Consider the following 54,601-nt stretch of genomic DNA (forward strand, 5'->3'; position numbering starts at 1 on the left):
GAAGATCTCGGAGGTCTGCCGGTAGATCTCGACCTCCAGGGTCGAGAAGGTCGGGCCGCCGAGGATCTGCACGACCCCGAACGAGGTGAAGGTGAAGAGGAAGACCATGAGGGCGGCGGCGGCCACGGCGGGCCCGAGCGCCGGCAGCGTCACCTTGCGCCAGGCCGCCAGGCGCGAGGCGCCGAGCATGCGCGCGGCCTCCTCCTGGCGCGGGTCGAGCTGCGACCAGAGCCCGCCGACGGTCCGTACGACCACGGCGTAGTTGAAGAAGACGTGCGCGAGCAGGATCGCCCACACGGTGGTGTCCAGGCGTACGCCCCACAGGTCGTCGAGCAGTCCGCCCCGGCCGACCAGCGCGAGGAACGCCGTGCCGACGACCACGGTCGGCAGCACGAAGGGCACCGTCACCACGGCCCGGAGGATCTGTTTGCCGCGGAAGTCGAAGCGCGCGAAGACGTACGCGCCGGGGAGCGCGACCAGCAGCGTGAGCGCCGTCGAGGCGAGCGCCTGCCAGGTGGTGAACCACAGCACGTGCCGGATGTCGGAGCGGGTCGCGACGTCCCAGACGCGGCCCAGTTGCCAGCCGCCGTCCCCGTGGAGCCCACGCGAGACGATCGCGGCGACGGGATAGGCGAAGAAGACCGCGAAGAACGCGACCGGCAGCGCCATCAGGGCGAACCGCACCGCGTTCTGTCCGCGGGCCCGGCGCGGAGCCCGGTCGGCACGGTCCCGCCCGCCGGGCCCGGCCGGTCCGGCGGTCCTCTCGGGACCGCCGGCCTTCACCGTCCCGTCGGCGGCTACTTCAGTACGAGCGAGGTCCACGACTTGACCCACTGGTCGCGGTCGGCGGCGATCTTCGCGGGCGCCAGGATCTCGGGATCCTTGGCCTGCGGACCGTACTGCGTGAACTCGGCCGGCACCCGCGCGCCCTCACGGACCGGGTAGACGAACATGTTGAGCGGCATGTCCTCCTGGAACTCCTTGGTGAGCAGGAAGTCCAGGAGCGCCTTGCCGCCCTTGGTGTTCTTGGCGTTGCTGAGCAGGCCCGCGTACTCGACCTGCCGGAAGCAGGTGCCGTCCGCGACGCCGGTCGGGGCCGTGGCGGGCTTCGGGTCGCCGTAGATGACCTCGGCGGGCGGCGAGGAGGCGTACGAGACGACGAGGGGCCGGTCGGCCTTGGCCTTCTTGCCGCCCGCGGACCCCGAGAACTCCTCGTTGTACGCCTGCTCCCAGCCGTCCACGACCTTCACGCCGTTGGCCTTGAGCTTCTTCCAGTAGCCCTGCCAGTTCTCGTCGCCGTAGTGCGCGGCGGACCCGAGCAGGAAGCCGAGGCCGGGCGAGGAGGTGGCGGCGTTCTCGGTGACCAGGAGGTTCTTGTACGCGGGCTTGGCCAGGTCGTCGAAGGACCGCGGCGGCGCCAGCTTGTGGTCGCTGAACCAGGCCTTGTCGTAGTTGACGCAGATGTCGCCCGTGTCGATGGGCGTGACCCGGTGCTTGTCCTGGTCGGTCCGGTACTGCGGCAGGACCTGGTCCGCGCCCTTGGCCTCGTACGGCTGGAAGAGCCCGTTGTCGAGCGCGCGGGACAGCAGGGTGTTGTCGACGCCGAAGAAGACGTCGCCCTGGGGGTTGTCCTTGGTCAGGATGGCCTTGTTCACGGCCTGGCCGGCGTCGCCGTCCTTGAGGACGCGGACCTTGTAGCCGGACCGCTTCTCGAAGTCGGCCAGGACGCTCTTCGACACGAGCCACGAGTCGTGGCTGACGAGCGTGATCGTCTTCGAGTCGCCCGAGCCGGCGCTGTCGGACGAGCCGCACGCGGACAGCACGGGCAGCGCGACGAGACCGAGCCCGACGGCCGTGACCGCGAGCCGCCTGCCGCCGCTGGTGTTGGTGATCACTGATTCCTCCTGGGTGACCAGGAAGAGACGCGGCCCTGCCCGGGACCTCTGACGGTTCCCGGGCAGGGCGCAACAGCTTGAGTAAGTGACCGAACTTCCTACCCAGAATGACCTGGGCAAGGTTCAGAGGGTCTGCGGTCTGTCCCGCACTCTCAGCGCTGTGGCGCTCCCCTGTCGGAATATGAAGATGTCGGACGGTGATGTGCCGGGCCGGACTCGTCGACTCGTGGAGCCTTCGGCTCGTGAAGCGGACGAGACGGACCGACTCGGTTCAGACTACCGCTCGGTCGCGGCGAGCTGACCACACGCTCCGTCGATCTCCTGGCCACGGGTGTCCCGGACGGTGACCGTGACGCCGTGGGCGGCGATCGCCTCGACGAACGCCTTCTCGTCCTCGGGCCGCGACGCGGTCCACTTCGAGCCCGGGGTCGGGTTCAGCGGGATGAGGTTGACGTGCACGGGCTTGCCCTTGAGCATCCGGCCGAGCCGGTCGCCCCGCCAGGCCTGGTCGTTGATGTCGCGGATCAGCGCGTACTCGATGGACAGACGGCGCCCGGACCGGTCCGCGTATCCCCAGCCGGCGTCCAGTACCTCGCGCACCTTCCACCGTGTGTTCACGGGGACGAGGGTGTCGCGCAGTTCGTCGTCCGGGGCGTGCAGGGAGATCGCGAGCCGGCACTTGAAGCCCTCGTCCGAGAACCGGTTGATCGCGGGAACCAGGCCGACCGTCGAGACGGTGATGCCGCGCTGCGACAGCCCCAGCCCGTCCGGCTCCGGGTCGGTGAGGGCACGGATCGCGCCGACCACCCGCTTGTAGTTGGCGAGCGGCTCGCCCATCCCCATGAAGACGATGTTGCTCAGCCGCGCCGGACCCCCGGGGATCTCGCCGTCACGCAGCGCCCGCATCCCGTCGACGATCTGGTGCACGATCTCGCCGGTCGACAGGTTCCGGTCGAGGCCGGCCTGTCCGGTGGCGCAGAACGGGCAGTTCATCCCGCAGCCGGCCTGCGAGCTGATGCACATGGTCACCCGGTCCGGGTAGCGCATGAGCACGGACTCGACGAGCGTGCCGTCGAAGAGGCGCCACAGGGTCTTGCGGGTGGTGTCCTGGTCGGTCGACAGGTGCCGCACGACCGACATCAGCTCGGGAAGCAGCGCCTCCTGGAGCTTGCCGCGCGAGGCGGCCGGGATGTCCGTCCACTCGGCGGGGTCGTGCGCGTACCGGGCGAAGTAGTGCTGCGAGAGCTGCTTGGCACGAAACGGCTTCTCACCGATCGCGGCAACCGCCTCTTTGCGCTCGGCGGGCGTGAGATCGGCAAGGTGCCGCGGCGGCTTCTTGGCTCCGCGCGGCGCGACAAAGGTGAGTTCTCCGGGCTTCGGCATAACCCTTCCAGTGTCGCAGATCAATACCACCGGCCCGGGCCAGAGCAGGGTGGGGGCGGTCACCTGCGGGTGCCGTCCGTCGGCGTCGGTCGACCTGGGACGGCCCGGAGACGGCCCAAAACTCGGCGGGCCCCGGCCGGCCATCCCCCGGCAGCGGCACCACCACCCATCACTCCAGTTGCACGGGAGCGACAGGGAGCTGTTCCCTGTACGGCCAGGTGAAGCTGCGGTCGGGTTCGAGGTGGGCGTCTCCCCAGTGGATGGCGTGGATGCCGTTTTCGGCGTCGGCCGTGAAGAACACGCAGACCAACCTGGTGGAGGCTCCCAGCTCCTCGAACGCCTCGTGCAGCCCCAGGTACTCCTCGGTCGCCAGGTCCTCATCGACATCGAACAGGGCTTCCGGCGGCTGCGGCCCGTGGGCCCGTAACAGCCGGTGCCGAGTCGGCGACGCATTGGCAGGCAGCCGGGCACGGTCCAGGGGCCTCGGCCGGTCCGCGTACCGGAAGGGGAAGAGAGCGTGATCGCTGATCACCGCATACTCATACCCGCGCACATCGCGAACGGCTTCCTCCAGCTCGCGTGCCGTCTCCGCCAGGTTCTCGCGCACCAGGCCCGCAAGGGCGACACCGTACGGACTCCGCTTCTTCAGTCCCGCGGCGAGGTGCGCGGCATGAGCCTTCGCATGCGCCTCTGCCAGCCGCACCGGGATCGCGGCGGCCAGGGCACCGGCACGCCTCCCAAACCGCTCGACGGCCCAGGCCGACGGCCCTACCGGATAGCCACCCAACACCGACATGCAGTGCCCCCTCCCCCAGGTCCCCGCCTCTGAACTGTGTGACACGCACACGAAGGACCCACAAGGGAGCGATCCGGCCAGGCCGCGACCGGGCATGCTCCTCACCCGGAACAGCCACGAGTCGCGTGGGGCTGCTGACGGCTGACTCGGGTCGCGACGGTGGCTGTACCTCGCTGCTCTACGGCACGAAGGGCTCTGCTTGGATCGGCCCATGATTTCTGTCGGCACCCCGGACGAGACGCAAGAGAAGGCGCAGCTTGCGGTCTGGTTCGGCGGGGCGTCCTTGGCGTTCTGGTTCTGCTGTCCGTTCTGGATACTGGTCAGCTTCGTCGCGCTGCCGCTGGCGCTCGTCGGCCTGGTGCGGGCCTTCGTCGAGTACCGCGCGTCAAAGTCGGGGCGAGCGAACAGGACGCGAGCTGTCGTGGGCGGCGTGTTGTCCCTCTTGGGGGCAGCAGCCGCGGTCGCTTACATGATCTTCCTGGCCACCCATCCTGATCTTCCCGTCCAGGGGTAGCCGCCTCATCGGCGGCCTGCTCGATGCGGGTCAGGTGCACGAATGGGCCCACCGTTCAGGAGCGAGGTTGGGCGACCGCGCGCATGACCTGCGGATTCCCCAGACCCGAATGGCTGTTCCGTCGGCCGGCTTCCAACTCTTCGGCCCGTCGCACGAGTTCCGCCGCGATGGCGTCCCCATCAGGCCCGTGCAGCCACAAGTTCTCCGCGGCCTCCCGCAGAAGAGCCGGCTCGTCCGGCCTCTGCAACAACAGAAGGCGATAGGCGAGATTACGGATCCACACCGGGAGATGACCGTCGACGATCTGCGGACAGAGCTCCCGCAGCATCGAGAGGATCGCGTCCGCATCAGCGAAGGTCAGCTCTTCGACGAAGTAGTGCTCGCGATGTTCCTGACCGCACGCCGGTGTCGGACGGTACTCGTCTCCGTAGAGACACCGGGCGTGCTCGGTCAGCGTGCTGTGCATGCGCCGCAGCCTACGACGTCATGATGTGCCAGACGGAAACTAGGCTCGAGGCGTGGTCACTTGCTGCCAGCCGTCGGTGGATCGCGTCACGAACATCACGCGATAGACCTCGCGGGTCCACACCGTTGCGCCTTCCCCGTGGTCGGAAAGCTCCTCGAACGCCTCGCCCTCCGAGTCGTAGCTGTACTTCCGGCCCTTGGCGTCCCGGACCATCCACTCTCTGCCGGGCATCCCCGCGGCTCCCATGACCATGACGATCTTCCCTCCCCTGGGTGTGGAGCGAGATGCTAGCTCTCGCAGGCGTCCGCGCTCCACACCAACTCCTCCTGATCAGCGAGCGGTCGACCGAACGGGCATGAGAGGGCACGTCCATCGCTGGCCGAGCAGGAGCTCCAGGCGTTTGGCCAGGCAGGGGCTCCGGGCGTCCGGCTGGGCAATCCGCGGGGAGTGTGTCAGGATCCGGCCGAAGTGGAGGCCGATCATGTTCTGGCAGTGCATCGAGATGGTCGGCGCGTCGGTGCTGATCGTCGGGGGAGTCGCCACCCTTGGTGGGGGCTGGCTGCCGACGTGGGTCCGTGACAGCGTCCGCCGGCCGGTCATGTTCGGCTGGGCACAACTGACCATGGCTGTCGGACTGATCGGCTATCTGGTCAGCGATTCCTTGACCGGCACGTCACACCTCGGCCTGGCCGTGAAGGCATCCGGCTGTACCGTCTGGCTGCTGGGCCTCACATTGCTCGACCTCGCCGACCGCGAGTCGCGGCGCCGCTGACCGGGGCCGGACGGTCACCGTTCGTTCACTGGCCGCAGGCGCATCCGGCGGCTGCCGGGGCGGCTTCCTCGGTTTCCTCGGCGAACCCGCCGGTGCAGCAGCCGTCGCCGGTCGGGGACGGGTCGGCGCTCTTGCCCAGCGTGGCGGCGTCGGCCTTGACCACGTACACCTCCCACGGCTCCTTGCCGGGGCCGTGCACCCACACCTTGTCCTGGAGCGCGTAGCAGCAGGACGTGTCGTTCTCCTCGAAGGTGGCCAGGCCGGCGTCCTTCAGCCGGGTGGTGGCGGCGCTGACCTGGTCGGTGGACTCGACCTCGACGCCGAGGTGGTCGAGCCGGGTCTCCTCGCCGGGCCCGCCTTCGATCAGGACGAGCTTGAGCGGCGGCTCGGTGATGGCGAAGTTGGCGTAGCCATCACGCCGCTTGGCGGGTTCGGTGCCGAACAGCTTCGAGTAGAAGGTGATCGACGCTTCGAGGTCGCTGACACGCAGGGCGAGCTGGGCACGGGACATGGCGGTCTCCCATCGGCTTGCATTGATGTCTGTCGATACAAGCTTGCGCCCTGTATCGAAGGGTGTCAACATAGACGCATGTCGAAGCAAGAGCTTGTGGTCCTCGGGCAGGCCGACGAGAGCGGGGCGTGCTGCCCAGGCCTCGTGACCGCGCCGCTGGACGAGGACCAGGCGGCCGAGCTGGCCAAACTGTTCAAGGCGCTGGGCGACCCCGTACGCCTGCGACTGCTGTCGATGATCGCGTCGCGGGCCGGCGGTGAGGTCTGCGTCTGCGACCTGACCCCAGCCTTCGACCTGTCCCAGCCGACGATCTCGCACCACCTCAAGCTCCTGCGGCAGGCCGGCCTCATCGACTGCGAGCGACGGGGCACGTGGGTCTACTACTGGGCACTGCCCGCCACCCTCGACCGGCTCGCCGCCTTCCTGAAGACGTCGCAGTCCGCCGAGGCGACCGCGTGAGCGTCCCCCTGGCCCGCCGGGCCGTCACCGAGGCGGTCGGCTCGGCCGCCCTGGTCGCCGTGGTCGTCGGCTCCGGCATCCAGGCCACCGAACTGACCCACGACGTGGGCGTGCAACTGCTCGCCAACTCGCTGGCCACCGTCTTCGGTCTGGGCGTGCTGATCACACTCCTCGGCCCGGTGTCCGGCGCGCACTTCAACCCCGCCGTCACCCTCGCCACCTGGGCCACCGGCCGCCGCACGGGGGACGGACCGACCGGGCGCGAGGTCGCCGCGTACATCCCGGCCCAGGTCGCCGGGGCCGTCGCGGGCGCGGTCCTGGCCGACGCGATGTTCGGCGAACCGCTCGTACGGTGGTCCACCCACGACCGCTTCGCCGGTCACCTGTGGCTGGCGGAGACCGTCGCGACCGCCGGCCTCGTCCTGCTGATCTTCGGCCTGGCCCGCACCGGCCGGGAGCGCTACGCACCCGTGGCCGTGGCCTCGTACATCGGCGCCGCGTACTGGTTCACGTCATCCACCTCGTTCGCGAACCCCGCGGTCACCATCGGCCGGACCTTCACCGACACGTTCGCCGGAATCGCCCCCGGCTCCGTCGGCCCGTTCGTCGCGGCCCAACTGGTCGGCGCCGCACTGGGACTGGGTCTGGTCGCCACCGTCTTCGGACGCCCGGCACCCGCGCCGGAGGCCGCCCCAGAGTCCGGCACGGAGTCCGACCCGGACGGCCTCCGGAGCGAACCCGAACCCGCCGCCCCCGCACTCCCCTGACCCGACCCTCCCCCGCGCTCCCCTCACCCGCCCTCGCCAGAAAGCGCCCCCGCCGTGAACACCCCTGCCGACGCGAACACCCCCGCCGACGACAACACCCCCGCCGAACAGCCCTCCGTGCTCTTCGTCTGCGTCCACAACGCCGGACGCTCGCAGATGGCCGCCGCCTTCCTCACCCACCTGGCGGGCGACCGCGTCCAGGTGCGCTCCGCCGGTTCCGCTCCGGCCGACACCGTGAACCCCGCCGTCGTCGAGGCCCTGGCCGAGAGCGGCATCGACATCTCGGCCGAGGTGCCCAAGGTCCTCACCGCGGAGGCGGTCCGGGCCTCTGACGTCGTCATCACGATGGGCTGCGGCGACACCTGCCCGGTCTACCCCGGCAAGCGCTACCTCGACTGGCAGCTCCCCGACCCCGCCGGGCAGGGGGTCGCGGCCGTCCGCCCGATCCGCGACGAGATCGAGAAGCGCGTCCGCGTCCTGATCGAGGAGATCGCCCCAGGGACTCGGTGATGAGTACCGCTGACGGGGTCCGCGTCGCCACGATGACCGCCGAGCACGCGGACGAGGTCCTGGCCATCTATCAACACGGCATCGACGAGGGCGACTCCAGCTTCGAGACCACGGCTCCGTCATGGGCCGAGTTCGACAGGGCCAAGCTCCCGCACCATCGATACGTCGCCCTGGGCGCCTCCGACGAGGTGCTGGGCTGGGTCGCCGCGGTGCCGGTCTCGGACCGCTGCGCGTACGCGGGTGTCGTCGAGCACTCCGTATACGTACGTCCCGACGCCCGCGGCCGGGGAATCGGGAGCGCCCTGCTGAGCGCCCTCATCACCTCGACCGAGACCGCGGGCATCTGGACCATCCAGTCGGGCGTCTTCCCCGAGAACACCGGCAGCCTCGCCCTGCACCGCACGGCGGGATTCCGGGTCGTCGGCACCCGCGAACGCATCGGCCGCCATCATGGCGCCTGGCGCGACGTCGTCCTGATCGAACGCCGCAGCCCCCTCGTCTCCTGACAGCCCGGCACGCAAGTTCCCCGCGCGGCCGGAACACGACCGGGCCCGAGGCGGCTACGCGCCCGGCGGCCGGAACGCGACCTCCCTGCGGGCGGCCTCGTCGATCTCGTCGAGGGTGAGGAGCGGGGTCGCCCGGGTCTGCAGCGCTCCGCTGGCCTTGACGCTCAGGCTGACGGCGGCCATGGAGACCGTGTCGGGGAAGTCGAGGACGCACACGAAGTCGTCCTCCCCGAAGGAGAAGTACATCGCCTCGACGGTCCCGCCGAGGCCGGCGACGACGTGCTCGACGGCGGCGCGGCGGCCGCTCGCGCCCTCCTTGAGAACGCCCTTGGCCCCCTCGGGCGTGTAGCGGGCCTGGATGAGGAACTTCGGCATCGGGGTGCTCCCTGCCTGTGACGTGACGTGTCGGGTACGCGGAAGGCCTTCCCGCCGCCGCCCCGGCCGCCGGTCGGAGAACGGGAGGATTCACTCGTACGACACCGGTCCGGCGAGCGATCTCGCGAACACCGGCCGGCGGCCGGCGGCCGATCCCAGGAGCACCGGTCCGGCGGCCGATCCCGGGAGAACCGGTCCGGGGCCGACCCCGGGAACACCGGCGGCCCGGCGGGCGATCCGAGTCCGGCCCGGTGAGCGCCGGACCCGCCCCGCCCACCCCCGACTACGCGAACTGGCCGGGCCGGTAGTCGCCCGCCGGCTGCTGGATCATGACGTTGGCGCGGTTGAAAGCGTTGATGAGGGCCACGCAGCACACCAGGGCCGCGAGCTGCTCCTCGTCGTAGTACTTGGCGGCGTTCGCCCAGCACTCGTCCGAGACGCCACCGGCCGCGTCGGCGATGCGCGTGGCCTGCTCCGTCAGCTCCAGGGCGGCGCGCTCGGCGTCGGTGAACACGGTCGCCTCCCGCCAGGCCGCGACCAGGTTGAGGCGTACGGAGGTCTCGCCCGCGGCCTCCGCGTCCTTGCTGTGCATGTCGGTGCAGAACCCGCAGCCGTTGATCTGGCTGGCACGGAGCTTCACCAGTTCCTGCGTCGCGTGCGGGAGCGTCGACTCCGCCAGCGGCCTGCCCGCGGCGACGATGTGCTTCATGAACTTGGCCGACACCGGGCTGGCGAAGAGGTTCAGACGGGCTTCCATGTGCGCTCCTCAGGTTGCTTCTCGTGGTTACACCTGATTGACGGAGCGGCCCGGCAAGGTGTGACCGACCTGGATGTGACCTGCGTCTCCTCGCGGCGCGGCAGGGGGTGCCGCCTTCCGCGGGAAATCCACCAGGTTCGGGCCGGGGCGCGGGCGGGCACGCGAGGGGTGCTGTCACGACTCCACGCCAAGCCCTAGAATCGAATATGTGTCCGAAAAAGTGTCCCGCCTGCAGCACCTGCGCAGCGTCCGCGCCTGGCTGCTCTGGCAACTGCGCCGCACCGACGACACCATCGCCGAGCTGGAGCGCCAGGAGGTCGCCGCCACGCGTGCGGCCCGTACGTCGCCTCCGCCGCCGCGCGGCTGGAAGCTCGCGATGCGACGGTCGGGCGGTGGCGGTACCGGCGCGACCCCTGACGCCGTCCACACCGGCGACTGCGGCATGGCGGGGAAGAACACGAGGCCGCTCGCCCGCGAGCAGGCCCTCCGGGCGATCACCGAAGACGGCGTCACGGCCTGCCCGTACTGCCGCCCCGACACGGATCTGGGTGTCCTGTGAACCACGAACGCATACAGCCGAACGACGACCACGCACAGCAGGACGACGACCACGCGCAGCCGGACGGCCGGCAAGCGGCGCCGGACCACGACCGAGCGCGGCCGGACGACGAGCACACACCGGCGCCGGCGCCCGCGCCCATCACCGTCGGCCGCCCCGCCGGCACCGGCGGGCGGCGCGTCACGATCCGCGGGCGGAGCGCCGGCATCGCCCACAGCGACGCCGACGTGGTCGAGTTCCTGCGCCGCGCGGGCCTGCCGGACGCGTGGGACTACCTGGACGATCCGCAGTGGGTGGACTGGCAGGACGGCGGACCCCGTACATACGACACCACCCCTCCGGGTCACGGGGATCACGGTGAGGTGATCGGATGACCCGAAGGGGTGGTGTCGTCGATGTGCGCCCGTCGCGGACGCGTACGCCGTGGACACGTACGCGTCGCAAACGCGTGCGGAAAAACGATCAGCCGGATCCGACGAAGAGCACGAGCAGCAGCCAGACGACCGGAGCCGTCGGGAGCAGGGAGTCCAGCCGGTCCATGATGCCGCCGTGGCCCGGCAGCAGGGTGCCCATGTCCTTGATGCCCAGGTCCCGCTTGATCATGGACTCGCCGAGGTCACCGAGCGTGGCGCTGGCCGCGACCGCGAGGCCGAGGACCAGACCCTGCCACCAGGTGCCGTCGTCGATCAGGAACTGCATGCACAGCGCACCCGCCGCCATCGCGAAGGTGACCGCTCCGAACAGGCCCTCGCGGGTCTTTCCGGGGCTGATCCGCGGTGCCAGCTTGTGCTTGCCGAAGCGCCAGCCGATGGCGTACGCCCCCGTGTCGCTGACGACCGTCAGAAGCAGGAACGTGAGAACGCGGCGCGGGCCGTCGTCGGCCGTGAGCATCATGGCCACGAAGGTCGCCAGGAACGGCACGTAGAAGGCCGCGAAGACCCCCGCCGTGACGTCCTTGAGGTAGCCCTCGGGCGGTTCCGTCATCCGCCAGACCAGGACGGCCAGCGCGGTGAGCGCCATGGCCACCCAGGCACCCTCGGCGCCGCGCACGTACCCGGCGACGACCATGGCGGCCCCGCCCAGCGCGAGCGGCACGAGGGGCGCCTTGATGTCCTTGCGTTCCTGCAGCCGTGACGTGAGCTCCCAGAGGCCCACCACCACGGCGACCGCTATCACGCCGACGAAGACGGCCTTGACGACGAACAGCGACGCGACGATCACCGCGCCGAGCCCGACACCCACTCCTATGGCCGCGCCCAGGTCGCGTCCCGCACTCTTCTTCTGAGGTGCGGGGGCGGGCTCGGGTGTGGTGCTGGGCATGGGCTCCTGCGGGCTCTGCGGGTTGTGCGACGGCTCCCCGTAAGGCGCCGTCGGTGGCGTGTCGTTGCCGACCGAGGGGCCGCTCAGCCGAGCGGCCCCCCTGTCGTCATCCTGGTCTCCGCCATGTGCGGGTACGTCGGGCGCGGTGGGCATGGGCCGAGTGTGCTGCGCGTCATGCGCATCGTACGTGGGACCCGCCGGGGCCGCCCCCTGAGCAGGCCCCTGCTCGGACGGCCCCCAGTACCCGGCTTGTGGCGGCGCTCCCCAGGAAGAGTCGTTCATCAGACCTCGAGCAGCTCCGCTTCCTTGTGCTTCAGGAGCTCGTCCACCTGGGCGACGTACTTCGCCGTGGTGTCGTCGAGTTCCTTCTCCGCACGGCGGACCTCGTCCTCGCCGGACTCCTTGTCCTTGACGAGCTTGTCGAGAGCGTCCTTGGCCTTGCGGCGCACGGCGCGGATCGAGACCTTGGCGTCCTCGCCCTTGGTCCGCGCGACCTTGATGTAGTCCTTGCGGCGCTCTTCGGTCAGCTCGGGGAACGTCACCCGGATGATGTTGCCGTCGTTGCTGGGGTTGACGCCCAGGTCGGAGTCGCGGATCGCCTGCTCGATGTTGCGCAGCGCGCTCTTGTCGAACGGGGTCACCACGGCCATGCGCGGCTCCGGAACGGAGAACGAGGCCAGCTGGTTGATCGGCGTCAGCGCGCCGTAGTAGTCGGCCACGATCTTGTTGAACATCGCCGGGTGCGCACGACCGGTGCGGATCGCGGCGAAGTCCTCCTTGGCGACCACGACGGCCTTCTCCATCTTCTCCTCGGCCTCGAGGAGGGTCTCTTCGATCACCACTTGCTCCTGCGTGTCTTGAGTAGGCCCGGCAGCGGTTCCTCGTAGGAGCCCGGCGGCCGGCTGCGTCGCGTCTTGTTCCTGCACGGTTCCGGACCGGCAGGACATTGTCCATCCCCCGGTCGGGGTCCGTCCCGGACCGGAAGGCGTCTCCGGTCCGGCGCGTTCCCCGTCAGGCCCGGCCGCTCTGGTCGCCCACGAGTGTGCCGATCTTCTCACCCTTGACGGCCCGCGCGATATTGCCCTCCGCCAGGAGTTCGAAGACCAGGATCGGCAGCTTGTTGTCACGGCACAGCGTGATGGCGGTCATGTCGGCGACCTTGAGGTCCCGGGTGATGACCTCGCCGTAGCTGAGCGCGTCGAACTTGACCGCCTCGGGGTTGGTCTTCGGGTCGGAGTCGTAGACCCCGTCCACGCCGTTCTTGCCCATGAGGAGCGCCTCGGCGTCGATCTCCAGGGCCCGCTGGGCGGCAGTGGTGTCGGTGGAGAAGTACGGCATGCCCATGCCCGCGCCGAAGATGACCACGCGGCCCTTCTCCAGGTGCCGCACGCCGCGCAGCGGGATGTACGGCTCCGCGACCTGGCCCATGGTGATGGCGGTCTGGACGCGGCTGTCGATGCCTTCCTTCTCCAGGAAGTCCTGGAGGGCGAGGCAGTTCATGACCGTGCCGAGCATGCCCATGTAGTCGGAGCGCGCCCGGTCCATGCCGCGCTGCTGGAGTTCGGCGCCGCGGAAGAAGTTGCCGCCGCCGATGACGACGGCGATCTGGGCTCCGCCGCGCACGACGGCCGCGATCTCGCGGGCGATCTTGTGCACCACGTCGGGATCGACGCCCAGTCCCCCGCCACCGGCGAACGCCTCGCCGGAAAGCTTCAGCAGGAAGCGGCCCGCGCCTTTGCCGTCGTCGCTCTTCTCGCCGTTTCCGGCCTGGGTGGTGGTCATGGAGATCTCCTCATGGTGCACATACGAAGAAGGCCATTGCCGGTGGGGTGTGTTTGCATCCCATGCTCGGCAATGGCCTCCTCGTCAGATCTGCTGTCGTCCGGCACACACGTATGGGTGCCGACGTACGCGGACGACTGCTGTCGACCCTATCGGGGTCGCGCGTCGATCGCTGTACGGACTCAGATGCCGACCTTGATGCGCGAGAAGCGCTTCAGGGTGACACCGGCCTCGTCCAGAACCTTCTGGACGGACTTCTTGTTGTCGAGCGCGTACGGCTGACCGAGGAGGGTGGCCTCCTTGAAGAAGCCGTTGACGCGACCCTCGACGATCTTCGGGAGCGCGGCCTCGGGCTTGCCCTCGGCGCGCGTGGTCTCCTCGGCGACGCGACGCTCGGTCTCGACGACCTCGGCCGGAACGTCCTCACGGGAGAGGTACTTCGGCGCGAAGGCGGCGATGTGCTGCGCGATGCCCTTGGCGAGGTCGGCGTCGGCCTTGTCCAGCTCGACCAGGACACCGATCTGCGGGGGCAGGTCGGGCATGGTGCGGTGCATGTACGCGGTCACGAACGCGCCGGAGAACTGGGCGAAGCGGTCCAGGACGATCTTCTCGCCCAGGTTGGCGTTGGCCTCGTCGACGAACGCCTGAACCGTCTTGCCCGGCTCGATCTCGGAGCCGAGAAGCGCCTCGATGTCGGCCGGCGACGTCTTGACGACGTGCTGGGCGATCTCGTTCGCGACGGCCTGGAACTTCTCGCCCTTGGCGACGAAGTCCGTCTCGCACTTCAGCTCGACCAGGACACCGGAGGTGTTGTCGTCAGCGATGATGGAGACCACGGCGCCGTTCTCGGCGGAGCGGCCCTCGCGCTTGGCGACGCCCTTCTGGCCCTTGATCCGCAGCGCCTCGACGGCCTTGTCGACGTTGCCGTCGGCCTCGTCCAGCGCCTTCTTGCAGTCCATCATGCCGGCGCCGGTGAGCTCACGGAGCTTCTTGACGTCGGCGGCGGTGTAGTTCGCCATGATTCCTGGAATCTCTCTCGAAGTCTGAAGATCTACGGGACGAACGGCGGGGGCTTTTGGGCCCCCGCCGTTCACAAACCCGAAGGGGTGAGGGGTCAGGCCTGCTCGGCGTCCGCGGCGGGGGCCTCGGCAGGAGCCTCGGCGGCGGCCTCGGCCGGAGCCTCGGCCGGAGCCTCGGCCTGCTCGGCGTCGGCGACCTTCTCCGTCTCGGCGGAGGTCTGGACCTCGGCGTCGTCGGCCTTCTTCTCGCCCTCGAGCAGGTCGCGCTCCCACGCGGCGAGCGGCTCGCCCGCGGCCTTGTCACCGGCGGCCTTGCCGGCGCCGGAGCGGGAGATGAGTCCCTCGGCGACGGCGTCGGCGATCACGCGGGTGAGCAGGGTGACGGAGCGGATCGCGTCGTCGTTGCCCGGGATCTTGTAGTCGACCTCGTCCGGGTCACAGTTGGTGTCGAGGATGGCGACGACCGGGATGTTGAGCTTCCGGGCCTCGCCGACCGCGATGTGCTCCTTCTTGGTGTCCACGATCCAGACGGCGCTGGGCACCTTCTGCATCTCGCGGATACCGCCGAGGGTCTTCTCCAGCTTGGCCTTCTCGCGCGAGAGCACGAGAAGCTCCTTCTTGGTGAGACCGGAGGCCGCGACGTCCTCGAAGTCGATCTGCTCGAGCTCCTTGAGGCGCTGCAGACGCTTGTAGACGGTGGAGAAGTTGGTGAGCATGCCGCCCAGCCAGCGCTGGTTGACGTAGGGCATGCCGACGCGGGTGGCCTGCTCGGCGATGGCCTCCTGCGCCTGCTTCTTCGTGCCGACGAACATGACCGTGCCGCCGTGGGCGACGGTCTCCTTGACGAACTCGTAGGCGCGGTCGATGTACGACAGCGACTGGAGCAGGTCGATGATGTAGATGCCGTTGCGCTCGGTGAAGATGAAGCGCTTCATCTTCGGGTTCCAGCGACGGGTCTGGTGACCGAAGTGGACGCCGCTTTCCAGCAGCTCCCGCATCGTGACGACGGCCATGGCCGTTCTCCTCGGTTTTCTCGGTTGTGCCGCGTGTGCCGGACGGCACTCGCGCCTGACGCCCGCGACGCGCCTTGCCACAAAGGACCGAGAGGCGCTGACACCGGTGGTGACCGGATGTCGGGGCGTGCGAAGTCGACCCGATGACCCGGGTCGCCATCAGAAGTGTACGGGACCCGAGAGGGCGCAGGTGACGCCGCTGTCCACAACCGGCCGGTACTCCACAGATCCCGGCCATGATCCGTCCGATGCGCGACGGTTCCCGCATGCGAGTGAACCGATGTGCGCGTACGTGGCTTCTGCTGGGCCTGGCCGTGACCCTCCTCGGCGCTTCGGACCCGCCGGCGCCGGCTACCGGAACCGGTCCCGGGCCGCGCGCCCCGGCCGCTCCGGCAGGAAGGCACGGGCCGCAGGCTCTGGGCGCTCCGGCGGGAAGGCACGGCTCGCAGGCCTTGTCCTCTCCGCCGGCGGCCGACCCCTCGGTGCCGGCCCTCGCGCGCGCATGGCCCGTGGGTGTCAGGCCGTTCGTCGTACGGGGCTGGGAACCGCCGGCGACGGCCTACTCCCGGGGCCATCGCGGAGTCGACCTCACGGCCGCGCCCGGCGCCCCGGTGCGGGCCGTCGCGCCCGGCCGGGTCTCCTACGCGGGCCGGGTCGCGGGGCGCGGGGTCGTCTCGGTGGAGCTGTCGGGCACGGGGGCGCCTCCGCTGCGGACGACGTACGGTCCCGTGCGGGCCTCGGTGCACAAGGGCGACGAGGTGCTCGCGGGCCAGGTGGTCGGCACCCTGGAGGCGCCGGACCCGCACTGCGGAGCGACGCCCTGTCTGCACTGGGGTCTGCGCAGGGGCCCGGACTATCTGAACCCGCTGGCCCTGCTGCCCCCGTGGCTCCTGAACACCGGTCCGTCCCGCCTGCTGCCGGTAGACGGACCGGCCACCCGCTCCTGACCTGGGCGGACCAGGGCGGCCAAGGGGACGAGAACGCGGCGCATGCGTCGGCGGCGGGACCGGGAGGCGGGCCGGCCGTCGGCGCCGGTGGTCAGCCCCGGACGCCCCGGAGCGCCATCGTCACGGCCGCCTCCGTGATCGCGGAGGGGTCCTCGGCGGCGCCCAGCTCGATGCGGCGCACCGCGGCGTCCACCACGCCCTGGAGGAGCATCGCGGCCAGCCGCGGCTCGGCGTGCCCCATCGCGGCGAGCGCCTCGCCGATCATCGTGACCAGCCCGCCGTGCGCGGCCCTGATCTTCTCCCGGGCCCCCGCGTCGAGTTCGCTGGCGGAGATGGCGACGACGGCCCGGTGTCTGCGGTCCCCGACCAGGGCGAGCTGACTGCGTACATAGGCCTCGACCGTGGCCTCGGGGCCGTCCGCCGCGGCCATCGCGGCCGAGACCTCGGCCGCCCAGACGGGGAAGTCGACCGCGCACAGTTCCTCGACGACGGCCGCCCTGGAGCGGAAGTACTCGTACACGGAGGACCGCGCGAGCCCCGTGCGCTCGGCGAGCGCGGGGAAGGTCAGCGCCTCCGTCCCGCCCTCGGACAACAGGGACCGCGCCGCGTCCAGCAGGGCGGCTCGCTGCATCGACCGGTGCTCGGCCACGGAGGCCGCTCGAATCCTTGGCACGTCAACCACTGTACGGACGCGGCGCCGCGGACGGGAACCACTCCGGCGAGCCCGCCGGAGTGGCGTCCGCCGCACCGGTCCGGCCGCCCGGCGGGACCGTCCGGGCGGCACGGCGTGATCGTCCGGCGCCACAGCGGGACCGCCCGGGCGGCACGGCGGGATCGTCCGCCGTCGCGGCACGACCGGGCTCAGCGTCCGAAGCTGGCCAGTTTGGCGCGGAGCTGGAGCACCGACTTGGTGTGGATCTGGCTGACGCGGCTCTCGGTCACCCCGAGCACGTTGCCGATCTCCGCCAGGGTGAGCCCTTCGTAGTAGTAGAGCGTGACGACGGTCTTCTCCCGGTCGGGCAGCGTGTTGATCGCCCGCGCCAGCAGCCTGCGCAGCTCCCGGTCCTCGGCCACCTCGACCGGGTTGTCGGCGGCGGTGTCCTCCAGCGTGTCCATCAGGCTCAGCCGGTCGCCGCCCTCGCCGCCGACGTGCAGCAGCTCCTCCAGGGCGACCACGTTGGCCAGCGACAACTGGCTGAACACCGCGTGGAGTTCCTCCACACCGATGCCCATCTCGGCGGCGACCTCGCTCTCCGAGGGGGTGCGCCGCAGCCGCGCCTCCAGCGTCGCGTAGGCGCGCTCGACATTGCGCGCCTTCTGCCGCACCGACCGCGGGATCCAGTCCAGCGCCCGCAGTTCGTCGATCATCGCCCCGCGGATGCGGGTGATCGCGTACGTCTCGAACTTGATCTCGCGTTCGATGTCGAACTTCTCGATCGCGTCGATGAGTCCGAACACTCCCGACGAGACGAAGTCGGCCTGCTCGACATTGGCCGGCAGACCCACGCTGACGCGGCCCGCGACGTACTTCACCAGCGGTGAGTAGTGCAGGATCAACTGTTCCCGCAACCGTTCGTCACCGGTCGACTTGTACGACCGCCACAGCTCGTCGAGTGTCGAGGGCGCGGGCGGGCGCACGCTGCCGCCGTCGCGGGCGGCTGGCGGGATCGCCGTCCGGTCGGACCCGGAGGTGTGCTGGGGCATTCGTCGCCTAGTGCCGTTCTGCCGTGAACTGGGATGACCTGGGTGTCCTGTCGGCCTCGTGCCGAGATCGCGTGCCTGCTTCGGATCCTTGTGAGCGTAGCGTGACTGAGCTGTCGCAGTGCGCGAAGAGCGGGCTGTCACCCGCACGCGAAACCTTTCCCCGGGACGTCTCCCGGAGTCACGACGGTCGCCCTGTGTCACCGTCAGGGGTCGCCAACTGCGAGGATTCCCAGGCGTGTCGGCGTTCCCCCGGACGGCCGAACACGCTCGGTCAGCATCCCTTCCGATCACCTCCGACGGGGGCCGCCGCCTGGCGTGTCAACTTCCAGCCGTCGCCGTGTCGTTCGACGAATCCAAGTGCTCGGAGTTCGTACAGTCTCCCGACCGCGTCGTCCGCGCTGGTCGCCGCGCGCCGGGCGATCTCCCCGGTCCCGGCCGGATCCCGCGCCGGCAGCGCGGCCAGGACCCGGGCCGCGTCCGGGTGCAGCAGGTCGCGGGGCAGCACGGGACCACGCCGGTCCGGCGCCAGCTCCCCCATGTCGCCCACCTGTTCGGCGACTTCCGCGGCGTCCGACACCAGGACGGCCTCCCCGCGCAGCAGTTCGTGCACCCCGGCGGACAGGGCGCTGGTGGCCGGTCCCGGCACGCCCATCGTGAACCGGCCCAGCCGCTGCGCGGCACGGGCGGTGACGAGCGCTCCGCTGCGGTACGCCGCCTCGACGACGACGGTGCCCCGGGTGAGCGCGGCGATGACCCGGTTGCGGAGGATGAATCTGCTGGGCGTCGGGTGCTCGCCCGGCGGCAACTCCCCCACCACGAGGCCCTGTTCCGCGATCCTGGTGATCAGCCCGGTGTGTCCGCGCGGATAGGGCCGGTCGACGCCGCAGGCGAGCACCGCGACGGTGGCACCGCCCGCTCCGAGGGCTCCCCGGTGGGCGGCCCCGTCGATGCCGTAGGCGCCGCCCGACACCACCACCCAGCCCCGCTCCGCGAGTCCGGCGCCGAGGGTGGCGGCCATGTGCGCGCCGTACTCGGTGCAGGCACGCGCGCCGACGACGGCGACGGATCTCAGCGCCCACAGCCGCAGGCCGGCCCTTCCTCGCACCCACAGGCCGACGGGCCGGGCGTCCCCGAGGTCGTCGAGCTGCGCGGGCCATTCGGATTCACCGGGACAGATGAAGCGCACCCCGGCGTCCCGGGCGAGTGCCAGGTCGCGCTCCGGGGCGGCCCGCGCGGCTCTGGCCCGCAGCCCGGCCCACCTCCGGTCGGTCATGCCTCTCGGCTGCCCCGGCTCCCCGTAGAGCCATCGCACCGCTTCCGGGGCTCCCACCTCCCTGATCCAGCGCCCGCAGACCTCGTCGCCCGGTTCGACGACCCGGGACAGCGTGACCCGGGCCAGCCGCTCGCCGGCTGTCATGCCGGCGAGCCGATCGCCATCGGCACCCCGCGCGGAACTCCGGTGCGCAGTTGCAGGGCCAGGGCGACGTCCCCGGCGTCGGGCCGGTCGTGTCCCGACAGGTCCGCGACCGTCCACGCGACCCGGAGCACCCGGTCGAGCCCCCGGGCGGTCAGGACCCCGCGTTCCAGGCCCCGCTCGGCCTCGTCCATCGCTCCCGCCCGCGCCTGCCAGCGTCCGCGCAGCTCGCGTCCCGGCACCTCGCTGTTGGTGTGCCAGGGAGTCCCCTTCAGGCGCTCGGCGGCCCGCTCCCGTCCGGCGAGGACCCGGTCCGCGACCGTCTTCGTCGACTCGCCCCGCGCCCCGCGCGCGGTGAGCTCGGCCCGGGTGACCGGCTCGACGTCCACCCGCAGGTCGACCCGGTCGAGCAGCGGCCCGGAGAGCCTCGCCTGATAGCGGCGGATGAGCGAGGGCGGACACTCGCAGAAGTCGTTCGTCGTGCTGAAGCGTCCGCAGGGGCAGGGGTTGGCGGCCAGGACCATCAGGAACTTCGCGGGGAACCTCACGACACCGGCGCTGCGCGCGATCACCACGTGTCCCGCCTCCAGCGGCTGCCGCAGGGCGTCCAGCGCGAAGCCGCTGAACTCCGGTGCCTCGTCCAGGAACAGCACGCCTCGGTGCGACAGGGACACCGCGCCGGGCCGCGCGAGCCCCTTGCCGCCGCCGACGAGCGCCTGCATGGTCGCGGAGTGATGGGGCGCGCAGTACGGGGCGACGTCCACCAGCGGTTTGCCGGGCGGCAGCAGGCCCGCGACGGAGTGGATCGCCGTGACCTCAAGGGATTCCTGCCGGGTCAGGCGCGGCATGATCAGCGGCATCCGCTCGGCCAGCATCGTCTTGCCGGCGCCGGGTGGCCCCTGGAGGAAGACGTGATGCCCGCCGGCCGCCGCCACCTCCATCGCGGTGCGCGCCGAGTGCTGGCCGACGACGTCCCCGAGGTCGTGGCCCGGGTCGTGTTCCGGCACGGCGATGCCGCACAGGCCGGTGGCCTCGCCCGTGCCGGGCAGGCGCAGGCCGGCCGCCAGCGGGTCCGGGCGGCCCCGTTCGTCCGGCTCCTCCTCGGGCACCGGTTCGTCCGCCAGCACGGCGATGAGCTGGCGCAGGCTGCGGACTCCGAGCACCGAGATTCCGGGGACGAGGGAGGCCTCGGCCGCCGCGCACTCGGGGACCACCACCTGTTCGTAGCCGGCGTCCGCCGCGGCGATGACGGCCGGCAGGATGCCGCGGACCGGGCGCACCCGGCCGTCGAGTCCCAGCTCCCCGATCATCACGATGTCGGCGAGCACCCGTGGATCGATCCGCTCGGCGGCGCCCAGCACGGCCGAGGCGACGGCGAGATCGAAGCCGGAGCCGCCCTTGGGCACCGAGGCCGGGCTCAGCCCCACCGTCAGCTTCTTCTGCGGCCAGGTCGCGCCGGAATTGACCACCGCGGCCCTGACCCGGTCCCGGCTCTCCGTCAGGCTCTTGTCGGGGAGCCCGACCAGGGTGAAGGCGGCGATGCCCGGTTCCAGGTCGGCCTGGACCTCGACGACGACGCCCTCCACGCCCACCAGGGCCACCGAACACGTACGGGCGAATCCCATCAGGCCACCCCCCGCGCGTGCTCGACCACGGGTGCGCCGCGTTCGGGGATCAGGACGCCGACCAGGTCGATACGGACGCCGCCCGGCGGGGCTCCTCCGTGTTCCTGGAGCCAGCGTTCGGCGAGGCCGCGCAGCCGGCGGGCCTTGGCCGGCGCGACGGCCTCCATCGGATGCTGGAACGCTCCCGCCCTGCGGGTCTTGACCTCGCAGACGACCAGCGCGTCGCCGTCCCGGGCCACGATGTCGATCTCGCCCGTACGTCCACAGCGCCAGTTGCGTGCCAGGACCGTCATGCCGGTCCCGGTCAGCCGCCGTGCGGCCAGTTCCTCGCCGTAGGCGCCCAGTGCGTTGCGTGCCTCGGATGTCTTCATGTCGGCACCACCTCCGGCACCGACGATGAGGCCGGATCACACAACTTTTGGATCTTGGTGGACGAACGGGTGACTGTGGAAAACCCAGTCACCCGTACGAGTCACCACCCTGCTTCAGGGCCTCAGCCGCCCGGCAGCTCCAGATCGCTCTTGTTCAGCTCTTCGATGTTCACGTCCTTGAATGTCAGGACACGCACCTGTTTCACGAAGCGGGCGGGGCGATACATGTCCCACACCCAGGCATCCGCCATGGACACCTCGAAAAACACCTCACCCTGGACCGAGTGCACCTGCATCTCGTAGTCGTTGGTGAGATAGAAGCGCCGTTCGGTCTCGATCACATATTTGAACAGACCGACGACATCGCGGTACTCCCGATAGAGCTTCAGCTCCATCTCGGTCTCGTACTTCTCGAGGTCCTCGGCGCTCATGGCATGTTCCCCTTCAGCCGTGCGTCCCCCTATTGTGCGCCAGCCCCGAGAGCCCCTAGACGATTTCCGTGTCGAGGACCTCGGGCGTGGCCGGGGGACCCTCGTCGAGCACCCTGCGGAGCAGCCCGGCGAGCTTGGTCGGATACACCGTCTCATGTGCCTCGGTCAGTTCCCGGCACGTCCACCAGCGCGCTCCGGCGACGCTGCGCCGCTCCAGGTCCGTCAGCCCCGTGGCCGCGGTGGCGGTCTGGGTCGTACGGGCCAGGAAGTACCACTCGTCCTGGTCCCAGCGCCTCCCCGCGAACGGGAACGAGCAGATCCGCCGCCACAGCACGGGGCCGAGTTCGACCTCGGTGATCCCGGTCTCCTCGACGAGTTCCCGCAGAGCCGCCTGCTCACGGGTCTCGTCGCCCTCGACCCCGCCGCCGGGCGTGAACCACCAGTCGTCGGAGGGATCGTCCGGCTCGTGGCCGTGGAGCAGCAGGACACGGTCCTCGGGGTCGAGCAGGACGACCCGGGCGACCTTGCGCAGCCCGTCCCGGCCGGGGGCCTCGTCCGCCGCGTCAGCGGGCACCGGCGGACTCCGTGCGCGCCCGGGACCGCCCGGCCAGCTTGGCGACGGGCCCGTAGGCCGCTCCGCCCAGCACGAGAACGGCGCCGGCGATCACGAGGGCGATCATCGTGGGGAGCGGTCCGGGCTGGGACAGGGCGCCGAGCACCTTGAAGCCGTCGGGGCGGGCGAGCATGCCGTTCATGGGCCAGGCGACGGCGTCGACGCGGGCCTTCACGGCTCCGCGCGCCACGGTGCCGCTGGCGGCGTCCGTCAGGTGCGCGGTGGAGTCCAGGGAGCCGCGCCGCTCGTCACCCAGCAGGAACAGCCGTCCCTCGGGGACCTTCACGGTCGGGAAGCCGGTGAGCTCGGCGAGGCTTCCCTCGGGCAGATACGATTCGTCGATCTTCTTGCCGTTGACCGTCAGCTTGCCCTCGGAGCAGCAGGCCACCGTGTCGCCGCCGACGGCGACCACGCGCTTGACCACCGACGAGCCCGTGACCCACGTCTTGTCCTCGAAGACGACGACGTCACCGCGGCGGACCTCGCTGCCGTCGACGCGCTGCGCCAGCACCCGGTCGCCGATCTTGATCGTCGGCGCCATCGAGCTCGTGGGGACGGTGTAGGGCCGGTAGTCGACCGCCGCCCAGGCGAATCCGCCGAGGAACAGCAGCAGGCCCAGCGCGACGGCCAGTCCGGACAGCCGCTGTCCGGTCTTGCTGCCCGCCGGGGCCTTGCCCGTGCCACCGCTGCGCGGGGCCGTACGTGTTGCGCTCTCGCCACCCATAAGCCCGCACCTTACCCAGGGGTACGGTCCGGGGTCAGCCCCCGCCGGATCACGATCGCCGGAGGGCACCGGATCCTCACCTGGAAACGAGCGGAGACCGGATCCTCGCCGGGAAAACGCGCGGGGCCGGCTTCCGCGGACGGATCCGCGGAAGCCGGCCCCGAAGGCCGTGAGGAGGCTCAGTCGTCCTTGGACACCTTGCGCCTGCGTCGCACCAGCACGAGCGGCACCGCGCCCAGCAGGGCCACGGAACCCGGCGAGGTGACCGCCGCGGCCGCCTGGTCGCTCAGACCGGGCTGGTCGAAGGTGTCCGGGACCGGGAGGGTGCCCCAGCGGTTGATGGGCCAGGCCTTGACGATGGCGCGGCCGACGACGTCGTTCACCGGGACCATGCCGTGGTGCTTGTCCGCCTGGTTGTAGCGCGAGTCCCGCGAGTTCTGGCGGTGGTCGCCCATCACCCAGATCATGCCCTTGGGGACCTTGACCTTGAACTGTCCGCCGTCCTCGTCCTGGCTGCACGGGGTGTTCCCCGCGTACACGTACGACGACTCGTTCAGCGCCTTGCCGTTGACCTTCAGCGGGCCGGTGCCCTTGCACTCGACCGTGTCGCCGCCGACGCCGATGACCCGCTTGATGAGGTCCTTCTCCTCGGCCGAGGGCATCAGGCCGATCCAGCTCAGGACCGTCTGCAGGGCGTTCGGGTTGGCCGTGGGCTCGCCCGCCAGCCAGTTGTCCGGGTCGTGGAAGACGACGACCTCGCCGCGCTGCGGTTCGGAGCCGAACCACGGAGTCAGCTTGTCGACGAGGACGCGGTCACCCTGCTGGAGGGTGTTCTGCATCGAGTCCGACGGGATCGAGAACGCCTGGACCAGGAACGTCTTGATAATCAGCGCGAGCACCAGAGCGATGCCGATCAGGATCGGCAGCTCCTTCCAGAAGGAGCGCTGCTTGGTGGACTTCGGGTCCCGTCCGGAACGCCCGGTCGAGGCGTCCCCGTCCTCGGAGCCGCTCCCGGAATCCGGATCGGGCTCTACGGCCGGGGCAGCCGCATCCTCGGGCCTCTCCGGCTGTCCCTCGGGACCTTCGTGCCCAGATCGCGCGCCGACCGCCACATCCCCCACATCCACTCCTCACTCCGTGCCGCCGCCGGCGCCGTATTCGGCGCAGGCCCACCACTCCCATAACGAGCGGGAGTTCCGCAGGGCTCGGGAGCGGGATCAATCCATCAGGATCCGCAGAGGCCACCCTATGCGACAGGACTGGACCGGAAGCCGACCCTCCGGGCGCGTCGGCCACCGTCGAGAACGTGTTCGGCTCGGTCAGGCGGGTCCAGTGCCCGATGGGCCAGCCGATGACCATCGCCCGGCCCACGACCGAGTCCTCGGAGACGGTGCCGCTGAACTTGTCGCTGCGGTGGTACCGGGAGTCCGCGGAGTTGCCCCGGTGGTCACCGAGCACGAACAGACGCCCCGCGGGCACCTTGACCTCGAAGGAGAAGTCCGACGGTTTGTCCCCGGCGTAGATGTAGGGCTCGTCCAGGGGGGTGCCGTTCACGGTCACCCGGCCCTGGGTGTCGCAGCACTTGACGGTGTCCCCGCCGAGTCCGACGACCCGCTTGATCAGGTCCTTCTCGTTGTCGGAGGGCAGCAGACCGATGAAGGTCAGCCCCTCCTTGAACTGCTTGACGACCACGGGGTCGTTCTTCTTCTGGGACTCCTCGGCGGTGAGCCAGCCTCCGGGGTCCTTGAAGACGACGACGTCACCGCGCTTGGGCTGGGAGCCGAACCAGGGGGTGAACTTGTCCACCAGGACCCGGTCGCCGATCTGGATCGTGTTCTCCATGGAGCCCGACGGGATCACGAAGGCCTGGACGAGGAACGTCTTGAGGACCAGGGCTATCAGCACGGCCACACCGACGAGGAGAGGGATCTCCTTGACCGCCGAGCGGCGCCTGCGCCGCTTGATCTTGCGCGCGAGCTTGCGGCGCTCGACCCGGCTGGGCCGGGCGGCGCCTCCGGCGGCGCGCCGGGACCCGGTGGGGAGCAGGTTGTCGGCGGCACTGGCGGAGACCCCGCGCGCCCGTCCGCGGTTACCCACGGGCACCGCCGGCGGCGGGCACGCGCGCGTAGGCGTCGGGACGCGTCAGACGCGTCCAGTGGCCCGCGGGCCAGGCGATCCAGTCGGCCCTGCCGATGACGTCGCCGACGGGGACCATGCCGCCGCCGGGCGAGCCCAGATGATCACGGGAGTCGCTGGAGCGGCTGCGGTGATCACCCAGGAGGAACAGGGAGCGCTCGGGCACGACGACGTCGAAGGGCACCTCGGACGGGCTGTCGCCCTGATAGAGAAATGTCGACTCGTCGACCGCTCGGCCGTTCACCTCGAGTCTCCCCTCCTTGTCGCAGCAGACCACGTGGTCCCCCTCAACCCCGACGACGCGTTTGACGTAGTCCGCGTTCCCGAAATAACCGGTGCCGTCGAAGACGACGACATCGCCCCGCTGCGGCTCGGAACCGAAACGGTACGCCAACTTGTTTACGAGAACGCGGTCCCCGATCCTCAATCCGGACTCCATGGAGCCGCTGGGAATTTCGAAGGGCTGCATCACGAAGCGGCTGACCAGCAGCAGAAAAGCGAGACAGACCAGCGCGGTCAGGGTGATCCGGCCCCCGGGGAGCCACGCGGCGATCCTGTCGAGGAACGCAGAACGCGACCGCTCCTCCGGCCCCGCTGTGTCCGAGATCTCCTCGGAAGCGGAACGGCTGGAGGAGCGGTCGCGCTCCACGGGCTGTGCTTCGGTGTCCATCGGGGCCAGATGCTATCCGGCCTCCATGAGACGCCTTCTTACCGGCTCGACCGGCCGCGGAGAACCGCGGCGGAAGGAGCTCAGTTGTCGCGCTTCTCCTTGATCTTCGCGGCCTTGCCGCGGAGCTCACGGAGGTAGTACAGCTTGGCGCGACGGACGTCACCGCGGGTCACGAGCTCGATCTTCTCGACGATCGGGGTGTGCACCGGGAAGGTGCGCTCGACGCCGACGGAGAACGAGACCTTGCGGACCGTGAAGGTCTCGCGGACGCCGGAGCCCTGGCGGCGGATGACTACGCCCTTGAACTGCTGCACACGGGAGCGGTTGCCCTCGATGACGCGGACGTGGACGTTGACGGTGTCACCCGGGCGGAAGGCCGGGATGTCGGTGCGCAGCGAGGCGCCGTCGACGGTGTCGAGCAGGTGAGACATTGTGTCTGCTTTCTTCGCTGATGCCACAGGTCATCAACGGGAGAGAGGTTCGAAGATGATGCCGTCTCGTCGGGACGGGCGTCGTGTCCCCCTGTGGCAGGGGCGCACGCCGGACGACGGAGAGCAGCGGCCTATTCTTCCACGACGTCCGGCCTGCGCCAAAATCGGCCGCCGGCGTCCGGCTGCCAGCCCAGGATCGAGAGCATCTCGCGATCCTTCTTGTCGAAGGCGGAGGCGTCGCAGCGCTCGATGAGGTCGGGGCGGTTCGCCGCGGTACGGCGCAGCGCCTCGTCGCGGCGCCAGCGGGCGATCTTGCCGTGGTGGCCGCTGACCAGGACGTCGGGGATCTCGCGGCCGCGCCACCGCGGGGGCTTGGTGTACACCGGGCCCTCCAGGAGGTTGGCCATGGCGCCGGGGGCGAACGAGTCGTCCCGGTGGGACTCGGCGTTGCCGAGGACCCCGGGCAGCAGCCGCGCCACGGCCTCGGTCACGACCAGGACGGCCGCCTCGCCGCCGGCGAGGACGTAGTCGCCGATGGACACCTCGTAGACGGGCATCCTCGTCGCGTACTCGTCGATGACGCGGCGGTCGATGCCCTCGTAGCGCGCGGGCGTGAAGACCAGCCAGGGGCGTTCGGAGAGTTCGACGGCGAGCTGCTGGGTGAACGGGCGCCCGCTGGGGGTGGGGACCACGAGGGCGGGGCCGTGGGCGCCCGTCTCGTAGCCGTCCGCCAGCGCGGTGTCCAGGGCGTCGCCCCAGGGCTCGGTCTTCATGACCATGCCGGGGCCGCCGCCGTAGGGCGTGTCGTCGACCGTGTTGTGGCGGTCGTACGTCCAGTCGCGGAGGTCGTGCACGTGCACGTCGAGCTGCCCGCGCGCGCGGGCCTTGCCGACGAGGGAGACGTTCAGCGGTTCCAGGTACTCGGGGAAGATCGTGACCACGTCGAGCCGCATCAGGCGTCGGCCTCCGTGGCGTCCTCGCCGGCCTCGGCGGAGCCGCTGCCCGTGTCCCCGGCGGAGGCGTCCTCCGCGTCCCGGGTGGAGGCGATCTCCGCCCGGTCGTCGATCAGGCCGGGCGGCGGGTCGATGACGGCCCGCTGCTCCTCCAGGTCGATCTCGACGACGATCTCCTCCACGAACGGGATCAGCACCTCGGTGCCGTCCGGGCGCTCGACCACGAACAGGTCCTGCGAGGGCAGGTGCGAGATCTCCGTGATGCGCCCGACCTCGGCGCCGTCCACGGTGACGACGTCCAGGTCCATGAGCTGGTGGTCGTAGTACTCGTCCGGGTCCTCCGGCGCCTCGTCGGGGTCGACCTCGGCGATCAGCAGGGTGTTGCGCAGCGCCTCGGCGGCGTTGCGGTCCCGCACGCCCGCGAAGCGCAGCAGGAGACGGCCGCTGTGGACGCGGCCCGTCTCGATGGTCAGTGGTCCGGTGGAGGCCGGATCGGTGAGCAGGACGGCACCGGGGCCGAGCCGGAGCTCCGGCTCGTCGGTGCGGACCTCCACGGTGACCTCGCCCTTGATGCCGTGGGCACGGCCGACGCGAGCGACTACCAGCTGCACTGTGCTTGATCTCCTGTCGTGTGCCGACGGCGACGGTTCCGGACGGCCGCGGGAGCGCGGGCGTCCGTGGGGGTGGCGGGTGTCCCGCCGGGAGCGTCCGGCGGACCGCCTGGACGGGTTCGCAGACGACTACGGGCCGGGGACGGCTCGTAAGCCCTCCCCGGCCCGAGCCGGTGTTGCCTGCTACGTCAGCGGACGTGGTCCACGTCGACGAGGTCGACGCGGACACCGCGGCCGCCGATGGCGCCCACGACGGTCCGCAGAGCGCGCGCGGTGCGGCCGTTGCGGCCGATCACCTTGCCGAGGTCGTCCGGGTGGACCCGGACCTCGAGAACGCGCCCGCGGCGCAGGTTGCGCGAGGCGACCTGCACGTCGTCGGGGTTGTCGACGATGCCCTTCACGAGGTGCTCGAGAGCCTCCTCGAGCATGCTCAGGCCTCGGTCGACTCGGACTCGGCCGCAGCCTCGTCCTTCTTCTCAGCCTTCTTCTTCTGGGTGATGGCCTCACCCTTGCCCGTGTCCTCGCCACCGAGGGCGTCGAACAGCGGGCGCGCGGCCTTCGGCTCGGCGACGAGCAGCGGAGCCGGGGCCGGCAGGCCCTTGAACTTCTGCCAGTCACCGGTCAGCTTCAGGATGGCGAGCACGGGCTCGGTCGGCTGCGCGCCGACACCCAGCCAGTACTGCGCGCGGTCCGAGTCGACCTCGATGCGCGAGGGGTTCTGCACCGGGTGGTACAGGCCGATCTCCTCGATGGCCCGGCCGTCACGGCGGGTACGGGAGTCGGCGACGACGATGCGGTAGTGAGGCGAACGGATCTTGCCCAGACGCTTCAGCTTGATCTTGACTGCCACGGAAGTGGTGTCTCCTGGTCTTGACGGGGTTGGGCACGCAGAGATGGCCGCGTGGGGTTGCGGTACCCGAGTGCCCGATGGACGCGTCAGCCGGAGGAGAGAGGGGTCCTATGCGGCTGTCGAGTACAGCTAGCCATTCTGCCACATCCCTCGCTCCGCCCGGACCGAGGGTGTTCGAGCCCACGTCCACCGCACGTGCGCGCGCCAGGACCAAGCCCGTGCCCGGACGAGCGCATGCCTGTCGGGCACCCGGCGTTCCCGGGTGCCCGACAGGCATGCGCGACGTACACCGGCCACGAGGGCCTCGGAGAGACGCCGCCCGCGCGCACTCGTGCCTCCTGAATTCCCCCACGTGCTCCAGGGCAGTGGGGGAGGCACGACTGCTCACGGGCCGCACGAACTCGTCCGGCACCCACGAGACGCCGGTGGAGCCCGCTCCTCAGCTCGCGGCCGCGCCGACCACCTCCGGAATCCGGAAGGGCTTGCCGCACCCTCCGCACACGATCGGCGCCTGCGCGAGGACGGACGGAACCACGCGGACGTTGCGACCGCAGTCGCAGACGGCCTTGACGCGGACGCCTCCCCCGGAGGAGCCGTGACGGGCGGCCGGGCCGCGGAACGAGCGGGCGGTGTCCGCGGACGTGGCGGCCGTGTGGGCCTTCAGCGCCCGCTGGAGCCGCTCGATGGTCGGGCGGTAGCGGCGCTTCGCCTCGGGGTTGAGCGTGACCAGCGAGAAGCCACTGCTGGGATGCGGCTCCTCGGGGTGGTCCAGGCCCAGCTCCTCGGCGATCGCGAGGAATCTGCGGTTGTGATAGCGGCCGGCGCGCGAGGTGTCGCGGACTCCACGGGCGGCGGCGATGCCGTGGACTGCTTCGTGAAGCAGTCGCTCGAAGGAGAGTTCGTGCCCGCATGCGGACGACGATTCTCCGATCAGGGACTCTGGCGCGGCAAGATCGGGCAGTTCGGGGTGGTGCCGCTGAATGTCGGCCCACGCCCCTGCCAGCTCTGCGGCGAGAACAGGTGGTGTCGTGCTCACGTAATGAGAACGAGCGGGAGTGCCTCCGTGTTCCTATTACGGGGCATCCCAAATAATTTGCACGTACCCGTCAGTTGGCACTGATGTGAACCGACGAGGTCGGGTGCGCCGATCTGCGGAGAAGTGTCACAGCTCGTACCAAGGCGGTACGTAGTCACACGTACGCCCCGGCGCGTAGACGACATCCGTACGCCGGGGCACCTGTGGTCGGCAGATGCGCAAGGGGCGTTTCGGCCGCTCTGCCGTCCGGCTCAGTACGCGCGGGCGACGACCGCGACGTTACCGGGTGCGTCCTCGGCGTCCGGCACCGACCCGTCCTCGGCGACCAGACACCGTACGGTCACCGCGTGCTCGGCGAGCCTGGCCTCGCCCTCTTCTCCGAGGTCCGCCCAGGGAATGCGCGCCCAGCCGCCGGACACGGCCGCCTCCACGGCCGCGTCGATGGTCGACACGTCCGTCGTACGGGACTCGCGGCGCTCGCGCGACTGCCTCAGCAGGAGCGCCTGGTCCTCCTCCAGGGCGCCGGGGAGCAGGGCGGCCAGCGCGTCGAGGGCCACCGGCTCCTTGCCTCCGGGGATACGGCGGACGAGCATCGCCGTGCCGTTCTCCAGGTCACGGGGGCCGACCTCGATCCGTACGGGGACGCCCTTGAGCTCCCAGTCGACGGCGCGGCGCCCGAAGGGGGTGTCCGTACGGTCGTCGACCTGGACCCTCAGGCCCGCCGCGGTCAGCCTCGCGCCGATCTCGCGGACCTTGGCCAGAACCGCCTCGTCGCCCTTGATCGCGAGGACGACCACCTGTACAGGGGCGAGCCGGGGCGGCACCCGCAACCCGCTGTCATCGCCGTGCGACATGATCAGGCCACCCACCATGCGGGTCGAGGAGCCCCAGGAGGTCTGCCAGACGAGCTCCTGCTTCCCGTCCTTGGAGAGGTACTGGGTGTTGAACGCCTTGGCGAAGTTCTGCCCCAGCTCGTGACTCGTGCCCATCTGGAGCGCCTTGCCGTCGCCCATCATGCCTTCGAGCGTGAGGGTGTTGATCGCGCCCGCGAACCGCTCGCTCGCCGTCTTCCGGCCGAGGACGACGTCGACGCCGAGGACGTTCACCATGAAGTCGGCGTACACCTCTGTGTGGATGTGCGCGGCGTAGTCCCGGGCGTCCTCGTACGTGGCGTGCGCGGTGTGCCCCTCCTGCCAGAGGAATTCGGTCGTCCTCAGGAACACCCTCGGGCGCATCTCCCAACGGACCACGTTCGCCCACTGGTTGATCAGCAGCGGAAGATCGCGGTAGCTCTGCACCCACTTGGAGAAGTACTCGTTGATGATCGTCTCGGAGGTGGGGCGGACGACGACCGGCTCCTCCAGCTCCTTGCCCCCGCCGTGCGTGACGACCGCGAGTTCCGGCGCGAAGCCCTCGACGTGCTCCGCCTCCCGGGTGAGGTACGACTGCGGGATGAACAGCGGGAAGTAGGCGTTCTGGGCACCCGCTTGCTTGATGCGGGCGTCCATCTCCTGCTGCATCCGCTCCCACAGTCCGTACCCGTAGGGCCGGATGACCATGGTGCCGCGCACCGGGCCGTTGTCGGCGAGCTCGGCCTTGTTGATCAAGTCCTGGTACCAGCGCGGGAAGTCGTCCGCCTGGGGCGTGAGAACGGGTGCCTTTGCCATGCGGCCGATGCTACGGGCCCACGTTGCCGGTATGTGAATTCTTGCGCCTTTCGCGTCCGGGCCGCAAACGGGCCCCCGAGACCCCTGGACGGCACGTCGAGGGCGGAGTTACCTGACATACGGGGGGAGTGCGGGCCTCGTGCGCGGGGGCGGAGGAGAGGGGGCCCGGCAGCAACTCTCGGCGGATTGGGGCACTTTCGATGACACCTACGCTCGTGCGGCAGCACCTTCCTCATGCGGGCCCAGCGCCCCGCCCGGACCGGGGTGCACGCGCGCGTGACTGGGCCGAGATCCAGGAGCGGATGCTGGTGCCGCTCTTCGAGGCCGTCTACGAGCGGCTCGAAGTGGGCGGTGGGACACGGCTGCTCGGGCTCGGCTGCGGGTCGGGGCTCGCCCTGCTGATGGCCGGCTCCCGCGGCGCCGCGGTCACGGGTGTCGACTCCTCGTCGCCCGAACGACTGGCCCTCGCGCGGGAACGACTCCTGCCGTCCGAACGGGACGCCGGCCCGCGTCCCGGTGCCCGGGTCGTGTCCGGGTCCCCCCGGGACGCCGTGGTGGCGGGGGCGCCGGCGTACAACCTGGTGACCGCGTTCGAACCGATCGGGTGCGTGGCCGGCGACTCCGAGGGGCTCGGCGCGCAGCTCGCCGAGGCCGCGCCGCTCGCGGGCCGGGGAACGCCCGTCGTGCTTGTCGGGTGGGGGCCGCCGGAGCGGTGCGCCACCTCGGCCGTGCTGCGGGTGGCCACGAAACTGGCCGATCCGCTGCGTGGTGCGGCGAGCTGGCGTGCCGCCCGGCGGGACGACCTGGAGGAGGTGGCCCAGCGGGCCGGGCTGCGGCCTGACGGCTCGGGGCGTGTGGCCTGCCCGTTCGGCTACGCCGACGTGGACAGTGCCGTGCGCGGGCTGCTCTCCACGGGGCTGTTCGACGCGGCGGTCGACGCCACCGACCAGGCGCAGGTCGACAAGGAGGTGACGGAGGCGCTGCATCCTCATGTGCGGCGGGACGGCACCGTGTGGATGCCGAACGTGTTCCGGTATCTGATCGCCCGTACGCCCTGAGAGACCGGTGGGTGGGTCGGGGCCGTGCCGGTGCGTCAGCCCGTCGCCGTCGGACGGAGACGTGACCGTTGGTGGCGACGGGCATCGATTCACCCGGCACGGCCCCTCGCGCGCGTGGCCGGGTGCGGGTGATTCGTGGTGGCTGCGGGCATCGGTGTACCGGCACCACCCCTCACACCGTGTCCCGGCTGTGGGGGTACGGTCCTGGGCGCCCGGTTCACACCTCCTTCGTCGTACGGGGCACCCCGGCGATCCGGTAGGCCTCGGCCTCCTCCAGCGTCTCGTTCGCGAGGAGCGCCTCCGCCAGGGCGTCGAGCTGTCCCCTGTGGTCGCGGAGCTTCTGGCAGGCCTCCTCGTAGCACTCGTCGACGATGCGGCGCATCTCGTGGTCGATCGAGTCGAGGGTGCCGGGGGCGGCCGCGAGACCGTAGGCCTGCTGGGCGTCGTTGGGCAGCGCCGACAGCCGGCCCACGCGTTCGCTCATGCCCCAGCGGGCCACCATGCCGCGGGCGAGGTTGGTGACCTGTTCCAGGTCGTTCTCCGAGCCGGTGGTGATGACGTCGTAGACGACGTGTTCGGCGGCCATGCCACCGAGCGCGCCGATGATCCGGCCGCGCAGATACGCCTCGGTGTACGCGTACCGGTCCGCGTCCGGTGTCGAGAGCGTGACGCCGAGCGCGCGGCCGCGCGGAACGATGGTGATCTTGCGGACGGGGTCGGCGCCGGGTCGCAGCATCCCGAGGAGGGCGTGGCCGCTCTCGTGGTACGCGGTGCGGCGGCGTTCCTCGTAGGGCATGACCAGGGAGCGTTCGGCGCCGAGCTGGACCTTTTCGAGCGCTTCGGAGAGGTCGCTCTGGGTGACCTCGGCCTGCTTGCGCTTGACGGCGAGGAGTGCCGCCTCGTTGGCGAGGTTGGCGAGATCGGCGCCGGTCATGCCCGGGGTCGTACGGGCCACCTGGGTCAGGTCCACGTCCTTCGCGAGCGGGATCTCGCGGGTGTGGATCTCCAGGATCGCCTTCCGGCCGCCGCGGTCGGGGGGCGAGACGTTGACGACGCGGTCGAAGCGGCCGGGACGTGTGAGCGCCGGGTCCAGGATGTCCGCGCGGTTGGTGGCGGCGATGACGATCACGCCCTCCGAGCCGGAGAAGCCGTCCATCTCGGTGAGGATCTGGTTGAGCGTCTGCTCGCGCTCGTCGTGGCCGCCCATGGCGGAGCCGCCCGACCGTGACCGTCCGATGGTGTCGATCTCGTCGATGAAGATGATGGAGGGGGCCACCTTGCGGGCCTCGGCGAACAGTTCGCGCACGCGCGAGGCGCCGACGCCCACGATCATCTCGATGAACTCGGAGGCGGAGGCGGAGAAGAACGGGACGCCCGCCTCGCCCGCGACCGCCCGCGCGAGCAGGGTCTTTCCCGTGCCGGGCGGACCCGCGAGCAGCACGCCGCGCGGCATCTTCGCGCCCATCCTTCGGTACGCGTCGGGGTTCTTGAGGAAGTCCACGACGTCGTCGACCTCGCCCGCCACCTCGTCGATGCCGGCCACGTCGGAGAACGTGGTGCGCTTGCCGCCGGGCACGAGTTCGACCGGTTTCGGGGGTGCCTTGCGGCCGAGCATGCCGCCCGCCCCGCCCATGCCGGAGCCCATCCGCCGGGCGATGAAGATCCACAGGACGACGAGCAGGATCATCGGGGCGAGCGAGATCAGCAGGTTGAACAGGAAGCTGCGCTCCTGGACCACCGGCGAGGCGGTCACCGTGACGTCGTGCTTCTGCAGGTCGTCCCACAGCTTGTCGTCCGCGAAGACCGGTCGCTGGGTCTTGAACTTGGTGTACTTCCCGTCGCCGTCGGGCTTCTCCTGGGAGGTCTTGAGCTGTCCCTGGATCGCGTCGCCCTTGGCGTAGATCTTGGTGACGTTGCCGTCGTCGACCTGCCGGCTGAACTCCGTGTACGAGATGGTCGGCTCGTTGCCCTTGTTGTAGAAGGACAGCACCAGGTTGGCGATCAGGAACACGATGAGCGCGGCCAGGGCCAGACTCCACCAGCCGCCCGGCAGCTTCCGCCGGCCGCCCGGCGGCGGTGTCGGCTCGGGTGGCGTGCCCTCGGTACGCCACGGCTGGTCCGGTGCCTTGCGCGGGGGCACAGGGTTGCTCATAAGGGGACGTTACGACAGATGGTGGACAGCGGCACCCGCGGTCATGCCACTGGGGGCGCCTCTCGTGACGAGAGACGCCCCCAGTGGGCGATGCACGGCAGGGCCGCAGGGCCCCGTACGGGCCGAGACGTCCGTCAGCCCATGAACTTCTTGAACTCGTCCGGCAGCTCGAAGTCGTCCTGGGCGCTCTGCTGCGGGAGGCCGAAGGCGTTGCCGCCCTGCGCGCCGGCCTCGCGGCGGGCGGCCTCCTCTTCCTCCTGCTGCTTGCGCTTCATCGGGTTGCCGGAGCGCTGCTTGCCCTTGGCCACCTTCGGCTTCTTCTTGGCGCGGCCGGGGCCGCCGCCCATGCCCGGCATCCCCGGCATGCCCGGCATCCCGCCGCCCTGGGCCATGCGGGACATCATCTTGCGGGCCTCGAAGAAGCGCTCGACCAGGCCCTTGACCGCGCTGACCTCGACGCCGGATCCCTTGGCGATACGGGCGCGGCGCGAGCCGTTGATGATCGTCGGGTCCTGGCGCTCGCCCGGGGTCATCGACTTGATGATCGCGCCGACGCGGTCGACGTCCCGCTCGTCCAGGTTGTTGATCTGGTCCTTGATCTGACCCATGCCCGGGAGCATGCCGAGCAGCTTGCTGATGCTGCCCATCTTCCGGACCTGCTCCATCTGGGCCAGGAAGTCGTCCAGGGTGAAGTCCTGGCCCTTCTTGGACGCCAGCTTGGAGGCCATCTTCTCGGCCTCTTCCTGGCTGAACGTCTTCTCCGCCTGCTCGATCAGGGTGAGGAGGTCACCCATGTCGAGGATGCGGGAAGCCATCCGGTCCGGGTGGAAGGCGTCGAAGTCGTCGAGCTTCTCGCCGTTCGAGGCGAACATGATCGGCTTGCCGGTGATCTGCCGGATCGAGAGGGCGGCACCACCGCGGGCGTCACCGTCGAGCTTGGAGAGCACCACGCCGTCGAAGCCGACGCCGTCGCGGAAGGACTCGGCGGTGTTGACCGCGTCCTGGCCGATCATCGCGTCGACGACGAAGAGGATCTCGTCGGGGCTGACGGCGTCGCGGATGTCCGCGGCCTGCTGCATCAGCTCCTGGTCGATGCCGAGGCGGCCGGCGGTGTCCACGATCACGATGTCGTGGACCTTGGCCTTGGCGAACTCGATGGAGTCCTTGGCGACCTTGACCGGGTCGCCGACGCCGTTGCCCGGCTCGGGGGCGTAGACGGCGACGCCCGCGCGCTCGGCGACGACGCTGAGCTGGTTCACCGCGTTCGGGCGCTGGAGGTCGGCGGCGACGAGGATCGGGGAGTGGCCCTGGTCCTTGAGCCACTTGCCGAGCTTTCCGGCGAGCGTGGTCTTGCCCGCGCCCTGGAGGCCCGCGAGCATGATCACGGTGGGCGGGTTCTTGGCGAACCGGAGGCGGCGGGTCTCACCGCCGAGGATCGTGACGAGCTCGTCGTTCACGATCTTCAGGACCTGCTGGGCGGGGTTCAGCGCCCTGGAGACCTCGCTGCCGAGGGCCCGCTCCTTGACGTTCTTGATGAAGGTGCGGACGACCGGCAGGGCGACGTCGGCTTCGAGGAGCGCGATGCGGATCTCGCGGGCCGTGGCGTCGATGTCCGCCTCACTGAGGCGCCCCTTGCCGCGGAGGTTTTTGAACGTCGCGCTGAGGCGGTCGGAGAGGGTATCGAACACGGTGGCTTCGGTCCTCGGAGTCGGGGTCGGTTTCGGGCTGCCCTCCAGGGTATCTGGCCCCGCAAGCGATTCGTCCCCGCACACCGCATTCGACGGGCGGCGACGCGGCCCGCGGGGGCGGGCACCCGAGTCTCCGGCCCCGCGGGACCGCCTTCCGGCGACCGGAGGACTCCCCGGGTCGCGGAGATCACATCCCGGCCGGCACCGCTCGGGTGCGGAACGGCCGGTGGGGGGCGGGAGGTCCGGAGCCGCGACGCCCTCCCCCGCCCGGGCCACCGAGGCCGCCGCCTCCCCCGGCAGGGGCTCCCTGTCGGGTGCGCAACGGCCGGTGGGGGGCGGGAGGGCAGGAGCACTGCGCTTCCTCCACCGCCCGGGCCACCCAGGCCCGGGAGGTCAGGAGCGTCCTCCACCTCCGCCGGGCCACCCAGGCCCGGGACGTCAGGAGCGCAGTGCTTCCTCCACCGCCCGGGCCACCGAGGCGGCCTCCTCCCCCGGCAGGGGCTCCCCCTTCGTGCCCGTCACGTAGAAGGCGTCCACGGCGTTCGCGCCGAGCGTGGAGACGTGCATGCTCCGTACCCGCACCCGCGCCGTCTCCAGGGCCCGCCCGATGCGGTGCAGCAGGCCCGGGGCGTCATGGGCGCGGACCTCGATGACGGTGGCCAGGCGGGACGCCGCCGGAGCGACGGTGACGCGCGCGGGGGGCGCGACGACCCCCCGGCGGCGCGGGTAGGCGGCGTCGCGTTCGGCGAGACGGGCGCTGATGTCCAGGGAGCCGTCGAGGGCGCGTACGAGGTCGGCGCGCAGCCGGGCGGCCTGCGGCAGGGAGCCGTACTCGGCGGCGACGCGCCAGTTGAGCAGCAGCACCGAGCCGTCGACACCGTCGGGCAGGTCCAGGGCGCGCAGCTCGGCGGTGCGGACGGTCAGCCGGTGCATGGCGAGGACGCCGGCCACCGACGGGAGCACGCCGGGCTGGTCGGGGACGGCGATGAGGAGTTCCACGCCGAGCGGTTCCGGATCGGCCGGGGCGGCGGGTTCGGCCTCGGTGTCGACGGGTTCCGTCTGCGCGCGCAGGGACAGGACGGGCCCGCCGGTGCGGCACGCCTCGATCGCGAGGCGTTCCATCTCGGCGGTCGGCGCGACGGCCTCGGGCTCCTCGGGAGCCTCGCCGGAGAGCACGGCCGAGACGCGTTTGACCAGGTCGGCGACGAGGGAGCCGCGCCAGGAGGACCAGGCGGCGGGCCCGGTGGCCAGCGCGTCCGCCTCGGTGAGCGCGTGCAGCAGTTCCAGGGTGCCCTGCGATCCGACGGCCTCGGCGACGGAGCGGACGGTGGCCGGGTCCTCCAGGTCACGTCGGGTGGCGGTGTCGACGAGCAGCAGATGGTGGCGTACGAGGGTGGCGAGCACCGTCACCTCCGCGCGGTCGAAGCCGATGCGGGCGGCCACGTCCCGGGCGATGATCTCGCCGGCGACGGAGTGGTCGCCGGGCCAGCCCTTGCCGATGTCGTGGAGGAGGGCGGCGACGAGGAGGAGGTCGGGGCGGCCGACGCGGCGGGTCAGTTCGGAGGCGCGGACGGCCGTCTCGATGAGGTGCCGGTCGACGGTCCAGATGTGGACGGCGTTGCGCTGGGGCCGGCAGCGCACCCGCTCCCAGTCGGGGAGCAGCCGGGTGATGAGCCCTTCGGCCTCCAGTGCCTCCCAGACCTCGATGGTCGGGCTGCCCGAGCCGAGGAGGGTGACGAGCTGTTCGCGTGCCTCGGCGGGCCAGGGTGTGGGCAGGGGACGTACGGCGGCGGCCATGCGCCGTACCGCGTGCAGGGACAGCGGGAGGTCGGCCTGCGCGGCGGCGGCCGCGGCGCGCAGCGGGAGCACGGGGTCGCGCTCGGGCCGGGCGGCGCGGGCGAGCACCACCTCGCCGTCCTGTTCGACCACGCCCTCGGCGAGCGGGGACCGTTCACCGACGGGTTTGCCGCCGCCCAGCATGGCGCGCAGCCGGGGTCGCACGGAGCGTGAGCGCAGGACGCGTCCGACCTCGCGCCAGGTGACGTCGCTGGCGTACGACACGACGCGGGCGGCCTCGTACACCTGGCGCAGGAGGGTGTCGGCGTCCAGCAGTCCGAGCTCGGCGGCGACCTGGTCCTGTTCCTGGAGGGCGAGGCGGTCGGTGGCGCGGCCGGTGGCGAGGTGCAGGGCGTCGCGGACGTCCAGGAGCCGGCGGCGGGCGTCGGCGAGGCCTTCGCGGGGCGCGTCCGCGAGCCAGGAGGCGGCGACGGCGCGCAGGGCGGTGGCGTCGCGCAGTCCGCCGCGGGCTTCCTTGAGGTCGGGTTCGAGGAGGTACTGGAGTTCGCCCTGGCGTTCGGCGCGCTCCGCGCACAGTTCCTGGAGCTGGGGCAGCCGCTTGGGCGCCTGGTTGCGCCAGTCGGCGAGGACGGCCGTGCGCAGTCCGGCGGTGAGGCCGAGGTCGCCGGCGATGTGGCGGGCGTCGAGGAGGCCGAGCTGGGCCTTGAGGTCGTCGGCGGCGGTCTTGCGGGCCTCGGCCGGGGTGCGGACCGAGTGGTCGAGATCGAGGCCCAGGTCCCAGACCGGGTACCAGACGCGGTCGGCGAGGGCGGCGACGGCGCCCGGGTCGGTGCCGTCGTGCAGGAGGAGCAGGTCGAGGTCGCTGCGTGGGGAGAGTTCGCCGCGGCCGTAGCCGCCGACGGCGATGAGGGAGACGCCGCGCAGGCCCTTGGATCCGGCGGTGAACAGGCCGGTCAGCCAGTCGTCCGTCAGTTCCGCGAGGGCGGTACGGCGCGGCGGCCCGGACCGCGCCCCCTCCTGGAGGAGGCGCAGCCGGGCCGCCGCGTAGCCGCTGGGTCCCGAGTCCTCTGCTTCCACTCGCGTGTCCGTACTCGTCACCCAGCGACTCCTGTCTTTCCTCTTCGTGCGGGCCGGTCCGTCAGAGCGCGTCGGGGCCGCGCTCGCCGGTGCGGACCCGGACGGCCGTGTCGACCGGGACGGACCACACCTTGCCGTCACCGATCTTGCCGGTGCGGGCCGCCTTCACCACGACGTCGACGAGCTGTTCGGCGTCGTCGTCCTCGACCAGCACCTCGATGCGGATCTTGGGGACGAGGTCGACCGTGTACTCGGCACCGCGGTACACCTCGGTGTGTCCCCGCTGCCGACCGTAGCCGCTCGCCTCGGTGACCGTCAGTCCGTGGACGCCGAACGCCTGCAGCGCCTCTTTGATCTCGTCGAGCCGGTGGGGCTTCACGACGGCGGTGATGAGCTTCATGCGTCCACCTTCTTGGCGTCCGTGTCGGCCGGGGCGGCGGGCACGGCGGTCCGGGCGGCGCCACCACCGGCGCCGCTGAAGTCGTATGCGGTCTCGGCGTGCTCGGCCTGGTCGATGCCGGCGATCTCCTCGTCCTCGGTGACCCGCATGCCGAGGGTCTTGTCGATGACGAAGGCGAGGATCGCGGAGACGACCAGGGAGTAGCCGAGGACGGCGAAGACGCCGGCGCACTGCTTCCAGAACTGGGTCAGGCCACCGCCGTAGAAGAGGCCCTCGACCGTGGACTGGCCGTGGCCGCTGGCGAAGAGGCCGATGAGCAGGGAGCCGATGACACCGCCGACGAGGTGGACGCCGACGACGTCGAGCGAGTCGTCGTAGTTGAACCTGTACTTCAGGCCGACGGCCATGGCGCACAGGACACCGGCGATGGCGCCGACCGCGATGGCGCCGAGCGGGGAGACCGCGCCGCCGGACGGGGTGATGGCGACCAGACCGGCGACCGCGCCGGAGGCGGCGCCCAGCGTGGTGAACGCGCCGTGCCGGATCTTCTCGTAGAGGAGCCAGGCCAGCATGGCGGCGGCGGTGGCGACCTGCGTGTTGACGAACATCAGCGCGCCGACGCCGTCGTCGTTGCCGAGCCACGAGCCGGCGTTGAATCCGAACCAGCCGAACCACAGCAGACCGGAGCCGAGCATCACCAGCGGGAGGCTGTGCGGGCGCATCGGGTCCTTCTTGAAGCCCACGCGCTTGCCGATGACCAGGATCACGCCGAGTGCCGCGGCACCCGCGTTGATGTGGACCGCCGTACCACCGGCGAAGTCGATCACTCCGAGCTCGAAGGCCCAGCCGCCCGCGCCCCACACCCAGTGGGCGACGGGGAAGTAGACCAGCGTGGCCCACAGCGTGATGAACAGGGACCACGCCGTGAACTTCACGCGGTCCGCGAGGGCACCGCTTATCAGTGCGGGCGTGATGATCGCGAACATGAGCTGGAAGACCATGAAGACGAAGACCGGGATGGTGTACCCGTCCCACAGCTCCGTCAGGCCGATGTTGCTGAGGCCGACCCAGTCCGAGGTCCAGCCGATGAACGATCCCTTGTCCGTGCCGAAGGCGAGCGAGAAGCCGTACAGCACCCACAGGATGGTGATGATCCCCATGCTGATGAAGCTCATCATCAGCATGTTGAGCGTGCTCTTGACGCGGACCATGCCTCCGTAGAAGAAGGCGAGGCCCGGCGTCATGATGAGCACGAGGGCGGAACAGATGAGCATGAACCCTGTGTTGGCGGCAGACAGCTTGGGTGCCTCTGCGGCAAGGGTGATGGCTGGTGCCATCGGCGTCTCCTCGTCGTTGGTACGGCCCCGTGCGGGCGAAGCCTGAATGGGTCGTGAGGGGTGGGCCGGTTATGCGCCATGAGATTGACGCAGCGCGGTTTCCGTGGACGCCCCTCGATGTTTCGCACCAGTGACGAAGGCGCTCTGCGTGTTACACGTTCATGAACTGCCTGATTGTGGTCGAAGCGATCGTTATCGTGACGCAATCTCCCGGGGGACGCTCGCGGCGCCCCGGGGCGCGCGGAGACCCGCCCACGACATGGCGGATTCTCGCGGGAGCGGGCCGGGGCGGCGCGTACGACGCGGGCGGGGGCCGCATACAGCGGAACCGGCCACGTCCGGCCGTCCGATGACCTGGCATGGGGGAGCCGAGTCGGGCAGTTCAGGACGACCGGCCGCGGCCGGAGTACTGCGCGGGGCCGGCGCCGCGGCCCTGGGTCAGACCGCCTCGGCGGTCTCGGGCAGGTCGACGGCGAGCTGGTCGGTGAGGTCGATGACCTCGGCGAGGTCCCCGAAGTCGCGGACGGCGGTGTCGACCGTCTTTCGGATACGAGTGTTGACGCGCTCGGAGCGCACCTTCTTGCCGATCCTCAGGGCTTCCTTGGCCAGGACGGCACTCTGCTCGGGCTCACGCTGCAGCAGGTGCACGGTGGCCATGCCGATGAGGTTGAGCGCGTACGACCTCTGGTGCTCGGAGTCCTTGCCGAAGAGGTCGACCGCCTTCTGCATGAGGGGCTCGGCCATGGAGGCGTACGTGGGGCTGCGGCCGGCGACGTACGCGAGGTCACGGTAGGAGTGCGAGTTCTCGCCATACAGCTCGGCCCGGGAGAAGAAGCGGATCCAGTCGGGGTCCGGCTCGTCCCACTCGTGCACGTCGGCGAAGGTGTCCTCGGCCATGCGGACGGCCCGCTTGCACTTTCCGGGCTGGCCCATGTTGGCGTAGGCGCGGGCCTCCATCGCATACAGCATCGACTGGGTGCGCGGGCTCGCGCAGTCACGGCTGCCGTACTGGGCGAGGTGGATCAGCTCCAGCGCGTCCTCGGGCCGCCCGAGGTGGATCATCTGCCGGCTCATGCTGGAGAGGATGTACGAGCCGAGCGGCTTGTCGCCCGCCTCCTTCGAGGCGTGCAGGGCGAGCACGAAGTACTTCTGCGCGGTGGGCTGGAGACCCACGTCGTAGCTCATCCAGCCCGCCAGCTCGGCCAGTTCGGCGGCGACCTTGAACAGCCGCTTCTCGGTGGCGGCGGGCTGCGGTTCCTGGAGGAGGTCCGTCACCTCGTGCAACTGGCCGACGACGGCCTTGCGTCGCAGTCCGCCGCCGCACTGCGCGTCCCACTGACGGAACATCACGGTGGTGGACTCCAGGAGATCCAGCTCCGGTTGGGAGAGTCTGCCGCCGCGGCGCGTGGAGGCCGGCGGTTCGGCGGGCTCGTACGCCGCCGGCGGGGTGGGCACGAGCCAGCGCTGCATGGGCTCGATGAGGGCCGGGCCCGCGGAGAGCCCCAGCGAACTGCCGAGGAAGCCGCGCCGGGCCAGCATCAGGTCGCTGCGCGAGTACTCGCTGATGAGCGCGACGGTCTGGGGGCCGGTCCACGGAAGGTCGACGCCGGACACGGAGGGTGCCTGGTGGGCGGCGCGCAGACCGAGGTCCTCCACCGCGACGACACAGCCGAACCGCTCCGAGAACAGCTCCGACAGGATCCGCGGGATCGGCTCGCGCGGGTTCTCCCCGTCCAGCCAGCGGCGCACCCGCGAGGTGTCCGTCGAGATGTGGTTGGCCCCCAACTGACGGGCCCTGCGGTTCACCTGGCGCGCCAGCTCGCCCTTCGACCAGCCACTGCGCACGAACCACGAGCCGAGCAGCTCGTTGGGGCGCCTGTCAGCGTTCGTCCCGCCTCCGCCGTTGCCGCCCACTGGAACGCCCCCACTCCCCGAGACCACTTGTCGCCGCTCTGCGCCAAGCCCTATCAGAATGCCCGTAAACGCGGCCGCGCGTCCGGTAGTTCTCACCCTTCGAACGGGAACCCGGCTTGCCCTTGGCATACTCGCGAGTAAACAAAAGCCCAGGGCTCGTGCACTCAAAGTAATCCTACGATCACGCGTCCAGCCATGGCGATCCGTGAAACGCCACCATTCGCCACCCCTTCGAATGAACTCCAGTCGCCCTGCTCGCGATTCACTTGACACAGAACGACCAAGGGTGGGCGGAGAAGCGCACTCCAGGGCGCACGGAGCCGAACACACCACCCCTTGCGCGACAAGGCGCTGTCTGGATCGCGTGAAACCGGGCAGGCAGGAACAGAGGGTGACAATCCGGTTCCGTCACGTAACCACGGGCGCACCGGACCCGTTGGAGGGGGCATGGGCTTCACGATCGGCAGTAGTCGGGCGATGCGCGACATCCGGACCGGTGCTCGGCGCCGCGGCCGCTCGTCGGAGGGCGGCGCCGTCGCCGCGTTCACCGGACTGTGGGGATGGGACGTGGTCCCGGGTGCCCGAGCCGCCGCGGGGGCGTGCTCGTGCGGCCGGGCCGACTGCCCGGCACCGGGCGCGCACCCCCTGGCCTTCGCCCCGACGATCCCGGCGGGCACCACGCTGAACGAGGCGACGGGCGTCTGGGCGGACTTCCCCGGCGCCGCGGTGATGCTGCCGGTCGGCCGGGCCTTCGACGTCATCGAGGTCGCCGAGGCGGCCGGGCGGCGCGCGCTCGTCCGGCTGGAGCGCATGGGGCTGCCGCTCGGTCCCGTGACGGCCGGCCCGGACGGCCGCGCCCACTTCTTCGTCTCCCCCGGTTCGGCCGCCGAACTTCCCGAGCTGCTCTACCGCATGGGCTGGGACGACGCCTCCCTCGACCTGCACGGCCTCGGCCCGGGGACGTTCATCACCGCCCCGCCCTCCGACCGCGCGGGGCTCGGCCCGGTCCGCTGGCTGCGCTCCCCCGCCCTGGACGCCGCCCCGAAGCCGCCCCCGGCCAGGCTGCTGCTGGGCACCCTCGCCTACGTGGCACACCGCTCCCGGGCCTGACCCGAGGAGCGAGCGGAACGGACGAAGCGCCCGTCCCCCGCAGTGCTGCGGGGGCGGGCGCTTCTTCGGGCACCTACGCGTTCGCGCGGGTGGTCACTCTCCGATAAGGGCGTCAACGAACGCCTCCGGCTCGAACGGCGCCAGGTCGTCCGCGCCCTCTCCGAGACCCACCAGCTTGACCGGGACGCCCAGCTCGCGCTGGACCGCGATGACGATGCCGCCCTTCGCCGTGCCGTCGAGCTTGGTCAGCACGATGCCGGTGATCTCGACGACCTCGGCGAACACGCGCGCCTGCACCAGACCGTTCTGCCCGGTGGTCGCGTCGAGGACGAGCAGCACCTCGTCGAGCGGGGCGTGCTTCTCCACGACGCGCTTGACCTTGCCGAGCTCGTCCATGAGGCCGGTCTTGGTGTGGAGCCGGCCCGCGGTGTCGATGAGGACGACGTCCGCGCCCTCCTCGATGCCCTCCTTGACCGCGTCGAACGCGATCGAGGCGGGGTCGCCGCCTTCGGGGCCGCGGACGGTACGGGCGCCCACGCGCTCGCCCCAGGTCTGGAGCTGGTCGGCGGCGGCGGCGCGGAAGGTGTCGGCGGCGCCGAGGACGACGTTCTTGCCGTCGGCGACGAGCACGCGCGCGAGCTTGCCGGTGGTGGTGGTCTTGCCGGTGCCGTTGACGCCGACGACCATCACGATGCCCGGGGTGTCGAGGTTCGAGTCGGTCTTGACCGCGCGGTCGAACTCCGGGACGAGAAGCTGGATCAGCTCCTCGCGCAGCAGGGCGCGCAGTTCGTCCGGCGTCCGCGTGCCGAGCACCTTCACCCGCTCACGCAGCCGCTCGACCAGCTCCTGGGTGGGCTGCACACCGACGTCGGCGACGAGCAGCGTGTCCTCGATCTCCTCCCAGGTGTCGTCGTCGAGGTGCTCGCGCGAGAGCAGCGTGAGCAGCCCCTTGCCGAGCGCGTTCTGCGAACGCGAGAGCCGGGTGCGCAGGCGCACCAGGCGCCCGGCGGTCGGTTCGGGGATCTCGATCTGGGGGGCGGCGGCCGGGGGTTCTTCGACGACGACCGACGGGGCGGCCGAGCCGTCGGGGAGATCCACCTCCTCCAAAGTGCGGCGCGGCTCGTCGTGCGGCGCCTCGGCCTCGTCGCCGACGTGCGGTTCGGCCGGTGGAGCGGTGATGTCGGGGGCGGCGGGGGGCGGCGGGGGCAGCTGCTTCCGCTTGCGACTGCCGACGACGAGCCCACCGAGCGCGCCGATCACCACCACGGCGATGACTACAGCAAGGATGATGGTTTCCATAACGTCCTCAGTATCGGCCATCCCCTGTGCGGGAAGCTTTCTCCCCGCGCGGGGGAACGCTTGTAGTTTCGTACGAAGACCGGAGTCCCGGGGTGGCCCCCGGGTGTCCGCGGCTATGGCAACCTGACGCCCTGTCAGTTACCGTCCCCCTCCACATACGAAGGGGGGCTCCCCATGCCCGTGACGGTCGTGCGCTTCAACCTCGTCGAACCCGACGCCACCCCCGCCTCGCTCAGCGCCCGCTACCGGGCCGCCGTCGAGATGGCCACGTACGCCGACGACCGCGGGGTCACCACGGTGCAGACGGAGGAGCACCACGGCGCCGTCAACAACTGGCTGCCCTCGCCGTTCGCGTTCGCGGGCGCGGTCTTCGGGGCGACCCGCAGGATCGCGGTCACGGTCTCGGCGGTCATCGGCCCGCTGCACGACCCGCTGCGTCTCGCCGAGGACATCGCCGTGCTCGACCTGCTCAGCGGCGGCCGCCTGGTGACCGTGGCCGGCATCGGCTACCGGCCCGAGGAGTACGCGCAGTTCGACGTCGACTGGAAACGGCGCGGCAGGCTCCAGGACGAGCTTCTGGAGACGGTGCTGAAGGCCTGGACCGGCGAGGAGTTCAGCTACCGGGGCCGTACGGTACGGGTCACCCCGCGCCCGTTCTCGGACCCGCACCCCCTGCTGCTGGTGGGCGGCTCCTCCCCGGCGGCGGCCCGGCGTGCCGCCCGGCTCGGTCTGCCGTTCTTCCCCAGCGCGCATCTGCCCGAGCTGGAGGCCTACTACAAGGAGCGGCTCACCGAGTACGGCACCGAGGGCTGGACCATGATGCCCGGCGCCGAGACGCCGCTGCTGCACATCGCCGAGGATCCGGACCGGGCCTGGGCCGAGTACGGCCGGCACTTCCTGCACGAGGCGCGGACGTACGCCTCCTGGCAGTCCGGCGAGATCCGCTCGGCGGTGAAGTCGGCGGCCACCACGGTCGAGGAGCTGCGCGCCGAGGGCGTCTACCGCGTCCTCACGCCCGACCAGTGCGTGGAGCTGGGCCTGGACAGCCTCGTCCTGCATCCGCTGTCGGGCGGGATGCCGGTGGACGAGGGCTGGCGCAGCCTGCATCTGTTCTGCGAAAGCGTGCTGCCCCGGCTCGGGTGACCTCTCGGTCCGGGCCGGGGCGGCACGCCCTCTTCACGAGTACGAGGAGAGGGGCAGCGGGGACTTGGCCCTTCTCCTCGAGTCCGGGGGCACCGGCGGCCGTGGGGAGCCGCCGGTGACACGGGCGGTCAGCCCATCTCCTCCAGCGTCTTGCCCTTCGTCTCCTTGACGAACTTGAGCACGAAGGGGATGGAGAGCACCGCGAAGCAGGTGTAGATCACATAGGTGCCGGAGAGGTTCCAGTCGGCCAGCGACGGGAAGCTCGCGGTGATGGCCCAGTTGGCGATCCACTGCGCGGAGGCGGCGACACCGAGCGCGGCGGCGCGGATCCGGTTCGGGAACATCTCGCCGAGGAACACCCAGACCACGACACCCCAGGAGAGGGCGAAGAAGAGGACGAAGACATGGGCGGCGATCAGGGCGACCCAGCCCTGGGTGGCCGGGAGCTTGCCGTCGACCAGGTCGTAGGAGAAGGCCCAGGCCTCCAGGCCGAGACCGATGGCCATACCCACCGAGCCGATGAGGGCGAGCGGCTTACGCCCGATGCGGTCCACGAAGATCATGGCGATCACGGTGCCGATGATGTTGATGATCGACGTGGTGAACGAGTAGAAGAACGAGTCCGTCGGGTCGACGCCGACCGACTGCCACAGGGTCGCGGAGTAGTAGAACGCGATGTTGATGCCGACGAACTGCTGGAAGACCGAGAGCCCGATACCGACCCAGACGATCGGCAGGAAGAGGAAGCCGCCGCCGAGCAGGTCCTTGAAGGTCGACTTGTGCTCGCGCTTCATGGCCGTCTCGATCTCGTCCATGCGGGCGTCCAGGTCGATCTTGTCGCCCTCGACCTCCTTGAGCACCTCACGGGCCCGGTCCCTGCGGCCCACTTCGAGCAGGAAGCGCGGCGACTCGGGGATGGCGAAGGAGAGCAGACCGTAGAGGACGGCCGGGATGACCATGACGCCGAGCATGACCTGCCAGGCCTCCACGCCCAGCAGCTGACCGCGCTGGTCACCGCCGGCGGCGTTCAGGATGGCGTAGTTGACGAGCTGGGAGATGGCGATGCCGACGACGATCGCGGCCTGCTGGAACGAGCCGAGCCGTCCGCGGTAGGCGGCCGGGGAGACCTCGGCGATGTAGGCGGGGCCGATGACCGAGGCCATGCCGATGGCGAATCCGCCGACGATGCGCCAGAAGGCGAGGTCCCACAGGGCGAAGGGCAGCGCCGAACCGACGGCGCTGATGGTGAACAGGCTCGCGGAGATCTGCATGCAGCGGATGCGTCCGATGCGGTCGGCCATGCGGCCGGCCACGGCGGCACCGATGGCACAGCCGATCAGGGCGATGGCGATGACCTGGGCCAGGGCGGCGGAGCCGATGTCGTAGCGGCTCCGGATGGCCTCGACCGCGCCGTTGATCACAGCGCTGTCGTAGCCGAACAGGAAGCCGCCCATCGCGGCCGCCGCCGCGATGAAGATGACATGCCCGAGATGCTCGGGAGGAGCCGGCTTGACTCCTGGCACAGGTGCCTGCGATGCGCTGGTCACGTAAGACTCCTCGGGCCACCGGCCTCGCTGCCGGGGGTGGGGGGCGAAAGCCTTCGCTGGTGGTTACCAGTGGCGCACAGGTTCACGCGGGCCACCACCTGAAGGTAAAAGCAACGTCGCAGAGACTATGCCTTCAACTTTCGAAGTCAAACCTGGGGGTGGGTGGGAGCTTTCTTGGTGCTTTCCCGGGCGATGTGACGTAGTTGTGTTCAAGCTTTGAACATCAAGTGCCCGAATGGTCCAACGAACGCCGGTTGCCTGCCGTGCTCGCGTTGCTCCCGGCCGCCCGAGCGGGGAGGATCCGGTCATGCCGCAGACCACGGTCGTCAACCTCAAGGGTCACCGCGACGATCCCGCGTACGCCGATGTCGTCTACGTCGGCCGGGCCATGCACCGGGGCGGCTGGCACCTGGCCGGCTCCCCGCTGGCGAGCCCGTTCCGCCCCGGCCACGACGGCACCCGGGACGAGGTCGTCGAGATGTACCGCGGCTATCTGCTGGCACGTCCGGAACTGCTGGCCCGGCTCCCCGCCCTGCGCGGTCACCGCCTCGGCTGCTGGTGCGTCCCCGAGCGCTGCCACGCCGAGGTGCTCGCCGAACTCGCCGACGAGGGCGTGGGCGAGGACCTGCCGGCACCGGACGACCGGCCGTAGACGGCGGCCCGGACCGAAAGCGGGCGCACGACCGCGGACGGCGGTCCCGACCGGAACCGGGGGGACGGCCCCGGGCGGCGGACCCGGTGGTCAGCGCAGGCGCTGGCTGATGACCTTCGAGACGCCGTCGCCCTGCATGGAGACGCCGTAGAGCGCGTCGGCGACCTCCATCGTGCGCTTCTGGTGCGTGATCACGATGAGCTGGGAGGCCTCCTGCAGCTCCTGCATGATCCTGATCAGCCGCTGGAGGTTGGTGTCGTCCAGCGCCGCCTCGACCTCGTCCATCACGTAGAACGGGCTGGGACGCGCCTTGAAGATCGACACGAGGAGCGCGACGGCCGTCAGCGACCGTTCGCCGCCGGAGAGCAGGCTGAGCCGCTTGACCTTCTTGCCCGGCGGCCGGGCCTCGACGTCGACACCGGTGGTGAGCATGTTGTCGGGGTCGGTCAGGATGAGCCGGCCGTCCCCGCCCGGGAACAGCCTGCTGAAGACGCCCTCGAACTCCCGGGCGGTGTCCCGGTACGCCTCGGTGAAGACCTGCTCGACGCGCTCGTCGACCTCCTTCACCACCTGAAGGAGGTCGGCGCGGGTCTTCTTGAGGTCCTCGAGCTGCTCGCTGAGGAACTTGTGGCGCTCCTCCAGCGCGGCGAACTCCTCCAGGGCCAGCGGATTGACCTTGCCGAGCTGCTGGTAGGCCCGCTCCGCCGACTTCAGCCGCTTCTCCTGCTCCGCACGGTGGAACCGCCGGGGCTGGTTGCGCGGGTGCTCGGGGTCCTCGGGCAGTTCCTCGCCCTCGGCGGGCAGCGACGGCGGTACGAGCTGGTCGGGGCCGTAGTCCGCGACGAGTCCCGCCGGCTCGACGCCGAGTTCGTCCAGCGCCTTCGCTTCGAGCTGCTCTATGCGCATCCGCTTCTCGGCACCGAGCACCTCGCCCCGGTGCACCGAGTCGGTGAGCTTGTCGAGCTCCTCCTTGAGCTCGCGGCCCTGGCTCCGCGCCGCCACGAGCTCCTGCTCCCGGCGGGCCTTCGCGCTGTCCGCGGCGGTGCGCTCCTCCTCGGCGCGAGCCAGCGAGACCTCGACGTGCGCGAGAAGCTGCCGCGCCCCGGAGGCGACGGCCGCGGCGACGGCGGCCTCGTGGCGGAGCCGGGCCCGCCGCTGTTCGGCACGCGCGCGTGCCTCGCGTTCGGCACGGGCGGCGCGGTCCAGCGAGTCGGCCCGTCCGGCGAGCCCCTTGACCCGCTCCTCGTGCGTACGCACCTGGAGCCGGGCCTCCATCTCCGTCTGCCGCGCGTTGGCGCCGTCCGCGGCGAGCCGGTCCCGCACCGAGGTGTCGGGCTCCTCCTCGACCGGCATCTCCTCGGCCACGGCGAGCCGTTCGGCCAGCTCCTCCGCCTCGGCCACGGCCCGGTCGAGGGACTCCTGCGCGCGGGCGGCCGCGGCGGTGCTCCGCTCGGCCTCGCCGGCGGCGCCGCGCGCCTGCCCGGCCAGCCGTCCGAGCTGCTGGGCGACGGACGACTTCTGCCGTTCGGCGGCCCGCCGCCGCTCCCCCAACTCCTCGACGAGAGCGGCCCGTTCCTTGCGACGCTCGGTCGCCAGCCGCTGCTCCTCGGTCAACTCCTCGCAGCGTACGGCCAGTTCCTCCAGCTCGGCCGCCGCCTCGTCCACGGAGGCCTGCACTTCGAGCAGGCTGGGCGCCCCGGCGGACCCGCCGTGCGCGAAGTGCGCCCCGAGCAGGTCGCCCTCGGCGGTCACGGCGGTGAGTCCGGGCCGCGCGTAGACGAGGTCCTCGGCCTCCTCCAGGGTGCCGACGACGACGGTCCCGCGCAGCAACCGCCTTACGGCGGGCATCAGTTCGGTGGGGCCCCGGACGAGATCGGCGGCGTACCGCGGCCCGCCGTCGTCGAGCGGTACGTGCGGGGAGGCGCCGTCCGCCGGACCGGCGGGGGCGTGCGCTTCGGCGCCGGGCTCCTCGGGTGCTCCGGCGAGGAGCAGGGCCGCGCGTCCCGCGTCCTGCTTGCGCAGCAGCCGGATGGCCTCGGCGGCGGACGCGGGGGTGGCGACGGCGACGGCGTCGGCCGCCGCGCCGAACGCGGCGGCGAGCGCGACCTCGAAGCCGGGGGTGACCGTCAGCAGTGCGGCGGCGGGACCGAGCACGCCGGTGAGCCGGTCCGTGGCGCCGAGCAGCGCTCCGGTGCCGTCCTTGCGCCGCAGGCCGAGGGCGAGGGCGTCGCGGCGGGCCTGGGTGGCGGCCCGCCCCCGTTCGGCGGCCGTGGCGGCCTCGCGGGCGGCGCTCAGCGCGGCCTCCGCGTCGGACAGGGCCCGCCTGGCCGCCTCGTGCTGCTCGCCGAGATCGGCGTCGCCCGCGTCGAGCCCGTCGACCTCGGCCTTCAGCTCCTCGTACTCCTCCTGGGCCGTGACCGCGCGTTCCTGGGCCTCGTCGCGGGCGGCGGCGAGGCGGTCGATCTCGGCCTGCGCGGAGGCGGCGCGCGAGCGGGCGGCGTTGACCTGACCGCCGAGCCGGGCGAGGCCCTCGCGGCGGTCGGCGATGGCCCGGGCCACGTCCTTGAGGCGGCGTTCCTCGACGGTCAGCTCGCGCTCCAGCTCGGCGCGGTGCGCGACCGTGTCCTCCAGGGCCCGCTCGGCCGCCTCCAGGGCCGCTTCGAGCTCGGCCTCCTGTTCGCGGACGCGGGCGGCCTCGCGCTCCATGTCCTCCGGGTCGCGTCCGCGCCGTTCCTCGGCGGGCACGGAGGTGGCGCTCTTCACGCGCGCGTCGGCCAGCGAGACCGTGCCGCGCACCCGCTCCGCGAGCTGGGAGAGTTCGTACCAGGTCTGCTGGGCGCGCTGGAGACGCGGTGTGAGCCGGCGGACCTCGTCCTCCAGCAGGGCCTCGCGCTGGAGCGCCTTCTTGAGCTCGGCCTCGGCGGACTCCTTGCGCTGCTTGAGCGCGGCCTCGTCGGCGATCTCGGACCGCAGGGCACCTCGCAGCCGTACGAGGTCGTCGGCGAGGAGGCGCAGCCGGGCGTCGCGCAGGTCGGCCTGGATGACGGCGGCGCGGCGGGCGACGGCGGCCTGCCGGCCGAGCGGCTTGAGCTGGCGCCGCAGTTCGTCGGTGAGGTCCTGCACGCGCGCGAGGTTGGCCTGCATCGCGTCCAGCTTCCGCAGCGCCTTCTCCTTGCGCTTGCGGTGCTTGAGGACGCCCGCCGCCTCCTCGATGAAGGCGCGGCGGCCCATCGGGTCGGCGTGCAGCACGGAGTCGAGCTGGCCCTGTCCGACGATGACGTGCATCTCGCGGCCGATGCCGGAGTCGGACAGCAGTTCCTGGATGTCGAGCAGGCGGCAGGTGTCGCCGTTGATCTGGTACTCGCTGCCGCCGTTGCGGAACATGATCCGCGTGATGGTGACCTCGGCGTACTCGATGGGCAGCGCCCCGTCGGAGTTGTCGATGGTCAGGGAGACCTCGGCACGGCCGAGCGGCGGGCGCCCGGTGGTGCCGGCGAAGATGACGTCCTCCATCTTGCCGCCGCGCAGCGACTTGGCCCCCTGTTCGCCCATGACCCAGCTCAGGGCGTCCACGACGTTGGACTTGCCCGAGCCGTTGGGGCCCACGACACAGGTGATGCCCGGCTCGAACCGCAGCGTGGTCGCGGAGGCGAACGACTTGAACCCGCGCAGGGTCAGGGCCTTGAGGTGCACGCCGCCGGACTCTACCTTTCGGGCCGGTCTCACTCCATGAACGCGCGGTTTCGCCCATGAACGCGGAGGGCACACCAGACGTTGAAGAGGGGGGTTGGTCGCTCGGGGGAAAGAAAGAAGGGACGCCGGACGGCGTCCCTTGCAAATCTGACTGCGTAGCGGTTGATTCGGGCCGCCCGACCACTGCTGTCATGGTGCGGTGCAGTGATCAGGTGAGCGCAGGCTCCGCCTGGGGTACGTCGATGCTCTCGAGAATCGAGTCGTGAGAAGCGGCAGCCGCGAGCGCGTCGTTCTCGGCCTGGATCCGTACAAGCTCGGATTCGAGGTCCTGGACGCGCTGCTGGAGCCGTCGCATCTCGGCAATGAGTCGCGGGTCGGAACCGCCGACGTAACCGAGAAGCGCCTTTGCCATGATGGATGGTCCTCCACACTGAGTGACCGACCGAAGCGGTGTGGGTCGTGAGGGAATCGCACCCGCGATGCTTGACACTGCTGATGTCCTGCTGCCGTTCCACATGCCAAACAGCTAAGGTGCGCGGGGCTTTCAGCGTCTCACCAAAAAGTTTGACGGTCAACACGATCACGCCCTGTATCGGCGGGCAACCCACTGTCGCGCGGCTTGTGGAGCGGCGGCGCTACGACACCGGTGGGACCCTCAGGGCGTCGGGATCATCGTTATCTCGGGAGCCTGCCACTTCGCGCCGTTCTTGGCAACCACCAGGCCGTTTCCACTACTGACGGGTGCCGGTGGCATACGCCACGCCACCTCCAGGAGGCCGCGCGGGCGTCCCCGTCAGCGGATCGCGAAGCCGTCGTAGATCCCCCGGGGCGTGTCCCAGATCTCAGTGACTCCGTCCACCCGGCCGGGCGTGTCGTCTCCCTGGAGCCAGTCGAGCAGACTCTGGCAGCCGGCCCGGGGGCCCTCCGCGACCACCTGGACGCGTCCGTCGTCGAGATTGAGAGCAAAACCACTCAGCCCGCCGATCTCCAGTGCCCTGGCCCGCGTAAACCAGCGGAAACCCACACCTTGGACCCGTCCGCGGACCCAGACGACCAGCCGTGAAACCTCGTTCATGGCTGCACGCTAACCGGACAATGTCTCGTGGAGCACATCCTCCCCACGCGCCATGGGGTACCGTCCCGGACCAATGAGTCTCACTAGAAACTCACTCTTCCGGGTGAGTTTGAAGTGAGGATCGCTGACTCAAGATCGAGGAAGGCCCAAGAGATGGGACGCCACCGACGCTCCGACGCCGGCCGCGCCGCCACAGGGCGCGCCACCGGAGTCACAGATACGAGCGGTACCCCCACGGACGGCTACGGCCCGGAGAACCTGTACGGCTACGCGGCCGTCGCCGATCTCCCGTCCGCCTCCTCCGCCCGCTCGCACCGCAAGCGGAAGGGCCCGAGCCCGGTCAAGACGGGACTGCTCGGCGTCTCGGCGGCCGTGGCCCTCGGCACCGTGGCCGTCGCGGCCGGTGTCGTGCCCGGCGCCGACAACTACGCGCTCGGCGGTGGCAGCAACAACTCCGACAACGTCCAGGCCGCGAGCTCGCCCTCCAGCGTGGAGACCCAGCAGGGCGGCACCTCGGGCAGCGCGGACGCCCGCGAGGGCACGTCGACGAGCCGTGGCTCCGGTCGCGCCTCGACCCCCTCGACCGTCGCTCCTTCCGCCTCCGCCTCCGCCTCGGCGCCGGCCGCTCCGACCACCACCGAGCCCTCGAAGAACGAGGGCAAGGGCAACGGGGCCTCCAAGGAGAAGACGAAGGAGCCCAAGGCTCCGAAGACGACCGAGCCCTCCAAGAAGGAGACCAAGGCGCCGGTCGCCAAGACCCCGGTGAACGTGTCCGCGGAGTCCGCCGCCGAGACCGAGGTGCTCAAGCTCGTCAACGACGAGCGCGCCAAGGTCGGTTGCAGCCCGGTGGCCGCGAACAGCGCCCTGACGGACCTGGCCAAGGCCTTCAGCGAGGACATGGCCGCCCGGGACTTCTTCGACCACACCGACCCGAGCGGGCTCAGCCCCTGGGACCGCGCCGCGAACGCCGGCATCACCAGCCTCGGCGGCGAGAACATAGCCCGCGGCCAGGCCGACGCGGCAGCCGTCATGGACGCCTGGATGAACAGCCCCGGCCACAAGGCCAACATCC

56 protein-coding genes and 1 pseudogene (2 of these 57 cut by a window edge) are annotated in these 54,601 nt (G+C 70.9%); 14 read left to right on the forward strand and 43 right to left on the reverse strand.

What is annotated here, in order from left to right:
- The 4 genes from ACZ4TO_RS35155 to ACZ4TO_RS35170 form a co-directional block, all read right to left on the reverse strand.
- On the reverse strand, positions 1-822 hold the start of the coding sequence (locus ACZ4TO_RS35155; protein ID WP_468026327.1) for an ABC transporter permease. The gene continues 930 nt to the left of window position 1, outside the view; 822 of the gene's 1,752 nt are visible here — the first part of the coding sequence; its start codon is at positions 820-822; its stop codon lies off the left edge, out of view.
- Positions 798-1,895, reverse strand: a complete 1,098-nt coding sequence (locus tag ACZ4TO_RS35160) for a thiamine ABC transporter substrate-binding protein (RefSeq protein ID WP_468026328.1) — start codon at positions 1,893-1,895, stop codon at positions 798-800. The genes ACZ4TO_RS35155 and ACZ4TO_RS35160 overlap by 25 nt, the downstream gene beginning before the upstream one ends.
- 276 nt (positions 1,896-2,171) lie before the next feature.
- A complete protein-coding gene (gene rlmN / locus ACZ4TO_RS35165; RefSeq protein ID WP_382790705.1) occupies positions 2,172-3,278 on the reverse strand; it encodes a dual-specificity RNA methyltransferase RlmN in 1,107 nt (368 codons plus the stop codon).
- Between the two features lie 169 nt (positions 3,279-3,447).
- Positions 3,448-4,074 (reverse strand): hypothetical protein, encoded by a 627-nt coding sequence (locus ACZ4TO_RS35170; protein ID WP_468026329.1) that lies wholly within the window; start codon positions 4,072-4,074, stop codon positions 3,448-3,450.
- A gap of 211 nt (positions 4,075-4,285) precedes the next feature.
- Between ACZ4TO_RS35170 and ACZ4TO_RS35175 the strand changes: the two genes are divergently transcribed.
- Positions 4,286-4,588 carry a hypothetical protein gene (locus tag ACZ4TO_RS35175; protein ID WP_468026330.1) on the forward strand — a complete coding sequence of 101 codons (303 nt, stop codon included), beginning with the start codon at positions 4,286-4,288 and terminating at the stop codon, positions 4,586-4,588.
- Positions 4,589-4,643: 55 nt separating this feature from the next.
- On the opposite strand, the gene ACZ4TO_RS35180 is transcribed toward ACZ4TO_RS35175, so the two are convergent.
- Together ACZ4TO_RS35180 and ACZ4TO_RS35185 are read right to left on the reverse strand one after the other, a co-directional pair.
- On the reverse strand, positions 4,644-5,054 hold the full coding sequence (locus ACZ4TO_RS35180) for a hypothetical protein (RefSeq protein ID WP_468026331.1): 411 nt from the start codon (positions 5,052-5,054) through the stop codon (positions 4,644-4,646).
- Between the two features lie 39 nt (positions 5,055-5,093).
- The gene (locus ACZ4TO_RS35185) at positions 5,094-5,285 is read right to left on the reverse strand and encodes a hypothetical protein (RefSeq protein ID WP_468026332.1); all 192 of its coding nucleotides are present in this window, start codon (positions 5,283-5,285) and stop codon (positions 5,094-5,096) included.
- Positions 5,286-5,535: 250 nt separating this feature from the next.
- Here ACZ4TO_RS35185 and ACZ4TO_RS35190 point away from each other — a divergent pair, with 250 nt between their 5' ends.
- Complete coding sequence (locus tag ACZ4TO_RS35190; protein WP_468026333.1) at positions 5,536-5,826, forward strand: hypothetical protein; 291 nt, start codon at positions 5,536-5,538, stop codon at positions 5,824-5,826.
- 25 nt (positions 5,827-5,851) lie between these two features.
- On the opposite strand, the gene ACZ4TO_RS35195 is transcribed toward ACZ4TO_RS35190, so the two are convergent.
- Positions 5,852-6,337 carry an ArsI/CadI family heavy metal resistance metalloenzyme gene (locus ACZ4TO_RS35195; protein WP_468026334.1) on the reverse strand — a complete coding sequence of 162 codons (486 nt, stop codon included), beginning with the start codon at positions 6,335-6,337 and terminating at the stop codon, positions 5,852-5,854.
- Between the two features lie 78 nt (positions 6,338-6,415).
- On the opposite strand from ACZ4TO_RS35195, the gene ACZ4TO_RS35200 reads away from it, so the two are divergent.
- From ACZ4TO_RS35200 to ACZ4TO_RS35215, 4 genes are read left to right on the forward strand one after another with little or no spacing between them, the layout of a single operon-like run.
- Positions 6,416-6,796, forward strand: a complete 381-nt coding sequence (locus ACZ4TO_RS35200; protein ID WP_385049596.1) for an ArsR/SmtB family transcription factor — start codon at positions 6,416-6,418, stop codon at positions 6,794-6,796.
- Positions 6,793-7,563 carry an aquaporin gene (locus ACZ4TO_RS35205; RefSeq protein WP_468026335.1) on the forward strand — a complete coding sequence of 257 codons (771 nt, stop codon included), beginning with the start codon at positions 6,793-6,795 and terminating at the stop codon, positions 7,561-7,563. The genes ACZ4TO_RS35200 and ACZ4TO_RS35205 overlap by 4 nt, the downstream gene beginning before the upstream one ends.
- Before the next feature lie 54 nt (positions 7,564-7,617).
- Positions 7,618-8,073: an arsenate reductase ArsC gene (locus ACZ4TO_RS35210; RefSeq protein ID WP_468026336.1), complete on the forward strand. Its 456-nt coding sequence runs from the start codon at positions 7,618-7,620 to the stop codon at positions 8,071-8,073.
- Positions 8,073-8,579 carry a GNAT family N-acetyltransferase gene (locus ACZ4TO_RS35215; protein WP_382790737.1) on the forward strand — a complete coding sequence of 169 codons (507 nt, stop codon included), beginning with the start codon at positions 8,073-8,075 and terminating at the stop codon, positions 8,577-8,579. The genes ACZ4TO_RS35210 and ACZ4TO_RS35215 overlap by 1 nt, the downstream gene beginning before the upstream one ends.
- Positions 8,580-8,633: 54 nt before the next feature.
- On the opposite strand, the gene ACZ4TO_RS35220 is transcribed toward ACZ4TO_RS35215, so the two are convergent.
- Complete coding sequence (locus tag ACZ4TO_RS35220; protein ID WP_382790740.1) at positions 8,634-8,954, reverse strand: GYD domain-containing protein; 321 nt, start codon at positions 8,952-8,954, stop codon at positions 8,634-8,636.
- A gap of 283 nt (positions 8,955-9,237) precedes the next feature.
- Positions 9,238-9,711 carry a carboxymuconolactone decarboxylase family protein gene (locus tag ACZ4TO_RS35225; RefSeq protein ID WP_382790742.1) on the reverse strand — a complete coding sequence of 158 codons (474 nt, stop codon included), beginning with the start codon at positions 9,709-9,711 and terminating at the stop codon, positions 9,238-9,240.
- A 208-nt stretch (positions 9,712-9,919) separates the two neighbouring features.
- Here ACZ4TO_RS35225 and ACZ4TO_RS35230 point away from each other — a divergent pair, with 208 nt between their 5' ends.
- Together ACZ4TO_RS35230 and ACZ4TO_RS35235 are read left to right on the forward strand one after the other, a co-directional pair.
- A complete protein-coding gene (locus tag ACZ4TO_RS35230; protein WP_385049608.1) occupies positions 9,920-10,270 on the forward strand; it encodes a DUF6233 domain-containing protein in 351 nt (116 codons plus the stop codon).
- On the forward strand, positions 10,267-10,644 hold the full coding sequence (locus tag ACZ4TO_RS35235) for a hypothetical protein (protein ID WP_382790748.1): 378 nt from the start codon (positions 10,267-10,269) through the stop codon (positions 10,642-10,644). Before ACZ4TO_RS35230 ends, ACZ4TO_RS35235 begins: the two co-directional genes overlap by 4 nt.
- Before the next feature lie 88 nt (positions 10,645-10,732).
- Here ACZ4TO_RS35235 and ACZ4TO_RS35240 read toward each other — a convergent pair whose 3' ends face one another.
- The 5 genes from ACZ4TO_RS35240 to rpsB all read right to left on the reverse strand — a co-directional run bounded on the left by ACZ4TO_RS35240 (position 10,733) and on the right by rpsB (position 15,404).
- Positions 10,733-11,872: a phosphatidate cytidylyltransferase gene (locus tag ACZ4TO_RS35240; protein WP_382790751.1), complete on the reverse strand. Its 1,140-nt coding sequence runs from the start codon at positions 11,870-11,872 to the stop codon at positions 10,733-10,735.
- Entirely contained in the window at positions 11,872-12,429 is a 558-nt protein-coding gene (gene frr / locus ACZ4TO_RS35245) for a ribosome recycling factor (RefSeq protein WP_037625129.1), read from the reverse strand. Before frr ends, ACZ4TO_RS35240 begins: the two co-directional genes overlap by 1 nt.
- Positions 12,430-12,601: 172 nt before the next feature.
- The gene (gene pyrH / locus ACZ4TO_RS35250) at positions 12,602-13,372 is read right to left on the reverse strand and encodes a UMP kinase (RefSeq protein ID WP_037625128.1); all 771 of its coding nucleotides are present in this window, start codon (positions 13,370-13,372) and stop codon (positions 12,602-12,604) included.
- 182 nt (positions 13,373-13,554) lie between these two features.
- Positions 13,555-14,391: a translation elongation factor Ts gene (gene tsf, locus ACZ4TO_RS35255; protein ID WP_382790756.1), complete on the reverse strand. Its 837-nt coding sequence runs from the start codon at positions 14,389-14,391 to the stop codon at positions 13,555-13,557.
- Between the two features lie 95 nt (positions 14,392-14,486).
- Positions 14,487-15,404: a 30S ribosomal protein S2 gene (gene rpsB / locus ACZ4TO_RS35260; protein WP_468026337.1), complete on the reverse strand. Its 918-nt coding sequence runs from the start codon at positions 15,402-15,404 to the stop codon at positions 14,487-14,489.
- A 266-nt stretch (positions 15,405-15,670) separates the two neighbouring features.
- Here rpsB and ACZ4TO_RS35265 point away from each other — a divergent pair, with 266 nt between their 5' ends.
- Positions 15,671-16,351: a murein hydrolase activator EnvC family protein gene (locus ACZ4TO_RS35265; RefSeq protein ID WP_382790762.1), complete on the forward strand. Its 681-nt coding sequence runs from the start codon at positions 15,671-15,673 to the stop codon at positions 16,349-16,351.
- Between the two features lie 91 nt (positions 16,352-16,442).
- Here ACZ4TO_RS35265 and ACZ4TO_RS35270 read toward each other — a convergent pair whose 3' ends face one another.
- The 18 genes and pseudogenes from ACZ4TO_RS35270 to proS form a co-directional block, all read right to left on the reverse strand.
- Positions 16,443-17,000 carry a TetR/AcrR family transcriptional regulator gene (locus ACZ4TO_RS35270; protein ID WP_382791276.1) on the reverse strand — a complete coding sequence of 186 codons (558 nt, stop codon included), beginning with the start codon at positions 16,998-17,000 and terminating at the stop codon, positions 16,443-16,445.
- A gap of 212 nt (positions 17,001-17,212) precedes the next feature.
- Positions 17,213-18,055: an RNA polymerase sigma factor WhiG gene (whiG, locus tag ACZ4TO_RS35275; protein ID WP_385049620.1), complete on the reverse strand. Its 843-nt coding sequence runs from the start codon at positions 18,053-18,055 to the stop codon at positions 17,213-17,215.
- Positions 18,056-18,326: 271 nt separating this feature from the next.
- On the reverse strand, positions 18,327-19,472 hold the full coding sequence (gene dprA, locus ACZ4TO_RS35280) for a DNA-processing protein DprA (RefSeq protein WP_468026338.1): 1,146 nt from the start codon (positions 19,470-19,472) through the stop codon (positions 18,327-18,329).
- Positions 19,469-21,094, reverse strand: coding sequence for a YifB family Mg chelatase-like AAA ATPase (locus ACZ4TO_RS35285; RefSeq protein ID WP_468026339.1), 1,626 nt, complete (start codon positions 21,092-21,094; stop codon positions 19,469-19,471). Before ACZ4TO_RS35285 ends, dprA begins: the two co-directional genes overlap by 4 nt.
- Positions 21,094-21,465 carry a YraN family protein gene (locus ACZ4TO_RS35290; RefSeq protein WP_385049626.1) on the reverse strand — a complete coding sequence of 124 codons (372 nt, stop codon included), beginning with the start codon at positions 21,463-21,465 and terminating at the stop codon, positions 21,094-21,096. The genes ACZ4TO_RS35285 and ACZ4TO_RS35290 overlap by 1 nt, the downstream gene beginning before the upstream one ends.
- Positions 21,466-21,587: 122 nt before the next feature.
- Complete coding sequence (locus tag ACZ4TO_RS35295; protein ID WP_003965949.1) at positions 21,588-21,896, reverse strand: DUF2469 domain-containing protein; 309 nt, start codon at positions 21,894-21,896, stop codon at positions 21,588-21,590.
- Between the two features lie 55 nt (positions 21,897-21,951).
- Positions 21,952-22,470, reverse strand: coding sequence for an NUDIX hydrolase (locus ACZ4TO_RS35300; RefSeq protein WP_468026340.1), 519 nt, complete (start codon positions 22,468-22,470; stop codon positions 21,952-21,954).
- Complete coding sequence (gene lepB / locus ACZ4TO_RS35305; protein WP_382790778.1) at positions 22,460-23,233, reverse strand: signal peptidase I; 774 nt, start codon at positions 23,231-23,233, stop codon at positions 22,460-22,462. Before lepB (ACZ4TO_RS35305) ends, ACZ4TO_RS35300 begins: the two co-directional genes overlap by 11 nt.
- 179 nt (positions 23,234-23,412) lie before the next feature.
- Positions 23,413-24,354, reverse strand: a complete 942-nt coding sequence (gene lepB, locus ACZ4TO_RS35310; RefSeq protein ID WP_382790781.1) for a signal peptidase I — start codon at positions 24,352-24,354, stop codon at positions 23,413-23,415.
- Positions 24,242-25,330: pseudogene (lepB, locus tag ACZ4TO_RS35315) on the reverse strand (signal peptidase I); the annotation flags it as partial. The gene lepB (ACZ4TO_RS35310) and the pseudogene lepB (ACZ4TO_RS35315), both read right to left, overlap by 113 nt.
- Positions 25,323-26,039, reverse strand: coding sequence for a signal peptidase I (lepB, locus tag ACZ4TO_RS35320; RefSeq protein WP_382790784.1), 717 nt, complete (start codon positions 26,037-26,039; stop codon positions 25,323-25,325). The gene lepB (ACZ4TO_RS35320) and the pseudogene lepB (ACZ4TO_RS35315), both read right to left, overlap by 8 nt.
- 80 nt (positions 26,040-26,119) lie before the next feature.
- Positions 26,120-26,470 carry a 50S ribosomal protein L19 gene (gene rplS, locus ACZ4TO_RS35325; protein WP_121786682.1) on the reverse strand — a complete coding sequence of 117 codons (351 nt, stop codon included), beginning with the start codon at positions 26,468-26,470 and terminating at the stop codon, positions 26,120-26,122.
- Between the two features lie 131 nt (positions 26,471-26,601).
- Positions 26,602-27,423, reverse strand: a complete 822-nt coding sequence (trmD, locus tag ACZ4TO_RS35330; protein ID WP_382790788.1) for a tRNA (guanosine(37)-N1)-methyltransferase TrmD — start codon at positions 27,421-27,423, stop codon at positions 26,602-26,604.
- A complete protein-coding gene (rimM, locus tag ACZ4TO_RS35335) occupies positions 27,423-28,034 on the reverse strand; it encodes a ribosome maturation factor RimM (protein WP_382790790.1) in 612 nt (203 codons plus the stop codon). Before rimM ends, trmD begins: the two co-directional genes overlap by 1 nt.
- Before the next feature lie 188 nt (positions 28,035-28,222).
- Positions 28,223-28,462: an RNA-binding protein gene (locus ACZ4TO_RS35340; RefSeq protein WP_003973401.1), complete on the reverse strand. Its 240-nt coding sequence runs from the start codon at positions 28,460-28,462 to the stop codon at positions 28,223-28,225.
- Positions 28,463-28,464: 2 nt separating this feature from the next.
- Entirely contained in the window at positions 28,465-28,884 is a 420-nt protein-coding gene (gene rpsP, locus ACZ4TO_RS35345; protein WP_339131840.1) for a 30S ribosomal protein S16, read from the reverse strand.
- 439 nt (positions 28,885-29,323) lie between these two features.
- Positions 29,324-29,920, reverse strand: a complete 597-nt coding sequence (locus ACZ4TO_RS35350) for a hypothetical protein (RefSeq protein ID WP_328447656.1) — start codon at positions 29,918-29,920, stop codon at positions 29,324-29,326.
- Positions 29,921-30,171: 251 nt separating this feature from the next.
- Positions 30,172-31,587, reverse strand: a complete 1,416-nt coding sequence (gene proS / locus ACZ4TO_RS35355) for a proline--tRNA ligase (protein ID WP_468026341.1) — start codon at positions 31,585-31,587, stop codon at positions 30,172-30,174.
- A 200-nt stretch (positions 31,588-31,787) separates the two neighbouring features.
- Here proS and ACZ4TO_RS35360 point away from each other — a divergent pair, with 200 nt between their 5' ends.
- On the forward strand, positions 31,788-32,645 hold the full coding sequence (locus ACZ4TO_RS35360; RefSeq protein WP_468026342.1) for an SAM-dependent methyltransferase: 858 nt from the start codon (positions 31,788-31,790) through the stop codon (positions 32,643-32,645).
- Positions 32,646-32,862: 217 nt separating this feature from the next.
- Here the strand turns inward: ACZ4TO_RS35360 and ftsH are convergent, their stop codons facing one another.
- From ftsH to nsdA, 6 genes are all read right to left on the reverse strand, one after another.
- Positions 32,863-34,797: an ATP-dependent zinc metalloprotease FtsH gene (ftsH, locus tag ACZ4TO_RS35365; RefSeq protein WP_468026343.1), complete on the reverse strand. Its 1,935-nt coding sequence runs from the start codon at positions 34,795-34,797 to the stop codon at positions 32,863-32,865.
- A gap of 134 nt (positions 34,798-34,931) precedes the next feature.
- Entirely contained in the window at positions 34,932-36,485 is a 1,554-nt protein-coding gene (gene ffh / locus ACZ4TO_RS35370; RefSeq protein ID WP_382790804.1) for a signal recognition particle protein, read from the reverse strand.
- Between the two features lie 438 nt (positions 36,486-36,923).
- Positions 36,924-39,380, reverse strand: a complete 2,457-nt coding sequence (locus ACZ4TO_RS35375; RefSeq protein WP_385048512.1) for a [protein-PII] uridylyltransferase — start codon at positions 39,378-39,380, stop codon at positions 36,924-36,926.
- A 40-nt stretch (positions 39,381-39,420) separates the two neighbouring features.
- Positions 39,421-39,759, reverse strand: coding sequence for a P-II family nitrogen regulator (locus ACZ4TO_RS35380; RefSeq protein WP_037625082.1), 339 nt, complete (start codon positions 39,757-39,759; stop codon positions 39,421-39,423).
- Complete coding sequence (locus ACZ4TO_RS35385) at positions 39,756-41,096, reverse strand: ammonium transporter (RefSeq protein ID WP_382790811.1); 1,341 nt, start codon at positions 41,094-41,096, stop codon at positions 39,756-39,758. Before ACZ4TO_RS35385 ends, ACZ4TO_RS35380 begins: the two co-directional genes overlap by 4 nt.
- Positions 41,097-41,534: 438 nt before the next feature.
- Entirely contained in the window at positions 41,535-43,010 is a 1,476-nt protein-coding gene (gene nsdA / locus ACZ4TO_RS35390) for a transcriptional repressor NsdA (protein WP_382790813.1), read from the reverse strand.
- Positions 43,011-43,457: 447 nt separating this feature from the next.
- Between nsdA and ACZ4TO_RS35395 the strand changes: the two genes are divergently transcribed.
- Positions 43,458-44,120: a bifunctional DNA primase/polymerase gene (locus ACZ4TO_RS35395; protein WP_468026344.1), complete on the forward strand. Its 663-nt coding sequence runs from the start codon at positions 43,458-43,460 to the stop codon at positions 44,118-44,120.
- A 93-nt stretch (positions 44,121-44,213) separates the two neighbouring features.
- Here the strand turns inward: ACZ4TO_RS35395 and ftsY are convergent, their stop codons facing one another.
- The gene (gene ftsY / locus ACZ4TO_RS35400) at positions 44,214-45,419 is read right to left on the reverse strand and encodes a signal recognition particle-docking protein FtsY (RefSeq protein WP_382790820.1); all 1,206 of its coding nucleotides are present in this window, start codon (positions 45,417-45,419) and stop codon (positions 44,214-44,216) included.
- A gap of 174 nt (positions 45,420-45,593) precedes the next feature.
- Here ftsY and ACZ4TO_RS35405 point away from each other — a divergent pair, with 174 nt between their 5' ends.
- Positions 45,594-46,562, forward strand: coding sequence for an LLM class flavin-dependent oxidoreductase (locus tag ACZ4TO_RS35405; protein ID WP_468026345.1), 969 nt, complete (start codon positions 45,594-45,596; stop codon positions 46,560-46,562).
- A gap of 128 nt (positions 46,563-46,690) precedes the next feature.
- Here the strand turns inward: ACZ4TO_RS35405 and ACZ4TO_RS35410 are convergent, their stop codons facing one another.
- Positions 46,691-48,109, reverse strand: a complete 1,419-nt coding sequence (locus ACZ4TO_RS35410) for a sugar porter family MFS transporter (protein WP_468026346.1) — start codon at positions 48,107-48,109, stop codon at positions 46,691-46,693.
- A gap of 307 nt (positions 48,110-48,416) precedes the next feature.
- Between ACZ4TO_RS35410 and ACZ4TO_RS35415 the strand changes: the two genes are divergently transcribed.
- The gene (locus ACZ4TO_RS35415) at positions 48,417-48,761 is read left to right on the forward strand and encodes a DUF4326 domain-containing protein (RefSeq protein ID WP_385048502.1); all 345 of its coding nucleotides are present in this window, start codon (positions 48,417-48,419) and stop codon (positions 48,759-48,761) included.
- Between the two features lie 90 nt (positions 48,762-48,851).
- On the opposite strand, the gene smc is transcribed toward ACZ4TO_RS35415, so the two are convergent.
- The 3 genes from smc to ACZ4TO_RS35430 form a co-directional block, all read right to left on the reverse strand.
- Complete coding sequence (gene smc, locus ACZ4TO_RS35420; protein ID WP_468026347.1) at positions 48,852-52,454, reverse strand: chromosome segregation protein SMC; 3,603 nt, start codon at positions 52,452-52,454, stop codon at positions 48,852-48,854.
- A gap of 208 nt (positions 52,455-52,662) precedes the next feature.
- The gene (locus ACZ4TO_RS35425; protein WP_355773424.1) at positions 52,663-52,866 is read right to left on the reverse strand and encodes a hypothetical protein; all 204 of its coding nucleotides are present in this window, start codon (positions 52,864-52,866) and stop codon (positions 52,663-52,665) included.
- A gap of 381 nt (positions 52,867-53,247) precedes the next feature.
- Positions 53,248-53,529, reverse strand: coding sequence for an acylphosphatase (locus tag ACZ4TO_RS35430; protein ID WP_361683156.1), 282 nt, complete (start codon positions 53,527-53,529; stop codon positions 53,248-53,250).
- A 153-nt stretch (positions 53,530-53,682) separates the two neighbouring features.
- Here ACZ4TO_RS35430 and ACZ4TO_RS35435 point away from each other — a divergent pair, with 153 nt between their 5' ends.
- Positions 53,683-54,601: the 5' portion of a CAP domain-containing protein gene (locus ACZ4TO_RS35435; RefSeq protein WP_385048495.1), read on the forward strand. 83 nt of this gene lie beyond the right edge of the window; only the first 919 of its 1,002 coding nucleotides appear in the window; the start codon lies at positions 53,683-53,685; its stop codon lies beyond the right edge, outside the window.

The organism is Streptomyces sp. NPDC028298 (assembly GCF_055565895.1).

Excerpts from the sequence above, each read along its gene's own strand:
- ACZ4TO_RS35405 (WP_468026345.1), top strand. The coding sequence starts at position 45,594 with ATGCCCGTGACGGTCGTGCGCTTCAACCTCGTCGAACCCGACGCCACC.
- whiG (WP_385049620.1), bottom strand. The coding sequence starts at position 18,055 with ATGCCCCAGCACACCTCCGGGTCCGACCGGACGGCGATCCCGCCAGCC.
- rlmN (WP_382790705.1), bottom strand. The coding sequence starts at position 3,278 with ATGCCGAAGCCCGGAGAACTCACCTTTGTCGCGCCGCGCGGAGCCAAG.
- lepB (WP_382790784.1), bottom strand. The coding sequence starts at position 26,039 with ATGGACACCGAAGCACAGCCCGTGGAGCGCGACCGCTCCTCCAGCCGT.
- ACZ4TO_RS35185 (WP_468026332.1), bottom strand. The coding sequence starts at position 5,285 with ATGCCCGGCAGAGAGTGGATGGTCCGGGACGCCAAGGGCCGGAAGTAC.
- ACZ4TO_RS35215 (WP_382790737.1), top strand. The coding sequence starts at position 8,073 with ATGAGTACCGCTGACGGGGTCCGCGTCGCCACGATGACCGCCGAGCAC.
- ftsY (WP_382790820.1), bottom strand. The coding sequence starts at position 45,419 with ATGGAAACCATCATCCTTGCTGTAGTCATCGCCGTGGTGGTGATCGGC.
- ACZ4TO_RS35195 (WP_468026334.1), bottom strand. The coding sequence starts at position 6,337 with ATGTCCCGTGCCCAGCTCGCCCTGCGTGTCAGCGACCTCGAAGCGTCG.
- trmD (WP_382790788.1), bottom strand. The coding sequence starts at position 27,423 with ATGCGGCTCGACGTGGTCACGATCTTCCCCGAGTACCTGGAACCGCTG.
- ACZ4TO_RS35190 (WP_468026333.1), top strand. The coding sequence starts at position 5,536 with ATGTTCTGGCAGTGCATCGAGATGGTCGGCGCGTCGGTGCTGATCGTC.
- lepB (WP_382790778.1), bottom strand. The coding sequence starts at position 23,233 with ATGGGTGGCGAGAGCGCAACACGTACGGCCCCGCGCAGCGGTGGCACG.
- ACZ4TO_RS35290 (WP_385049626.1), bottom strand. The coding sequence starts at position 21,465 with ATGAAGACATCCGAGGCACGCAACGCACTGGGCGCCTACGGCGAGGAA.
- ACZ4TO_RS35170 (WP_468026329.1), bottom strand. The coding sequence starts at position 4,074 with ATGTCGGTGTTGGGTGGCTATCCGGTAGGGCCGTCGGCCTGGGCCGTC.
- proS (WP_468026341.1), bottom strand. The coding sequence starts at position 31,587 with ATGGCAAAGGCACCCGTTCTCACGCCCCAGGCGGACGACTTCCCGCGC.
- ACZ4TO_RS35285 (WP_468026339.1), bottom strand. The coding sequence starts at position 21,094 with ATGGGATTCGCCCGTACGTGTTCGGTGGCCCTGGTGGGCGTGGAGGGC.
- dprA (WP_468026338.1), bottom strand. The coding sequence starts at position 19,472 with ATGACAGCCGGCGAGCGGCTGGCCCGGGTCACGCTGTCCCGGGTCGTC.
- ACZ4TO_RS35380 (WP_037625082.1), bottom strand. The coding sequence starts at position 39,759 with ATGAAGCTCATCACCGCCGTCGTGAAGCCCCACCGGCTCGACGAGATC.
- ACZ4TO_RS35175 (WP_468026330.1), top strand. The coding sequence starts at position 4,286 with ATGATTTCTGTCGGCACCCCGGACGAGACGCAAGAGAAGGCGCAGCTT.
- ACZ4TO_RS35385 (WP_382790811.1), bottom strand. The coding sequence starts at position 41,096 with ATGGCACCAGCCATCACCCTTGCCGCAGAGGCACCCAAGCTGTCTGCC.
- rplS (WP_121786682.1), bottom strand. The coding sequence starts at position 26,470 with ATGTCTCACCTGCTCGACACCGTCGACGGCGCCTCGCTGCGCACCGAC.
- ACZ4TO_RS35360 (WP_468026342.1), top strand. The coding sequence starts at position 31,788 with ATGACACCTACGCTCGTGCGGCAGCACCTTCCTCATGCGGGCCCAGCG.
- pyrH (WP_037625128.1), bottom strand. The coding sequence starts at position 13,372 with ATGACCACCACCCAGGCCGGAAACGGCGAGAAGAGCGACGACGGCAAA.
- ACZ4TO_RS35340 (WP_003973401.1), bottom strand. The coding sequence starts at position 28,462 with ATGCTCGAGGAGGCTCTCGAGCACCTCGTGAAGGGCATCGTCGACAAC.
- ACZ4TO_RS35295 (WP_003965949.1), bottom strand. The coding sequence starts at position 21,896 with ATGAGCGCCGAGGACCTCGAGAAGTACGAGACCGAGATGGAGCTGAAG.
- ACZ4TO_RS35220 (WP_382790740.1), bottom strand. The coding sequence starts at position 8,954 with ATGCCGAAGTTCCTCATCCAGGCCCGCTACACGCCCGAGGGGGCCAAG.
- ACZ4TO_RS35415 (WP_385048502.1), top strand. The coding sequence starts at position 48,417 with ATGCCGCAGACCACGGTCGTCAACCTCAAGGGTCACCGCGACGATCCC.
- ACZ4TO_RS35430 (WP_361683156.1), bottom strand. The coding sequence starts at position 53,529 with ATGAACGAGGTTTCACGGCTGGTCGTCTGGGTCCGCGGACGGGTCCAA.
- ACZ4TO_RS35240 (WP_382790751.1), bottom strand. The coding sequence starts at position 11,872 with ATGAACGACTCTTCCTGGGGAGCGCCGCCACAAGCCGGGTACTGGGGG.
- ACZ4TO_RS35225 (WP_382790742.1), bottom strand. The coding sequence starts at position 9,711 with ATGGAAGCCCGTCTGAACCTCTTCGCCAGCCCGGTGTCGGCCAAGTTC.
- ACZ4TO_RS35425 (WP_355773424.1), bottom strand. The coding sequence starts at position 52,866 with ATGGCAAAGGCGCTTCTCGGTTACGTCGGCGGTTCCGACCCGCGACTC.
- ACZ4TO_RS35395 (WP_468026344.1), top strand. The coding sequence starts at position 43,458 with ATGGGCTTCACGATCGGCAGTAGTCGGGCGATGCGCGACATCCGGACC.
- ACZ4TO_RS35180 (WP_468026331.1), bottom strand. The coding sequence starts at position 5,054 with ATGCACAGCACGCTGACCGAGCACGCCCGGTGTCTCTACGGAGACGAG.
- rpsB (WP_468026337.1), bottom strand. The coding sequence starts at position 15,404 with ATGGCCGTCGTCACGATGCGGGAGCTGCTGGAAAGCGGCGTCCACTTC.
- ACZ4TO_RS35265 (WP_382790762.1), top strand. The coding sequence starts at position 15,671 with ATGCGAGTGAACCGATGTGCGCGTACGTGGCTTCTGCTGGGCCTGGCC.
- tsf (WP_382790756.1), bottom strand. The coding sequence starts at position 14,391 with ATGGCGAACTACACCGCCGCCGACGTCAAGAAGCTCCGTGAGCTCACC.
- ACZ4TO_RS35200 (WP_385049596.1), top strand. The coding sequence starts at position 6,416 with ATGTCGAAGCAAGAGCTTGTGGTCCTCGGGCAGGCCGACGAGAGCGGG.
- ftsH (WP_468026343.1), bottom strand. The coding sequence starts at position 34,797 with ATGAGCAACCCTGTGCCCCCGCGCAAGGCACCGGACCAGCCGTGGCGT.